Genomic DNA, 57,671 nt, shown 5'->3' with positions numbered 1-57,671 from the left:
CGGTGTGTACACGGTTCCGGCCCCTGCGCTGCCGTTCGGCAAGGGTTATCGGTTTCCCCTGCGCCTGGCCCCATGGCGCAATGTCCTGCAGGATCTGCAGCCGGATCTGATCGAGGTCGGCGATCCGTACCTCACCGCGTGGGCCGCACTGGACGCCCGCCGGCAGCTCGATGTACCGGTGATCGGCTTCTATCACTCGGACCTGCCGCTGCTGGTGGGCAACCGCATGGGCCATTGGGTCACCCCGAACGTCGAGGCGTATGTGCGCAAACTCTACGGCAACTTCGACCGGGTCCTGGCGCCGAGCCGGGTCATGGCCGACAAACTCAGCGGCCTGGGCGTGCGCGATGTGTTCGTCCAGCCCCTGGGGGTGGACTTGCAGACCTTCCATCCCCACGCCGGCGATCCGGGGCTGCGCGCCGAACTGGGGATCGCCGAAGACACCCACCTGCTGATCTTCGCCGGGCGTGGCTCGAAGGAAAAGAACCTGCCGGTGCTGCTCAAATGCATGCAATGCCTCGGCCCGCGCTATCACTTGCTGCTGGTCGGTTCGTCGATGCCGGCGTCGGTGCCGGACAACGTCAGCGTGATCGATGATTTCTGTCCGGCGACGCAGGTCGCGCGGCTGCTGTCCAGTGCCGATGCGTTGCTGCACGCCGGCGATCAGGAAACCTTCGGCCTGGTGCTGCTCGAAGCCATGGCCTGCGGCATTCCGGTGGTGGCGGTGGCGGCCGGAGCCTTCGAGGAAATCGTCACGCCGGCCTGCGGCCTGCTCTGTGCACCGAACAATCCGCAAGCGATGGCCAATGCCGTGCGCGAGCTGTTCAGCGGCGATCCGGCCGCCCTCGGCCGCCAGGCCCGGCAACACGTCGAGCGGCATTACGCCTGGGACACCGTGGTCAACAGCTTGCTGGGCCACTATCACGCCGTGCTCGGCGACTCGCTGCCAAGGGTGGCCAATGGTTGAGCCGCGCAATCCTCCGGCCCTGCTGCTGGTGCTACATGACGTGGCGCCATGTACCTGGGCCGATTACCAACCGTTCGTCGACGCCATCGACGCCATCGGTGGCGTGCCGCTGACCTGGCTGGTGGTGCCGGACTTTCATCGACGCCATCCGCTCGCGGCCGATTCGCGCTTTTGCCAAATGCTCAGCCAACGGGTGGCCCGCGGTGACGAACTGGTGCTGCACGGTTATTTCCACGATGACCAGGAGCCCCGGCCCCTGACACCCAAAGCGTGGTTCATGCGCCGCCTCTATACCCACGAGGGCGAGTTTTATCAGTTGTCCCGGGACACCGCCCTTACCCGCCTGCGCGCGGGGATCGAGGTGTTCCAGCGCCACGACTGGCCGCTGCACGGTTTCGTCGCCCCGGCGTGGCTGATGAGCGACGGCACGCGCCAGGCCCTGCGCGAACTGCCGTTGCGCTATACCAGCGATCCGCAACACCTGTATCGGCTACCGGACTTCAGCGCCATCGACGCTCCGGGTCTGGTCTGGAGCGCGCGCAGTGCCTGGCGTCGCGGTGTGTCGAAAATCGTCAGTGATCGCCGTGAGCACCGTTGGCGCCAGGCTCCGGTGATCCGCCTGGGCCTGCATCCGGTGGACATGCGCCACCCATTCTCCCGCGACTACTGGCTGCAAACCGTGCAGCGCCTGCTCGATGCAGGCCGGGTGCCGCTGACCAAGGTCGACTGGCTGGCGCAGCAGCGTGTCGGCTCGGAGCGTGCCGCATGAGCCGCGGCCTTCTGCTGCTGATCGGCCTGATCGCCGCCGTGCTGATCCCGCTGTTGCTCGGCGGCGGCGACACCTGGGCGCGACTGCAGAGCTTTCCGCTGCACTGGCTGCTGATCATGTTCGGCATGATCCTGCTGTGTTGGGGCATCAACACCTTGCGTCTGCGGCTGTTGCTCGGCGATCAGCGTGAGCGGGTCACGCCGCTGCACAGCCTCGGCGTGGTGATGGCCGCCGAGTTCGCCTACTGCGCCACGCCCGGCGGCAGCGGCGGCCCCCTGACGATCATGGCGCTGCTGGCGCGCAACGGCGTGCGCCCGGCCCGCGGCAGCGCGGTGTTCGCGATGGATCAGCTGAGCGACCTGCTGTTTTTTCTCTGCGCGTTGAGCGCGATTCTGATTTACGCGCTGTTCCAGCACCTCAGCGATCGCCTGGAATGGCTGCTCACGGTCAGCGCCGTGTCCTTGTTCGGCGGCCTGCTCAGCTGCGTGGTGCTGGCGCGTTATCACCGCGCGCTGATTCGCCTGAGCGGCCGGCTGCTGGCCAGGCTCAATGTCAAACCCGCCACCCGGCGGCGCTGGGCGCGCAAGCTGCTACATTTTCTCGCGGCGTTCACCGACACCCTGAAGTTGCCGTGGCAGACCTTGATTCAAGTGTTCGCCCTGACCTGCGTGCATTGGCTGCTGCGCTACAGCGTGTTGTACCTGGCATTGCGCGGCCTCGGCGCAGACCTGCAGTGGGCATGGAGCTTCCTGATCCAGATGGTCTCGCTGGGCGCCGGGCAATTCAGCCTGCTGCCGGGCGGTGCGGGGGCGGCGGAATTGACCTCGGCCGCGCTGCTGGCGCCGATGGTCGGCAAATCCACGGCAGCGGCGGCGATTCTGATCTGGCGGGTGGTGACGTATTACTTCTATCTGCTGGTGGGCGGGCCGGTGTTTGTGCTGATGCTCGGGCGGCCGTTGCTGCAGAAACTGCTGAAAACGCGGCAGGCGTAAACACGCGCCGCCTGCGTGTCGAAGGCGGCGCTCGCTTCAGGACGATTCGGATTCATCGTCTGCCGCCGGCTTCACTTGCTCCCACAGCTGCGCGGCACCGGGAAACTCGGTGCCATCTTCTTCATCCATCTCTTGCGGGTCATAACGGCTCAGGCAGCCTTCGCCGAGGGTGGCGGGCGCTTTGGAAGTGGCTTTGTCCAGTGGATCGCTCATGGCATGTCCTCAAGGGCTGAAACGACGAAGGGCCTGGAGCGATTGAACGCCCAGGCCCTTCGTTTTTCAACCGGTAATGGGTTCGATCAGAACACCACGGTCTTGTTGCCGTGCACCAGCACGCGATCTTCCAAGTGATAGCGCAGGCCACGCGCCAGCACCATCTTCTCGACGTCACGGCCGAAACGCACCATGTCTTCAATGCTGTCGCTGTGGCTGACACGCACCACGTCCTGCTCGATGATCGGCCCCGCGTCCAGCTCTTCGGTGACGTAGTGGCAGGTCGCACCGATCAGCTTCACGCCCCGCAGCGACGCCTGGTGATACGGCTTGGCGCCCACGAACGACGGCAGGAAGCTGTGGTGAATGTTGATGACCTGATGCGCGTATTCACGGCACAGCGCGGGCGGCAGGATTTGCATGTAGCGCGCCAGCACCACCACTTCGGCGTCGTGCTGCTTGACCAGCCGCGACACTTCGGCGAACGCCGGTTCCTTGTCCTGCGGATTGACCGGCACGTGGTAATAAGGAATGCCGTGCCACTCGACCATGCTGCGCAGGTCGTCGTGGTTGGAGATCACGCAGGAGATCTCGCAGTCCAGCTCATCGCTGTGCCAACGGTGCAACAGGTCAGCCAGGCAGTGCGACTCACGGCTGGCCATCAGCACCACGCGCTTCTTCTGCTCGGTGTCAGTGATGCGCCAGTCCATGGAGAACTCTTCGGCGATGGGCGCGAACTTCTCGCGCAGCACTTCAATACCGAAAGGCAGAGAATCGGCACGAATTTCGTGACGCATGAAAAACCAGCCGACCTGATTGTCCGAGTGGTGGCTCGCTTCGGTGATCCAGCCGTTATGGGATGCCAGAAAATTACTGACTTTGGCAACGATGCCAACGCGGTCCGGGCAAGAAATCACCAGCCGAAAAGTGCGCATGAGGGGGAAACTCCAGAACTTCGCAAAGGCCGCCATTCTAGCGACTGCGCAGGAAAACTGCAGTATTGATGACCGCCGAGCCTCGCCACGCCGGGTTGAGGGATTTTTGACAGGCAATAACGCCAGAATGCTGGCGCTGCAATGGCATCGTTTCAACAGATCAATGTGAATATCTGTGAAGACTGCATCACATTATTTAATTGAATATTCAATTCGCGGCTTTGTGCGGTAACTAATTCAAATAAAAACCCCGCTTAAATGTTTACTTGATGAAACAGCCTGACTATTATTGCGGCACTGTCCCCTGCCATTCAGCACTCCCACATAAGGTAGTTATCATGTCCTTGATCAACGAATATCGCGCCACCGAAGAAGCTATCAAAGAGCTGCAAGCCCGTTTGAAGAACCTGTCGCAAGACGACAAACTGCAAGCCGAGCTGGAATTCGAAGGCAAACTGCGCACCCTGATGGGCGAATACTCCAAGTCCCTGCGTGACATCATTGCCTTGCTGGATCCGGAATCCAAAACCAAGGCTCCACGCGGTGGCGCAGTAAAAACTACCGGCACCAAACGTGCCCGCAAAGTTAAACAATACAAAAACCCGCACAACGGTGAAGTCATCGAAACCAAAGGTGGCAACCACAAGACTCTGAAAGAGTGGAAAGCCAAGTGGGGCGGTGACGTGGTTGAAGGCTGGGCGACCCTCCTGGGCTAAGCCGCAACCCCCTGCCGCAGCCCGCTCTGCGACAGCCATAAAAAACGCCAGCGAATGCTGGCGTTTTTTTATGCCCGCCATTCAAGCGCCGGCATGTTCGATTTCAAAGATACAAACGTTTGCGTAATGCCTGGACATAATTGCGCCATTCATCCAGTACCGCTTTCTGCATCGGCGTAGCACTAAGCGCCCACTCGTCAGCGGCCTGCACAAAAGATTCAAGGGTATTAGGAGCCCCCATTTGCGCTGTGGACAAGCGCTGCTGGCAAAAGATTGTCCAGCGCTCTTGCTCTGCCGCATTCAAGGTTTCGGGAAAGTTGCGTGCTCGATATCGAAACAGTAGTTCAGGCAAACGTTCGTCATCGAAAGGCCATTGCTCTTGTGATAATTGCGCCGGATCCGCCGCTCTCACTTGCTCACATAGACGGCGATCACGATCACCGATAAATCCGTCGTACAACTGCTGTTCCGGATCTTCACTCGGAGTGAAATCTTCGCGGGCGTAAATCGCCGCGACTTTATCTTTCCAAACATGTTGTGCGTCACTTAGTCGCAACGCCCGGGCTTGATAAAGCGCCATATCCAGGCCGAGGCGCTGCTGATCCTCGGCGCGCAGTACCGACAGCGGCGCCACCACCGGGCAGCGATTGATGTGAATCAGTTTCAGCGGCACCGGCAGTTCGCCGTCCGCCAACGCCTCGCGGCGGGTATACAGGCGCTGACGCAGGGTTTCGGCATCGAGATCGAGCAGGCCCTGCGGATCGAAGTGCAGATCACAGACAATCAGCGCGTTGCGATTGCGCGGATGCCAGGCCAGGGGCAATACCACGCCAACGTAGTGCCGCGCGGCGGAGAACCGCCCGGAGATGTGCACCAGCGGCTGCAACAGGCGGATCTGATCCATGACCTTCTGTTTGCTGCGCAACTGAAACAGCCACTCATACAGTTTCGGCTGCCGCTCACGGATCAACCGCGCCAATGCGATCGTGGCACGCACGTCGGACAATGCTTCGTGAGCGTTACCGTGATCGATGCCATTGGCGGCGGTCAGGCGTTCGAGCTTGAGTGTCACCCGGCCCTCGTCATCGGTCGGCCAGACCAGGCCATCGGGGCGCAGCGCGCAGGCGGCGCGCACGACATCGATCAGGTCCCAGCGACTGTTGCCGCCCTGCCACTCACGGGCATACGGGTCGAAGAAATTCCGGTACAGGCTGTAGCGGGTCATCTCGTCGTCGAAGCGCAGGGTGTTGTAACCGGCGCCGCAGGTCCCCGGCGCCGCCAGCTGCGCATGAACCCGGGTCATGAAATCGGCTTCGCTCAACCCCTGCGCGGCCAGTCGACTCGGGGTGATGCCGGTGATCACGCAGGCCGCCGGGTGCGGCAGGATGTCAGCGCTGGGCTGGCAATACAGGTTGACCGGCGCATCGATTTCGTTGAGTTCATGGTCGGTGCGAATCCCGGCCACCTGCAACGGGCGGTCGCAGCGGGGATTGATCCCGGTGGTTTCGTAGTCGTACCAGAAGATGGAAGTCACGGGCGGTTCCTGAACTGAAGATCGGCGAAGTCTAGGCGCTGGAGCGGCGCCTGGGCCAGCGTTGTGTCATTGCCGTCGATGTCGGCACACGCGATGCAATACATAGTTATGTCGTTTTCCCCCAAGAGGCTGATAGCATCGCTGGCACTGGATCCCGATCAGGCGAACATCAGGTAGCCCATGCTCGAGCACACAGCACCGCCAAGGAAAGCAACGCTGATTCCGCCGCTGGACACGCGGCACCAGGTCGAAACGCCGGAAGGCATCGACCTGCCCTTGCGTCCGGCCGGGCTGCCGGTGCGCGCCGTCGCCTTCACCATCGACCTCGGCCTGCGCGGACTGATCTGCGGCGTGCTGTTCATCGTGCTGGCGTTTCTCGGCAAGCTCGGCATGGGCCTCGGTTCGCTGCTGCTGTTCGTGGTGAGCTGGTGGTACATGGTGCTGTTCGAAGTGCTGCGCCAGGGGCGTTCGCCGGGCAAGCAGTGGATGGGCCTGCGGGTGGTGCACGACGACGGCACGCCGGTCGGCTGGTCGGCCTCGCTGCTGCGCAACCTGCTGCGTTTTGTCGACCTGATGCCCTTCGGCTATTTGCTCGGCGCCATCAGTTGCCTGCAACACCCGACCTTCAAACGCCTCGGCGATATCGCCGCCGGCACACTGGTGATCCACAGCGAACGCCCACTGGTGCGCCCGACGCTGCCCGAGGCCGCGCCACGGCGCTCGCCGATCGCGCTGACCCTGAGCGAACAGCGCGCCCTGCTCGGCTTCGCCGAACGCCAGGGCGAACTGTCGCCGGCGCGGGTCAACGAACTGGCCGCCCTGCTCGCCCAGCCGCTGCACCTCAGTGCGCCACACGCCGTGGCCGAACTCAATGGCATCGCCCGCGGCCTGTTGGGCCCGACATGAAGCAGAGTCTTTTCGAAAATCGCCACAAGGCCGAATGGGAGCGTTTTGCCCTGGCCCTCGAACGCCTCGAGCGTGGCAAGGACACTTCCCGGGTCGCCGATTTTCCCAAGGCCTACCGCCGGCTCTGCCAGCACCTGGCCCTGGCGCAGGAGCGCGGCTACAGCAGCTTTCTCATCGATTCGCTGCAACAGCAGGTGCTGCGCGGCCATCAGCAGATGTACCGGCATCGCAGCCGCCTCGGCGCCAACCTGCTGGGCTTCGTCCTCGCCGGTTTTCCCCGGGTGGTCCGCCAGGAATGGCGTTTCGTGCTGGCCGCCGGGCTGTTGTTCTTCGGCAGCCTGATCGGCTTCGGCGTGCTGGTGTTTCTGTTCCCGGAGCTGGTCTACAACCTGATCCCCGCCGACCAGGTGCGCGAGATGCAGGGCATGTACGACCCGGTCGCCGGCCACCTCGGACGCTCGGCGGATCGCGCCGCCAGCGAAGACTGGGTGATGTTCGGCTACTACATCATGCACAACATCGGCATCGCCTTTCAGACCTTCGCCAGCGGCCTGCTGCTGGGCGTCGGCAGCGGGTTCTTCCTGTTCTACAACGGCCTGATCATCGGCGCGGTGGCCGGCCATCTCAGCGAAATCGGCTTCGGCCAGACGTTCTGGTCGTTCGTCATCGGCCACGGTGCCTTCGAACTCACGGCCATCGCCCTGGCCGGCGCGGCGGGGCTGAAACTGGGCTGGGCGCTGATCGCACCGGGACGCCTGACACGCGGCGAAGCCCTGCGCCTGGCGGCCCGCCAGAGCGTGCTGCTGGTGTGCGGGGTGATGCTGTTTCTGCTGATCGCCGCGTTCATCGAGGCCTATTGGTCGTCACGCACCTCCATTACGCCGCTGACCAAGTATCTGGTTGGCGCCGGCCTGTGGCTGGTGGTGGCGCTTTATCTGCTGTTCGCCGGAAGGACAGGTCATGCGCCTGAGTGACGCCACTGTGGTGATCCGCCCGCGCACGACCTGGGAAGCCATGGACCTCGGCGTGCGCATGAGCCAGCAACATCGCCGCTTGCTGATGACCAGCTGGGCCATCGTCACCCTGCCGCTGTTCGCGCTGCTGAGCCTCGTGCTGTGGGATTCGCCGACCCTGGCGCTGTTCATTTTCTGGTGGCTGAAACCGGCGTTTGACCGGCTGCCGCTGTACATCCTGTCCAAGGCGCTGTTCGGCGAAACGCCGACCGTCAAACAGGCCCTGCGCCACTGGCCGCGCCTGCTCAAGCCGCAACTGCTGGCCAGCCTGACCTGGCGCCGGCTGAGCCTGAGCCGCAGTTTCCTGATGCCGGTGGTGCAACTCGAAGGCCTGGATGGCAGCGCGCGCCAGCAGCGCCTGCAGGTCTTGCTGCAACGCCACCCCGGCGCACCACGCTGGCTAACCATCATCGGTGCGCACCTGGAAAGCGCGCTGTGGATCGGCCTGCTGGTGCTGTTCTACATGCTCCTGCCGCAACAGATCGAAACCGATTGGGACTGGCAAAGCCTGATCCTCGCCGCCGACCACGACTGGCTGTGGCTGGAGCACCTGACCAACGCCTTCTACGCGCTGGTGCTGGTGCTGTGGGAACCGGTTTATGTCGCCTGCGGGTTCAGCCTGTACCTGAACCGCCGCACCGAACTGGAAGCCTGGGACATCGAACTGGTGTTCCGCCGCTTGCGTCAGCGCCTCAATGGCAACCTGCTCGGTCTGCTGCTCGCGGCCGCCCTGCTGCTGCCGAACCTGCCATCGGCGTGGGCCGCGACGCCGGTGGTGGCCGCGGACGCCCCGACCGCGCCGCGCCTGCTGCACCAGCCGCTGACCAGCGAGGCCTCGCGCGACAGCATCAAGGCCCTGCTCGAGCAGCCGCCCTTCAAGAACAAGGAAACCGTCACCCGCTACCGCTTCGGCAAGGATCCCGCCAGCGCCGGCAAAGCCGAGGACAGCGCCGCACCGCAGTGGCTCAAAACCCTGCTCGGCTGGCTCGACGGTCAGCACCTCGACGGTCTGGCCAAGGTGCTCGAAGTTCTCTTGTGGGCGACATTGCTCGCCCTGATCGGCTGGCTGGTCTGGCGCTATCGCGAGTTCCTGCACGCCTTCGTCAGCCGCCGCCCGCACCTGCCGGGCCGCCTCAAACGGGCGCCGCCGCAACAGGCGTTCGGCCTGGACCTGGGTCGGGAAACCTTGCCCGCCGACGTCGCCAGCAGCGCCGAGCAACTCTGGGCCACGCAACCGCGTGCGGCGCTGGGCCTGCTCTATCGGGCGCTGCTCAGTCACTTGCTGGAAGACTTCGCGCTGACCCTGAAACCCGCCGACACCGAAAACCAGGTGCTGGCGCGGGTCGAACAATTGCAGCGTCCGGACCTACTGGCCTTCAGCCGCGACCTGACCCGGCACTGGCAGAACATGGCCTACGGGCATCGGGTGCCGGCCGCGCATCTGCAACAGCAACTGTGTGACGGCTGGCGCGCCCTGTTCGGCCCCGGAGCCGCGCGTTGAACCGCCGCGCGTGGTGGTCGGTGGGCGCTCTGGTCGTCCTGCTGCTGGGCGGGCTGAGCGCGTTCCTGTACATCAAGGCCCGGCCTTATCAGGTCGTGGTCGATCATGGCCCCTCGCCGGTGGCGCAGGCCAATCCTTACCTGGCGGCGGAAATGTTCCTGCGCGAACGGGGCCTCGCTGTCAGCCATGCGGAAAACCTGTCGGTGCTGCCCGGCATCGATCCACGCCGGCATACCCTGTTGCTGTTCGGCGAACGTGCGCAGATGACCCCGCGCCAGGTCGACCAGGTGCTGAACTGGGCGCGGGCCGGCGGGCGGCTGGTGTTTGTCGCCGAGTCGTTGTGGGACGACAGCACCGGGCAGAGCAACGACCTGCTGCTTGACCGCGTGCAGTTGCATCAGTCGCTGAGCCAGGATCTCAAGGATCCGCCAGCGGACGCGAAGGATGATCCCTACCCGAACCTGACCAAGCTGTACCTGGAAGACGAAGACGCGCCGGCCTACGCCGGTTTCGATACCGCGTTCCATCTCGAAGACCCGAAGAACCTTGCCCAGGCCTGGGCCAACAGCGCCAAGGCCACGCACATGATGCAACTGGCCTACGGCGTCGGCACGATCACCGTGGTCACCGATGCCGACCTGTGGAAAAACAAGGCCATCGCCCGCCACGACAACGCCTGGCTGCTCTGGTACCTGAGCGCCGACACCGACGTGACCCTGCTGTTCAACACCGAACACGACAGCCTGGCGACCATGCTCTGGCGCTACTTCCCGCAGGCGATCATCGCGCTGCTGGCACTGCTCGGCCTGTGGCTGTGGCACGCCGGTGTGCGCCACGGCCCGCTGCAGGCCCCCGCTGCCGCCGGCCGCCGGCAGTTGCAGGAACACCTGCGTGCCAGTGCCGATTTCATCCTGCGCCACAACGGCCAGCAGACCTTGCTGCAAGCCCTGCAACAGGATGTGCTGCGCCGCGCGCGTCGCCGCCACCCTGGTTTCGATCAACTGAATGTCGCCGAACAATGGCTGGCGCTGTCGCGCCTGACCCGGCAACCGACCCGCGCCATCAGCCAGGCCCTGAGCCCGGTGCCGAAGCAGCGTCTGTCCAGCGCTGAATTCAGTCGCCAGGTCGCGCACCTGCAAACCTTGAGGAACGCCTTATGAGTGAGATCGAGCCCGGCGGCGCCAGCCACGCCGCCCAGCAACGCCAGCGCGCCAGCCAGTTGGCCCAGGCCGTGCGCAACGAACTGCAAAAGGCCCTGATCGGCCAGGATCCGGTGATCGACGACGTGCTGACCGCGCTGATCGCCGGCGGCCATGTGTTGCTCGAAGGTGTGCCAGGGTTGGGCAAGACCCTGCTGGTGCGCGCCCTCGCGCGCTGCTTCGGCGGCGAGTTCGCGCGCATCCAGTTCACCCCCGACCTGATGCCCAGCGACGTCACCGGCCACGCGGTCTACGACCTGCAGACCGAGCAGTTCAAGCTGCGCAAGGGGCCGCTGTTCACCCACCTGCTGCTGGCCGACGAGATCAACCGCGCCCCGGCGAAAACCCAGGCCGCGTTGCTCGAAGCGATGCAGGAACGCCAGGTCACCCTCGAAGGCCGCGCCCTGCCGATCGCCCAGCCGTTCATGGTGCTCGCCACGCAGAACCCGATCGAGCAGGAAGGCACCTACCCCCTGCCGGAAGCCGAACTCGACCGCTTCATGCTCAAGGTGCGCATGGATTATCCGGACGCCGAGCAGGAGCTGGACATGGTGCGTCAGGTCAGCCGTTCGACCCGCGCCGACATGCTCGACGTACAACCGCTGCGCACGGTGCTGCAAGCCAAGGACGTTCAGGCCCTGCAGCGCATCGCCAGTGATCTGCCGCTGGACGATCAGGTGCTCGACTACGCCGTGCGGCTGGCGCGCAGCACGCGCAGTTGGCCGGGGCTGACCCTCGGCGCCGGTCCACGCGCCTCGATTGCCCTGGTGCGTTGCGCCCGCGCCCGGGCGTTGCTGCGCGGTGGCGAATTCGTGATCCCCGACGACATCAAGGGCTGTGCCCTCGCGGTGCTGCGCCACCGCGTGCGCATTGCGCCGGAGCTGGACATCGAAGGCCTGCAGGTCGACCAGGTGCTGCAGCAGTTGCTCGATCAAGTGCCGGCGCCGCGGCTGTGAAACCCTCGCGCCTGCTGCTGATCTGGCTTGCCGTGCTGCTGGCCATCGGCATCGTGCTGGGCACGCTGCGCGCGCTGGACTTCGCGCTGCCTGCCACGTTGCAGGCGATCAACTGGGGCTTGCTGCTGGCGCTGCTGGCCCTGGCGATTCTGGATGCCGTGCGCCTGCGGCGCCTGCCGTCGCCAACGGTGCGCCGAAAAATGCCCGGCAGCCTCGCGCTCGGGCGCTGGAGCGAAGTGCGCCTGGAGGTCGAGCACGCTTTCCAACAGCCGTTACAGTTGCAGATGTTCGACCATGTGCCGCCGGGCCTGAGCTTCGACAACCTGCCGCTGGCGGTGACGCTGCAGCCCGGGCAAACAAGCCTGCTCGGCTATCGCCTGCGTCCGTTGCAACGCGGGCATTTCAGCTTCGAACACTGCGAGATCAACCTGCCGAGTCCGCTGGGTCTGTGGTCGGGCAAACGCCTGCTCGGCGCGCCCGACCAGACCCGCGTCTACCCCGACTTCGCGCGCCTGTACGGCGGTGAACTGCTGGCCGTCGACAACTGGCTGAGCCAGCTCGGCGTACGCCAGCGGCAACGCCGCGGCCAGGGCCTGGAATTTCATCAGTTGCGCGAATTTCGCGAGGGCGACAGCCTGCGGCAGATGGACTGGAAAGCCACCGCCCGACACCGCGTGCCGATTGCCCGCGAGTACCAGGATGAACGCGATCAGCAGATCATCTTCATGCTCGATTGCGGCCGGCGGATGCGCAGCCAGGATGGTGAACTCGCGCATTTCGACCACGCACTCAACGCGTGCCTGCTGCTCAGTTACGTGGCCTTGCGCCAGGGCGATGCGGTAGGGCTGAGCACCTTCGCCAGCGAGCAGTCGCGTTACCTTTCGCCGGTCAAGGGCAGTGCTCAGCTCAACGTGCTGCTCAACAGCGTCTACGACCTCGACAGCAGCCAGCGTCCCGCCGACTACCCGGCCGCCGTGAATCAACTGCTGGCTCGGCAAAAGCGCCGGGCCCTAGTGGTGCTGGTGACCAACCTGCGCGACGAGGACGATGACGAACTGCTGTCTGCCGTCAAACGCCTGAGTCAGCAGCATCGAGTGCTGGTGGCGAGCCTGCGCGAAGACAGCCTCGACGCCGTTCGCCAGCACGCCGTGCAGACGCTGGACGAAGCCCTGGCGTACTGCGGCGCGGTGGATTACCTGAACGCGCGGGCGCAATTGCATGAGCGCTTGAGCGCCCATGGGGTGCCGGTGGTCGATGCCCGGCCCGCGGAGCTGGGGGCCGGGTTGGTGACGCGCTATCTGGCGTTGAAAAAGGCTGGCGGGTTATGAACCGCAAGTGCGCACATCAAACAACACTTCCATCGTATCGATTGGTCAGGGTCAACGTGATACCCCAATTGTCCATTGACGCGCGACTGTATTCTCCCAGGTAATTGGTGATGCCAGAGCTCGTCCCTCCGCCGCTGACGGAGACAGTGACCGGTACGCCAGGAGCAGGTTTGTTGAGGAAAACCGACGTCGCGCGGATATTGTGCGAGTACCAGTCCCCGTGTCCGGATTGCGCCTGGGTCCAGCGGTAGGCTGTCACCAGGTTATGCCCCAGGGACATCGCCAACGGCAATGAGGTCACTCCCGATTCCACGACCGCCAGTTGCAAGGCAAAGCCCTTGTCTTCAGTGGTAGCGCGGCAGTCCAGTTGCCAGGTGATGCCTTCGGCGGTCAGCCTCTGCACCGTCGGCGGCGCGGGGCTGACGATCACGCCTGCCAGGGCTGCATCCGTCACCAGATGGATGTCCTTGTCCAGCAATCGGCTGTCGGGTCGGGGCTTGACGGTCACCGTGTGGGCCGCACCGTGGCATGGATAACCGTGATAGTCGGGCGCGAAGCCAACAGCCAATGCATCGAACGTGACATCCAGTTCCCGCGTGAAGTCCAGAACGGCGCCAGGGATGAGCGGCGAATTCGGCATGCCTGGGTAAAGCGGCATTTCGAAATGCAGCTCGAAAGGGCCACTCGCAGTCTGGGTCGCGGTAATGATCCACGTCAGCGAGATCAACCCCTGCGCCATTTCGACCAGTTGCCCGAAGGGTGGATCGCACACCAGTCCCACCTCTTCGGCCGCTGGCACACTGCACAAGCGCAGAGGCGATTCGGGGTCACCGATCAAATAGCTGTACTCGAATTCAAGCAATAGCTCGACCGACTCTCCCGCCGCGATATTCAGCAGCAGGTCGGGCCACTTCACGCGCACTCCATTCACGTAAGGTCTGAAATTCTGCAACCACGTCTGAGAAGAAACGGGTACGTCGGACATTGGCTATCTCCCTCGATTCGATAGGTGCACCCACCCGGTGGCACACTCACACCTTGCTGCCGTCGTAGCGGTTGATGATCGACATCAGCAAATGGGCATTGACGTGATTATTGATGCGGATTTCCCCGTTCGAATCGGTCGTCGGGTAACTCGGCGTACCATTGAACACGACATTGACCGGCACTCCGCGAGCCGGAGTTTGCAAGAACGCGGAAGTTGCCTGGGCATGATAGGAATACCAAGTGATGTCCGGATACGTGCAATGCTCCTCCTGCCAATACCGGGCAGTCACCAGGTTGTGCGCCAGTACCATATCCAACGCCAACGAGACTATTCCCGAGTCCGCCTCTTCCAGCTGCAAAAAAAACACCGTGTCCTGAGTCGTACCGCGGCAGTCCAGTTGCCACGTCACACCGTTCGGCGTCAGCATCTGCCAGACCTCGGGGGCAGGCGTGACCACCACGCCCGCGCTCTGCGCGGTGCTCAGCAGGCGAACGTCCTTGTTCAGCAAATGACTGGAAGGTTTGGGGCGTACATGAACGGTATGCGTCGCACCATGGCAGGGGTGCCCTTGATGACCGAGCCCGAAATTGACCGCGAAGGCATCGAAGGTGACGTCCACTTCCTGCTCGAAATTAATGATTTCTCCCGCCATAGGCGGTGAATGCGGCATTCCTTGGTAAAGCGGCATTTCGAAGTGCAAAGTAAACGGCCCGCTTGCTGCGTTGTCGGTTGAGATCACCCAGGTCAACGAAATGAGTCCCTCCGCCATTTCGACCAACTGCCCGAACGGTGGATCACTCAACAGCCCCGTTTCCGGCGCACCGCTCTCAGGACAGAGCATGAGATGCGACTCGGGGTCACCAATCAGATAACTGTACTCAAACTCCAACAGCACTTCGGCAGATTGCCCGGCCGTCAGATTCAACTGCAGATCAGGCCACTTCACTCGTTCGCCGTTGACGTAAGGTCTGAAATTCTGCAACCAGGTTTGCGAAGTTACCGGCACTCTAGACATTGGGCACCATCCTGAACTCGATATGTTGATACACCCATCCCGCCAGTCCGCCGGTCACGGTCGCTTCCAGCAGTGCCCGGTTCACCGCAGGCATTCTGAACTCCACCACGGACTCGCCGACCTCGTCGGTATACGTCGGGGCAATGTTCAGATCGGGAAACTTCCAGCGGACCTCGATCCCATTCAAGGGCTGGCCGGTGCGCGCCGACACCAGCGTGATGGTGGCGCTGACCCTGGCACCCAATTCCCCACTGGGATTGGGGCTCGAGAGCGACTCGATCCGCCGCGGCTCGTTCAGGGCATAGGGCAGTGCCACTGTCTCCAGATTCAGCCCCTGGCCCACGCTTGCCTGTAGGTGCGCCGCGCCGGGTGTTGTCGGAACAAACTCCATACTCGCCACACCATAGAAATCCGTCACCGACGTCCGGCTGCCAATGTCCGGGCTGGTCCAGGTCACGGTCCAGCCCGGCATGGGGCGGCCGCTGATGGAGGAGATCACGCTGACTTGCCCACGCAATGACTGGCCCCAATCCAGCGTCTGGTTGACTGCGCTGTCGACCCGGATTTGCAGCACCTGGGCGCCGGGACCCACCGACAGCGCCACCGGCGGCGACAGTCGCGCCAGACGTTCGGCGCCCACGCGCAGTGTGCAGCTGCCATCCCGCAGGTCGCCGACATTGAGCTGGTAGTGCAGCGAGCCGGCGAAGGGCCGCCAGGCCCCCAGGGCGTTGTTCGGTACGAATTCCATGGCCAGGTCGGCCGGGCCGCTGCCGGTCATGCCCAGGGCCAGGCTGGTGCCGAGCAGCGGGCTGTCATTGGCGGCCGTCAGTTCGACCAGGTGCCGGCCATTGCGGCGCGGAAAACAGGTGCGCTCGCCCAGCGGCTGTGGCGGCACACCGTCAAAACTGATCCGCAACCCCGCCCATGGATCCGTCGCATGGGCCTTGACCTCGCTTGAGCGCGACTGGCGAAAGTTGTCGAACCGGCTCACCACCGTTGCCGTCACCGACTGTGTGCCCGCGAGCGTCGGCGCATAACCGAAAGCGCTCCAGCCCTGGGCATCGGTTGGCACGTCATCGGTGCGCTCTTGCGCCTCCCAGGTGACAGTCGCACCGGCGATCGGTTGGTCGGTGAAGTGCGAAACAACCTGCGCCCAGAGCCAGGCCTTGTCCAGCCCCACCACGGGGTCGATCGCCGCCTCACGCAACATATGCAGCCGGATTTTGTTGTGATCGAGGCTCATCGGCGTGGCGGCCGCGCCTATCTGCAACTGCGGCAACGCCAACGTCAGGGCAAACGCTGCGGGTTGCGGGCTGTCGCGAAAATCCATCAACCAGGTGGCCCCACCATCGCTGAGCGGCTGGGTCACGTCATGCGCAGGCTCGATTCGCGCTCCCAGTTCGTCGGGCATGGCGCCGGTCCATCTCAGCGCCACGGTCAAACCGACCAACGGGCTCAGCAGATTCGGCAACACGCTGTAGCGATGTTGCGCTCCCAGGCACGGATACAGCGGCGTGCCGTCAAGCGCTGCGGCAATCTGGTCGAGCAGCACGTTCAGCTCATGCTCCAGCGCCGGAGAAAACAGGCGGCCGAACAGCTGCCTCGTCTGGGCCACGCCATCCACTTGCAGCAGCAGGGCAAACAGACTGCTGGTACTGGCCACGGCATCGGAGCCCAACGTCCACTCCACGCCACTGGCCAGCAAAGGCTTCGCCGCGCCCAGGTCACTGGGCACCAGACCGATTGCCGGGTCCGCGCCACGCCAGTTCAAGGTGATGGTTTTGCCCAGCCAGGGACTGCCGGCGACGGGCACGACCTTCAGGGTCTGGGTAAAACCCCGTTTGCACAGCAGGCCGACCGTGGTCGTGTCGACCTCGACCCCGTCCAGGTACAGCCGCACCTCACGCTTCCAGGGACTGCTGGCAATCGCCTCCAGCGCAAACTCACGCTCGACCGGCACGGCATCGGCGTGCGCCCGAACCCGTGCGATGACGGTCAGGCTGCCCGGTGTTTTCGGCGTGTAATGCACGCTGGCCCAGCCGCCCCCGCCGGTCAGGGTCGCGACCGTGCCTTCGGCTGTCACCCAGTCGACCAGGGCCCGGCTGACCGGATCACCGTCACCGCGGTCGCTGCGATGCAGCACCTGCACCCGCAGCAAGGCACTCTCGTTGTCCTCGACCACCGGATCGATATTGGCTTCGCGCACCTCGCCGATCCTGACCTCGTTGCGCGCCAGCGACATGGTTTTTTTCGGCGAGGGCAGCAGCAGTTTCGAGCAGTGCAGCGACAGCTCGAAGTGGCCGTCGAGGACATCGGCACTCTGCAGCGTCCAGACGAAGGAGCGATCCGTCATCGGCACCGGTTCATTGATCGGCGGTGCAGTGACCACCCCCAGTTGCTCCGCGGAATCGCCGCTCCAGCCGAGCGCCAGGGTGGTGCCGACCAGTACTTCGGGAAGGCCGATCTGCAAGGCATACGCCGAGCCCCGGTTGGGGTAGCCGATGCTTTGCGCCCACGGCTTTGCCACGTTGCCGACAATGGCCGTGAGCGCCTGCCACGGGTCCGTCGCCAGCACCTGAACGGCGAAGTGTTGCGTGACCACCCCGGCCGCGTAATAGGGGCTGACGACCGAGGCCACGATGTCGACAGTGCCTGCGGTTTCTGGCTCGAACGTGTAGTAGGCCCAGCCATCGGCCCGGGTGACGGCAGCGGCCCTGATACCCTGCCCTTCCACCGTCCAGTTGACCGTCAGCCCTTCCAGGTGCTGGCCGCTGTAGTACGAGCCCAGGCGTACACCAAGCTGCACTGTTTGGCCGAGCTCCAGCACTGGGTAGTACGCCGCTTCTTCCACTTCAAGAAACGCCACCCGGTGATGCCCCAGCGACACGGCGAGCGGGTACGCTTCAGCGCTGAACTCGTTGCGCAGGATCAGATTCAGCCGCTGCGGTTCATCCCCCTCGAGCAGCGGACAGTCGAGTGTCCAGGGCTCCCCCAGCGGTTGGTCAACGCCCCAGCCTGGGGTCGCGACAATCGCGCCCTGCGGGTTGCCTTCGATGCTCAGCGAGCCCAGCGTGCCCTGCCACGGATCATCCGCTGCCGGTACGAACGCCAACCGATGCGCCAGCTCAGCACTCGCCCCCAGACACAGCGGCAGCACCTGGTCCAGCGGCAACGCCTGCGCGTCCAGTTGCAGGCCTTGCAGGCGCGTCGGCGGCAGGTGCAAGGCGAGATTGATGCGGGTGATGCGCACGGCCGAGACGTAGTCGCCGCTGGCATTCGCCGGGCTGAGCACACTGACCCGCAGGCTGTCGTTTTCCTGCAGCGCCAGCGTGACCCGTTCGGTGTAGGCGATGGGTACGAACGCGAGGACGCCGGCAGCGGCTGCCGCAGTCCTCGCCGGGCGCAGAGGGATGTCCTGCACCTCCCCCGGCTTGCCCACCACACTCAGTTGCAGCGTCCCGGGCAATGTATGCAGCACCTCGCAGAGGAAGGTCAGCTCGTAGTTGGCCGTAGCCCCGGCACGCTTGGGTACGACCAGGTCCTGACTGACCGACGAGCGATTACCGGCACTCAGGAAGCTGATGCCCACGCCTTCGTATTCGGCACTGCCCGTGGTCAGGTAATCGCGATTGTCGGGGCCCTTGACCCATCCGTCGAAGGCCAGCTCGAACTCGCCGTTGATGACCAGGTTGCGGTCAGCGCGAATGCCCGGTTCGGTCATGATTGGCGCTCCTTTTCGAGGTTGCGTTTGGCGGCGGCTTCTTCGTACGCAGTGACCAGGTCCTCCACGGCAAAGGCGAAGGTCGACTCACCGGCCTTGGCCGTGTAGCGGACATCGATGAGGATGTCGGTCAGGCTGGCGAGCATCGAAGCCTGCGGCTGTGTGTGCGCACGCGGAAAACGGATCAGCCAGTTGGAATCCACGCCCGTGTGCTCGAAGGCCCGCAGCAGACCCGGATCGCTGTCCTCCTGCACGCGGCCGTCATCGGCCATCCCTCGGGAAATGGCGATCCGTTGGCCGCTGCGCAGGTTGAACAGGATATCGGCGGGGGCGGCGGATTCGTCCGGCTCATGCAGGTACTGCATGGCGCGCGGCGAGGGTCGTGTGATGATCCGGCTGCCGAGCTGATCCAGTGTCGCCATCGGGTTCTCGTAAGCCCCGGCGACCATCGGCAGGTGCACTTCCACCGAGCGGATCAGGCGGCAGTATTCGCCGGGATGATGGCGGTTGAAGTGAAACTCGCCGAAGCTGAACGCCAGCTCGCCGGTGCCGAGCAACTGCTCCAGCGCGGCCTCCCAACTGTCCGCGGACGACTGGCGCTTGATCCGGTCATCGAACAGTTGCCGCAAGGAGAAGGTCTTGAGCCTCTCCAGCCGACGCTCGAAGCTCTGCAGGTATTTGCGCTCGATGCGCATCAGGTATTCGCGCAGGTGCTCGGCCGCCGTCAGGCCAAAGCGGTTGGCCAGCCACACCTGCGGCAGCGGTTCCTCGGCGTCGTAATCGCCGGTTTCCGCGCTCAGCGACGCCTGGGCACTGATGCACAGGCTGACCGTGGCGTCGTAGGCCTGATAGAGCAAGGCGTTGAGCTGGCCCAGCAGCCAGCCGTAGAGTTCGGCATTGGTCGAGCGTTTCTTCAGGAATTCGTAGACCTGCAGCGCCTGGCTGTTGGCGAGCTGGGTCTGCTGCAGGCTGTCGCGGGCGGCGCCGACGGCCAGCTCCTGGGCAATGATCTGTTCATCCAGGGCCAGTGCCTCGGCAGCGGCCAGGCTGCGTTGCGATGCCCATTCGCGGCGGCGCAGGCGATAGCCTTCGGTGACGGCTTTTTTCTCGGCATCGGTCTGCAACGCCATGGCGCCGATCTGCAAACCCTGGGCGACCGCGTTGAGCAAATCCTGCGGCGCGCCGCCGCCGTTGGCGGTGCCGAAAATCTTCGGGATGGCCGCGACGATCCCGCCGGCCGCCAGAATGCCGGCCGAGGCGAGGTTCATGTGCTTGGCGGTCTGCAGATCGTTCATCACTTCGCGCTCGATCAGGCTGACGTCCTCCGCGACCCACAACGACAGCGTATCGACCCGCTCCTGCACCACGGCTCGGCTGTGCTGCAGCGCGGCGAGCGTCGCCTGCATCTGGGCAATGGTCTTTTCCTGAATGGTCGCCGTCCAGTTGCCCACTTCCAGCAGATGGTTGTGCTGCAGCTCTTCCTGCTCGGCGCGATCGCGCAGCTCCATCACCCGCAGCACCTGACTGCTGTAATCCTGCAAGGCCTGCACCGAACGCAGGGCGAACTCGAAATTGACCCGCCAGCGGAAACCGTTGATCGACACCCGGCCGCCCATGGGCCGTGGCCCGGCGTTGGCGCCCGCAGCCAGATCACGCAGCAGCTGCTCCGGGGCAGTCGGCGAACCGAACAGCGGCGTGACGCGCAATTTGCCGTCGATGGTCAGGTTGTTGCGCAGGTTGTACAGGCGCTGGCGCGGCAGCTGGAACAGCGCAAGCAGGCGCGCGTTGCTCGGCAGCTTGAACGGCGGGTTCGCCAGCAGGCCCATGGCCGGCGCCACCGCAGCCGCCGCAGGCACATCCGCCAGGCTGTAATCCAGGCGTTGTTCAAATGCTTCAAGGTCTGGCCGGCTGGCGCTTTTGGCCAGCAGCGCACCGATGGTCTGCGCCTGCCAGTCGGTGATCGAGCGCGCCGCCGGCGGCGGGCCCATGAGGAATTGCGCACGCACGTACGCCAGTTTTGCCGCGACCAGACTGTCCGGGGTCAACTGGCGGAAATACCAGTCACCCTGGGCGATCAGGTTTTTCACGTAGTCGCTGAAGACCAGCAACTGGAAATGCGTGGGGTTGCCATAACCGATGGCGTCCGGGTCGTCCGGCATCTGTGCTTCACAACCCAGGTTGCCCTTGCTCACCAGAGGCCGGCAGCGCCAGTAACGCGGCTTGTCCGAAGGTTTGGGCGGATTCGAGGGCGGATCGGCCACGGCTTGCGGATCGAACAGCCTGTGCAGCCACGCCTGCGCCTCGGGATAGCGATCTTCATCGCGCAAACGGATCGCCAGCAGATGCGGCAGGTGAAAGAACAGCTCCCAGAAATACAAACCGTTGGCGCCGTTGAAGGCGCCGTTGGGTTCGCTCACCGGGCCCTGGTCCGAGGGCGGTTCGGCAATGAACTGCATGTCCCAGTCCAGCGCCGCATCCGGGAAACTGTTGGCCTGTTCGACCAGATCCGGGCCGAACAGCGAATTGATGCGCACCCGCGCCAATGTACCGGGCTTGTTGAACGCCAGGAACTGCGCGGCATCGCCACGGTTCTTTTCCAGCACCGCCGGATCGAAGCCGGTGATGTCGGTCATGCTCAGGGTGAACTTGCGGCTGCCGAAATTGCTGGCACCAAAGACAAAGTTGTAGCTACTGGTGAACCCTCCCGCGCTGCGCTCGTAGTACAGCCAACCGGTGTCCCAGCCGCCAGCACTCGAGCGGGTGCCGGAGAACTTCGGATCGCCCGTCGCCGCTTCCGTCATCTCCAAGGTGAACACGGCCTCGGCCGGCGTCACACTGTTGGCCTCGAGGATGCCGCGGATCGCCAGCACATCCTTGCCACTGGCACGCGGCAGAAAGAGCACCTGCAGGCGATAGTGCTCGGTCAACGAACCTGGGGTCGGCACCGATTCGACGACCGTCGGCTGACTCTGCGGGCTCAATGCGTGCTGCACGGTCAGGCCATCGACAAACCGCCTGGCCAGGGCCTCGGCCCAGCCGCCATCGTCCTCACGCACCTGGCGGAACAACACATCGCGCACTGCCGCCGGCACCAGGGGCTGGTCATCGGCACCGAGCAACACCACCCCCAGCCGCCCGTGGCGCTCACCGGGGAAAAATTTCACCGTGGCGATCAAGCGGCTGCCCGCCTCGACCGCGCTGTCGCGGCTGCTGCTCTGCAGATCCAGCGGCGCCGACCATTGCCCGTTCTGCGTCTTGAACGCGACCTTGATCTGCAGCTGATACGGCACATAGCCGGGGTCGGCAGGTTCTCCCTGCCTGCCGTGCATTTCCGCCCACACCATGCACAGGCGCCCGCCCCACTGGACCGGACGCATGTCCAGCACCTCGCCGGCCACGCCAATCTCGGCCAGCGTCACCTCACTCCACGCGGCGGGATTGACGTCGACACAGGTCGGCGTCAGTTCGATCGCCGCCTCGCGCCAGAAATACCGGTAGGGTGGCACGCGCTCGCGGCTGACAAAGTAATAGCGGCCAGCCACGGCTGAGTCGCCGTCGAGAAACGCGCTCTGCACATCCAGGTTGCAGATCCCTTCGAAGGCCTGCAGGTAATTGCGCAAGGCGATCTGCACCGAATCGCTGTTGAGCTGCGTCTGGTTCAGATCGTTTTCGAGATTGCTGAACAGGCGGGTCTTGCGCCGGCGCACATAGGGGGTGATGAAGTTTTCCGGAAAACTCTTGATCTGCTGCACCGCTGACCAGTCAGGAAAGTTGCTGTACAGCTGCCACAGCTGCAGATCGTCCGGCGGGAAGTCAGTGCTGGTATAGCCGGGTTCCTGCTTCTGATACACCGCATGGATAAAGCTCTGCGCACAGCGGATCGCCTCGGCGACTTCCGACGTCGGCACCTGATAACTGTCCAGCGGATCCAGGCGCAGCAACTCGAACAGATCCTCCGGAGTCCTGACGAAAGCGAACTTGCCGCTGGTCTTGCCGACCTGACCGATGCTGTAGCCGACCAGCGCCATGCGGCGTTTTTCCAGCAGTTCGCCAATGATGCTCTGGCTCATGATCCTGTTCTCCTGTCCCACGGCCTGCGTGAGCGATGGGCCTTACTCGGCCGCCGGTGGCGGGGCAAAGGTGATGGGTTCGAAATGGGCGGTCTCGTCACTGCCTTCGCTGCGCACACTGCAGACAAAGCGGCCACCGGTCGGGCTCGAGACAAATGCGCGGGTGAGCCCCTGCTGGTCGGTCAGGCTTTGTTCGGGCCAGATCACGGCCTGCCCGGGTCCGTCGTTGTGCGCCTTGACCGACCAGCGCACCAGTTGCCCCTTGCCCAGGTTGCTGTAGATATCCAGCTGGATCGCGGTCAGCTCGATCATCTGCCCCCATGGCACAACGCCCGATGGAATCCGCGAGCGCAAGGGCCCGGGGAAGCTCCGGGTCAGGGCATCATCGACGACATCGAGCTGTGGACCCTCCTCGGGCTCCAGCAGCGACACGCGAAACAGCGGCCGCTCCGAGCCCATGACCCGACCCGGGGTGTACGTCGCCACGGTGACGCCCTCCACGCTGGTCGGCGCAATGTCCAGGGTGCCGAGGCTGGCCTCGCCGTGAATGGCGATGCCACTGAGCGCTGTGTCATTGGCGTCCTTGAGGGTGATGGCCAGGGTGATCGTCTGGTCACTGCCGGCGACCACCGTGGTGTTGTCCGGCGCGATGGTCATTTTGATCAACGGCCGCAGCAGCTCGTCGGACGGCGCCAGCCGTGCCGTGTCCGTTTCGGCCACGCTGAGCAAGGCATGCTCGGCGGCTTCCTTGTAGGCGATGCGGCTGGGCTCGCTATCGGTGGATTCGGCGAGATCGCCGATCTGGAAGATCGTCGACGCATCCATGTCCGTATGCCGGGCCAGTTCCCGTACGCGCATCAGCAGATCCAGTTGCCGCAGGTTGCGCACCAGTTTCACCGGGTCTTCGAGGCGGCCGACGCACTCGCGCACTTCCTGCAGGCTCCAGCGCAGAAATGTCGCCAGGCGCACTTCCGCCGACTGTTGCGCCAGGCGCAGGGCGTCACCGGTCAACTTTTCCGGCTCGGGCAGTTCGTTGACCAGGCGCAGGTAATCGAGCAGCGCCTCGGCCGGTTGCTCGCTCAGCTCGAAGGCGTGGGTCAGCACGGTCAGGTAATACAGCGTCGACACTGAAAATTCATGGTGGTTGGCCTGCCCCATCCAGGCCTGATAGCCGTAGCGCAGATAGTCGTTGAGCAGCGTCACGCTCAGTTGCAGGCGCTGGGTCACGGCGCTGCGCCGACGCACATCGGCGAGCAGGATGAACACCGGGTCGATCTCGTCGATGCGCGTCGGCTGCGGCAGCTCCGCGGGCGGCGTGTCGTAGGCGAGGATCTGTTCCAGCAACGGGTAGACCGACGAATTGGCCCAGCGCAGGATCAGCAGCGCACGCTCGGCGTCCAGGCCGAGGTACACCGCCAGGCACTGGCTGACCACGGACACCTGCGCATCCCGTGCCTGCACCACCACCGGCAGCATCTGTTCGACGATGCGCTGACGCACGTCCGGATCCTGTTCATCCAGCGCATCGCGCACGCCCTTGTCGAGTTCGAAACGCACCAAGGCCAGGTACTCGGCCTCACTGCCGGCAAAGGATTTCACCAGCCCGCGCGGGTCGGTGAGTGGCGCGAGGAAATTGCGCCAGTCGCCACCGACGATGCCCGGCGCACCCGCCATGAGAAACCCGGCGTGGGTCAACAGCGCCGCATTCAACAGGTTGCGCACCTGCTCGAACAGTTGCAGCTCGCGCTCGGAGGCCACCGCCGACGCCCTCGGGTCAGCAGCTTGCTGCAGCATCCACAGCGGCTGCAGGTTGCGACTCTGGCACCAGTAGCGGCAGGCAACCAGGGTCCACATCAGACTCAGCGCATCCGGCGTGGTATCGCCGTCCACCGGCGCCCCCTTGACCTGCGGCACGCCCGCCAGGCCGTCGACCCACTTGTCGCCGCCGAGCACCTGCAACATCAGCACGCCTTCGACCGGGGTCATCTTCAGCAGGCGCGGCAATTTCACCAGACGGTAAAACGCCGAGAGAATGTCCGCCGAGCGCAGCAACGTGTGGTCAGTGCACTGGTGCGCACGCGCGATGGCTTGCGCCAGGTAGTAGTAAGTCTGCGGATCAATCGACAGCGCGCTGCAAATCCGATTGACCGTCAGCTCGGTAGTGCCCGGCGCGGGCAGCAGGGCAAACTCGCCGTCGTCGAGCAGCAAGGGCTCGGGATAGGCACTGCGTACATTGTTGAAGATCTCATCGAACTGCGCCGGTGCCTCTCCCCGGCCGTAGATTCCCAGCTTGTCGATAAACACGACAAAGTCCGCGACGCTGCAGCCGTAACCCTCGTGGAGGATCTGGAACATGCCGAGGACATGCACGACGTTGGCGGAGATCAGCAAGGGCCGGGTGGACAACGCCCCGCCGGCGGTCTCGGCGTTGAACGCCGCCACCAGCAGTGCATCGACCTCATGGCTTTTCTGGCCCAGCCAGCGATCCAGGCGCACTTTGCGATTCATCCGGTCGTAGCGGTCCTGCCGGGCCGGGGCGGCACTGAGCTTCTGCCGGCCGCTGGCGTCGTCGTAGTGGATACGGATGGCCGTGGCCTCGCCGCCATTGATGTACACCGAGCCGGCGCGCGTGCTGTCCTGCTGCGCCGCCGGCGGATAGACGGTGACATTCGGCGAGCGGGTCGGGGCAAAGTCATGCAGCGACAGCAACTCCTCGAGCGCCCGGGCACTGAGCCCGGTGCGCTCGCCGAACAGCGGCACCTGGTCAAGCTGTTGCCAGGCCTTGTCCTCTTCCTTGTCACCCGCCCGCACCAGCGTGCCGTAATTGGCGGCATAGAACGCATCGCGCTCGGCATCCTCAACCGGCGGTTCGGTGAGCAACTTGCGCTGATACGGCCCCAGTCGCGAGGCATGCGCCAGCGCCCGCCCGGCATCGTCGCCCCATGGCATGGGCTGCAGAAACTCCGGATAGGATTCCTGCACCCAATGGGCAAAATGGCCGACCGACAAGCCGCGATGGCGGACGATTTCGTTGATCGTGACCCAAGGCTGGTAGTACGGCAGTTCGTTGGGGTAGCGCGCCTCGATCAGCGCCGTTTCCAGATTCAGATCCGCTTCACCGTGCTCGCCAATGAACGCCTCCAGCACCTTGACGATCACGTCCACCGACGAAATCGCCTGATGCACGGTGCGGGCATCCACCACCACGTCCTTGATATCGACGCGGCGCGACTGAAGGGGGATTTTCTCGCTGTCGCCGGCGGTTTCGATGCGCTCGTTGATCCAGCGATACAACTCCACCAGGTACGCCACCTCACGTGTGCAATCTTCCAGCGACTCGGGTGGAGCGAGCTGGTCGAACCGCGGGCTGAACAGGCTTTCGTAATTCGGCCCATCGACGAAAGACATCAGCCCGCTGCGCGCGCGCGGCGGTGGTTCAGCGGGGGCTCCCCGCAACGTGTGCTCGATGTACTGCCGCCGCAGGTAAATCGCCAGGGCATTGGCCCGGCGCAGAAACCGCTGGGCATCGTCGAGACTGATCGAAAAGTCTTTCGCCAGGCGTTCCGCGCCACGCTCCACCAGCGGGAAGATCGACTGGCCTTCCTGCAGATAGTTTTTCAGGCCAGCCAATTGCCGGCGCTGTGGCTGCCCGCTGAAGACCTGTTCGAACAACTGCACGGCTGGGCGTTTCTCGGATTTTTTGGCCATGGCGACATTCCTTGGGCTGATGAGCGCCACGAGCCGTGCAGGCCTCGGGGTTCATACTGTTCAGCTAATTCAGCGCTTTGCGATGGTCGACGTCTACTGTCAGATATGACAGGTATGGCCACCGTTCGTCGGTGGTGGCGCCGGTCGCCACTGGCGAGCGAACGGCGGCCGCGATCTCTGCCAGACAGCCCCAGGCTCATTCGCGATCCTGCGGCAACACCTCGAACCGCGGGCTCTGCGCCCAGTCGGAAAGCACCGCCGCGCCCCCGCTGACCGTCTGCTGAAAACGCGCCCACTGGCCACCTTCCGGCAAGTCTGAGAGCGCCGCCGTGGCCCAGCCCTGCGCCGTGACCGGCAGCGCTCGGGCGTAGATTTCATCGGGGCTGTACCAGGCGACCAGGGTGCCCGTACCCGGCGCGCCCTGGCCGGCGAATTCGACGCCTGGCGTCAGCCACTGGCCCTCGGCGGGCGAGGTGATGCTTGGCAGGAACAGACCGATCATGATCACCCGCTCGGCGGCCGCGGAAGCGAAGCCCTCGCTCGACGCCACCGCGCTCAAGGTGGACGGGCCGTCCGCCGGCACCATCACGGCGCTGAGCGACCAGGTGCGGTCGGCCAGCACCGGGGTGCGTCCCAATTGTTTGGCGCCGCGGGCCACGGTGATGGTGTCGCCGGGGTACCCGAACCCCGATACCACCAACTGCGCACCGACGTGCTCGGCGTCAGTCGGGCTTTCGATCACCGGCGCAGACGGCACCACATTGAATTCCAGCTGTTGTGGTTTCGAGGTCTGGCCGCCGAAGGTCTGCGTGGCGCGCAAGGTCTTTTTCCCGACCGGCAACGTCACCGTTGCCGACCAGCGGCCCTGAGCGTCGATCAGCACGTTGTCCAGCAACGGCGTGTCGTCCCCGTCCAGCCATGCGCTCACCCGGCCGTTGACCCGGCCGCTGCCGGCAAACGTCGCCGTACGCGGGACATCGCCACCGGGGGTTGGCAGCTCGAACTGCGGCGGCAGCACCACCACCGTGAAGTCGCGATAATCGCTGCGCGGCGACGGCCGTTCATGGCGAATCTGCTGGGCATCGATGGTGTAGGGACGCATCTCCAGGCCCTTGAGTTCGATCGCCCAGGCGCCATCGGCGGCGAGGATTTCCGGCTCCCCCAGGGGCCGCTGGAATTGCGCATCGCGCACCTGCATCACGGCACCGGCCATGCCGTTGCCGCCGTGCACGGTGATGTCGCTGTCGACTTCGTCGCCGTCCTGCGGTTGGCTGATGGTCGGTTTGAGCATCGGCAGCCACACGGTGAACGTCCGGGTCGCCGGCAACGACGCTTGCCCGCCGACGGTCTGGATCGCCGTGATGCCGTGGCTCACGCCCTCGGCGAACGGCGTCGGCCGCGTGAAGCTCCAGGTGGTCTGGGTGACGGTCGCATCATGCTCGGTCTGCGCGGCATCGCTGAACGTCAGCCTGACCGTTGCCGCGCTCAGGCAGGTGCCGCTGAACAGCGGCGACAGGCCGTCCTCGGCGACCGGGTCGATAGTCGGTGCCGGCGGTGCGATTTTCACTTCAATGGGGTCGGTCCACAGCGACGTCTTGCCCTCGAAGGTCAACTGCGCCACCACGTTGTAGCGCCCCGGCAGCCAGGCTTCGGTCGCCGCACTCGACCAGGTGCCGCCCGCCCCGACCGACACCGGCGGCACGATGGGTGTGCTGGTGTTGTTCAGGCGCACTTCGACTCGCGAGGCTGGTTGATTCGGCCAGAGTTTGCCGGTGCCGAAGAAGCGTGGCTTGCCGTCGGCGCCGACTTCAACGCTCAGCGTGGGTGGGGGGACGGGGACGTCCAGCGACAGCCGTGTGCCCCAATCCGAATAGATCCAGCCACCGACGTTATCGGCAACGCGCTGACGAAAATCGATGAGCACAGCGCTGGCAGGCAGCCAGTCGGCCACCACGGTCGACCAGGTGGCCCCGGTGACTTTTACCGACGCCACCGGCGTGCTGTTGCCGGTGACATGGATGTCGACCTCCGCACCGAGATGGCCCACGCCGGAAAACGTGACATGGCTCTGGCCGTCGACTCTGGCGGTTGCCTCCCTTATAGCCGGGGGTTTGATCCGGTAGGTATGGGGCAAGCCGCCCCCGGACTTGACGCCGCCCATGGACTGTTCGGCCACCACGGTATGCTGCCCGGGCGGAATGTTGGCGATGACGCTCCAGTTGTTGCTGGTGACCGCTGCCGAGCCGTAGACGGTCCCGGCGTTGGCGTCCTGGCGAATGAAAAGCGTAGCGCCGGGCCGTCCGCCTCGGCCGGTAAACGTCAGGGGGGTGTTGTGTTCGAGGTTGGTGTCCGGGGTGCCGATGAGCGGGAAGCTTTCGACCTTGAACTTGCGAATATCAGAATATCCGTGCACGCCCAGCGACCACTGTGCCTTGACCTCGAGGATATCGGAGGGCCACATAAACGTTGGCAATAGAGCACGCGACCAGTTGCCAGAGGGCACTGCACCGCCTTCGCTCAGGGGTGTGTAGTGATCCCCAGCGAGAACCACCCCGATATTGGCGTTCCTGGTGCACGTTCCGGAAAAGGCTAATTGTTCGATACGCACTGTCGCGTTTTCTACGGGCGCTGTGATCGTCGAGAACAGCAAAGTAACGGCTTCGGTATTCGAAGGATTCGACTGGTTATGATTGACTTGCTGCCTGGCGTAAATGGACATCTCGGTGAGCGGCTCGGGCATTTCGACCTCCACCGCCCACAACCCCGTATCCTTTACATGTGCACCGCCGACTTCTGAACCGTTAGCGTTGTAAACATTTAAAACAGCACCCGCCACGCCAAGTCCCGAAACTTCAAAAATTCGATTTGTGACTGCACCAATCGGATTGACTACGGGTGGAGAAAGTTGAAAGGCTACATCTTTTGTAATCTCTTCCTTGGGATCATTGCCGCTGAAGTCCCAGGTGTACCTGAAACTGAGGTACCCGGTTGTCGCGTCACCCGGAACAGACCCACCTCCCGATATGGCGTGCCATTGTCCATCCTGAATGGCGTTGTCATTGGTCAGTTCGTTCCAACCCCAGCCACTGACTGAATGAAATCCTAGCTCGACGTTGCCTTTGTTGCCCCCGGCGTTGATGACCCTATACCGCTTGGCCTCACAATAAAATCGATCACCGCTGCCACTCCACCAATAATCAACTTCAAGATCCGCCCACATGAGCCCCGAGTGCTTGACAGTCAACGTTTTCAACGTATGAACTTCATTTTCCGGCGCAGCGGACATTGCAGGCGAAAGCTTGGCAGAGCGGGTTTGTTCATCGCCGTCGTTCATGTCCATGGCAGACTCCGCAGGTGGTCTCTTGCGCCATTGAAAGCCAACCTACCCTCGCCCACACCTGACAGTTCTGACAGTCCCGACCAGCGGTAAGCTTTCCCACGGCAAGGATCAGATGCGTCCGTCAGCCATCCCGAGACAGCCACGCCGCCTTGCACCATTGCCTACACATCCCTCAGAATCCGCCGGCTTGTGCGCTTTGCTGGCGCCCCGTAACGTGATCCCTGTCGCTGCCAATCAGCGGCCGGGTTTAGTCGCCCGGGTCTACAGTACGTTGCGCATAAGCGTCATCCAGTCGGGTATTCCCTATCCCCGCACTCGATGGTGGCTGTTCGCAGGGCGCCCCAGGGCGCGCCGGTTACGTACTCCCGGTCGACTAACCTGCTTACAGCCGCCACCCTTTCGTTTAGTCGCGAGCCGGGTGAAGGCCCCAACGACGAGTACGAAAACATGATCAAACCGACACCGAATCCACCCGAAACCGATCCAGCCGAAACGCCGGAGCCGCTTTCACCGTTGGATAAAGACAGACTCAAACAAGCGGCAAAAAAAGCCCTCGAAGAACACCTCAGACCGCTGGTCAATGAATCGCGCAATTCCGTGGATCGCGGCATGCAGATGTTCATGGTCGACCCCGACATCAACCCCGAAGCCATCGCCATCCAGACCTACGAAACCTTTTCCTCGGTCAGCATTCTGCTGCTCGACCTGGCCGACAGCCTGGACGACAAGCCACGACACCTGGCGATGGCGATCTATCAGTTGAGCGAAATGGGCCTGTTGCTGGCGGAGAAAGTGCTGGATAACGAGCGGGCGATTGCAATCACGTAACAAACAAAGATCGCCGCCTGCAGGCGCTGCCGCAGGCGGCGATCTTTTTGCGTGTGCGGTTCAGGCCGACGCGGGCAACGGCTGGAAGCTGAAATATTGCTTCAACGCTTCGACCAGTTGCGCATATTCCGGCGGCGCCTGGTGCAGGCTGAAGCCGGCGTCGTAATGCAGGGGGGTCGCGTCCTCGTGGCACCACAGACAACTAGCGCTGAGGTCAATCACCTGCTGGCAGCCATCGCTGTCGGGAATCTTCAGGCGCAGGCTGAATTGCGCGCCGATCATGACCGGCAACTGACTGATCAGCATCAGCCCGTCGGCGGACACATTGCCCAGAAAACCGATGGGTTTGTCGGTGACGCTGTTGAACACTCGCAGAAAATACGGCAATTGGTGCCGTTCGATCCGACGGTTGGTAAACATGCGCAGTATCGCCTTGCCGGGCTCCTGGCGGAGCCACACTGTGCTTCGGAACGCGCCTGTCCGGCAGGCACGCTCTCCCCGCTTCCGGTGTGCCGGTCACAACCACGCCGTCACGTCTACCACTGCCAGTCGCAGGTGTTGCGCCAGTCTAGACTCAGGGTCTGAACCGGTGTCTTTCGACTATAGCTCAACCTGTACAGTCAGCCAGATTTTGTATGACAACTGTCATCAGAACCGGGTGGGGCGCACCACGGCGGCGGCACTGCGCGCTGGGTAATGGCCCAGGCTCTGCAGGGTTTCCAGGCGGGCGCGGGCGCGGTAGGCGTATTCGCTGTTGGGGTACGAGGCGATGATGAACTGGTAGGTCTGCGCCGCGTCGACAAACATTTTCTGCCGTTCCAGGCACTGGCCGCGCATCATCGACACTTCCGGCCACACATAAGGACGCGCGCGGCTGGCGCGCTCGACCTTGGACAGCTCGAGCATCACCTGCTCGCAATTGCCACGGTCATAGGCGCTGTAGGCGTTATTCAAATGATGGTTCATCGACCAACGGGTGCAGCCCGTGACGCTGACAACAGCGAGGGCAAGGGCGGCAATGGGCACGAATCGCATGGGGGTTCTCCTGTCTTGTGCTCTGTATCGACCCGTGATGAAAAATCTTCAGAAGCGTTTGCGCCGATTGTCACGTTCAATAAAGAAAACGATAAGTAGTGCAAACGAACAATGACTACACCCCAAGAGCATAGTAGCCTTCGCTGGCGCTTGAACCTGAGGAGTCTTTGCATGTCCGTCCGTCGTACCAAAATCGTCGCTACCCTTGGCCCGGCCAGTAACTCGCCGGAAGTTCTCGAACAGCTGATTCTGGCTGGTCTGGACGTCGCCCGTCTGAACTTCTCCCACGGCACCCCCGACGAGCACAAGGCTCGCGCGAAACTGGTGCGTGACCTCGCGGCCAAGCACGGCCGCTTCGTCGCCCTGCTCGGTGACCTGCAAGGCCCGAAAATCCGTATCGCCAAATTCGCCAACAAGCGCATCGAGCTGAAGATCGGTGACACGTTCACCTTCTCCACCAGCCATCCGCTGACCGAAGGCAACCAGCAAGTGGTCGGCATCGACTACCCGGATCTGGTCAAGGACTGCGGCGTGGGCGACGAGCTGCTGCTCGACGACGGCCGCGTGGTCATGCGCGTCGAAACCGCCACCGCCACTGAACTGCATTGCGTGGTGACCATCGGCGGCCCGCTGTCCGACCACAAAGGCATCAACCGTCGCGGTGGCGGCCTGACCGCTCCGGCCCTGACTGAAAAAGACAAGGCCGACATCAAGCTCGCCGCGGAAATGGAAGTCGACTACCTCGCGGTGTCCTTCCCGCGTGACGCCGCCGACATGGAATACGCCCGGCAACTGCGCGACGAAGCCGGCGGTACGGCCTGGCTGGTAGCGAAGATCGAACGCGCCGAAGCCGTCGCCGATGACGAAACCCTCGACGGCCTGATCAAGGCGTCCGACGCCGTGATGGTGGCCCGTGGTGACCTCGGCGTGGAAATCGGCGACGCCGAGCTGGTGGGCATCCAGAAGAAAATCATTCTGCACGCACGCCGCCACAACAAGGCAGTGATCGTCGCGACCCAGATGATGGAGTCGATGATCCAGAACCCGATGCCGACCCGCGCCGAAGTCTCCGACGTAGCCAACGCCGTGCTCGACTACACCGACGCCGTGATGCTCTCGGCCGAATCCGCCGCCGGCCTGTATCCACTGGAAGCCGTGCAGGCCATGGCGCGCATCTGCGTCGGCGCCGAAAAGCACCCGACCAGCAAGACCTCCAGCCACCGCATCGGCAAGGAATTCGAGCGCTGCGACGAAAGCATCGCGCTGGCGACCATGTACACCGCCAACCACTTCCCGGGCGTCAAGGCGATCATCGCGCTGACCGAAAGCGGCTACACCCCGCTGATCATGTCGCGTATCCGTTCGTCGGTGCCGATCTACTGCTTCACCCCGCACCGTGAAGCGCAGGCCCGCGCGGCGATGTTCCGTGGCGTGTACACCGTTCCGTTCGACCCGGCCTCGCTGGCACCGAACGAAGTCAGCCAGAAAGCCATCGACGAGCTGGTCAAGCGCGGCGTGGTGGAAAAAGGCGACTGGGTCATCCTGACCAAGGGCGACAGCTACCACACCACCGGTGGCACCAACGGCATGAAGATCCTGCACGTGGGCGACCCACAGGTCTGAGTAATCGCTGTATGAAAAAACCCTGCCGCTCATAACGGCAGGGTTTTTTTATGCCCACACGATCTAAACAACTGTCAGTTCTGACAGTAGCCCACCCCTGGCAACGCACCTCTAATGAGCTCTCCCGTCAATCGCGCTCGACGCGATGTTCAGCTTTCCAGGAGAACACCATGAGTGCAGCCAAAGGCCGCGTTTCTCTCGATACGTCATTTGCCGAAGGGGGGATCAAACACATCAGCTTTCCCGGCGGCAGCGTTGCCGCGACCCGAGCGCTCGCCGTCGCCGCCAGCGGCCTGACTTATGCCGTGGGCAACTACGAGGAAATAGACCCGCCGGGGTACTGGATCACCCGCTTCAACGCCCAAGGGGTCACGGACACGACGTTTGGCAACAACGGATTTGTCGTCGACAAGTTCGGCCCAGCGGAATTTTCCTTCGCCCTGGGCATTACCGTGCTGCAATCCGGCGACATTCTGGTGACCGGCACGACCGGCTCCGGATACTCCGCGCTGGCCCTCTACAATCCCTCGGGCAGTCCGAAACTGCTGTTCGGCGACAGCGGCAAAGTCATTCTGAAAGAGATGCCCGACCTGCCGTCGGGCGCCGCCAGCCTCGCCCCGACACAGGCTGCGCAGGGCGCCAGCAACAGCAACAGCAGCAGCATCGAATTGCCCGGCGGCGGCCTGCTGGTAATGGCCAATCACAATTCGTCTGGCGGCACGACCGCCATGATCTACCGCCTCAAGGCGGATGGCAGCCTGGATACCACACTCAATGGCAAGGGCCATATTGCCCTGCGCCATCCTGAGCATGAAGTCGGTTCGACACTGATCGAACAACTGCGGGTGCAAGCCGACGGCAAATGGCTCGGCTCCGGCAGGCTGCGGGGCCCCTCGGCCCATGCCAGCCTGTTGGTGCGTTGCAACGATGACGGCAGCCTCGACGCCTCCTTCGGTCGTGGCGGTTTTCAGCTGATCAACGTGACCACGGCCACGCAAACGCAACTGCTGCAGCGCGCCGATGGCCGTATCGTCGCCGTCGGCCTGAACTACCTCCCGCCCCTCACCGGTCTGCTGTTCGGCCACACCGCCAACGGCGCTCCGGACCTCGAGTTCAACGCCGGCCAGCCGCTGCGCGTGCTGCTGAACAATCAGCCGACGCTGCTCCACACCGCCCAGTTCGATGCCAGCGGCAAGCTGCTGGTCGCCGGCGCCTGCCTTGATCCGCTCGACGAATCGGCGAGCCTGAGCCTGGCGCGGTTCGAGCAGACCGGCGAACTGGATAAATCCTTCAACAGCCAGGGTTGGGCACAGTTTGCAATCGGCGAAGGCGACAGCATGGCCGAGGCGCTGCTGATCCAGCCGGACGGAAAACTGCTGGTGGCCGGCAGTACCGGCACGGGCGGCTTTGTCCTGCGCCTGAGCGAAGCCTGAACGACCCGGCCATTGCCTGGCCGCCCCTTCTCGCTGCCGGATGGCGGCACTTTCGAAAAAAGGACGTTGTCATGAAACAGTCATTGCAAGCGGTTGCCCTCGATCCGGCGTTTGCCGAGCGCGGGGTGCGCCTGTTCAGCTATCCCGACGCCACCCAGATCGGCGCCATCGGCATGGCCCTGGCGCCGGACGGAAACATCTACGTGGCCGGCAATCTGACGGTAGCGGCCCCTGCCACCCAGGGTCGATTCTGGCTGACCCGGATCACCCCGCACGGCCAGGTCGATTCCACGTTTGGCAACAACGGTGTGGTGATTGATGATTTTGCCGCGGGGGGCAACTCGATCGCTTCTGAGGTGAGCGTGCTCAAGGATGGCAACATTCTGCTCAGTGGCAATCATGGCGCCCGCGCCAGTGCGCTGGCGCGTTACCTGCCTTCCGGCAGCCTGAACCTGGTGTTCGGCAACAGCGGCAAGGTCGTGTTGGATGCCGAGCAAGGGCAGGCGCACGCCACGGGCCAGGCGGCGACCCAGGCCGGGGCTGGTTCGGCCGGGGCCCATAGCCTGGAACTGCCGGACGGCAAGTTCATCACCCTGGCCAATTACAGTGAATCAGCGCACGACTGGATCAAGGGCCGGGTCTATCGCCTGACCGCCACGGGCGACATCGACAGCACGTTCGCCGGCAAGGGTTACGTCGACATCGAATACGCCGGAACTGCGGCCGGCAATACCCTCATCAAGCAGGTGCGGCTTCAGGCCGATGGCAAATTTCTGCTGTCCGGTACGGCCGGTGGTGGCACACAACCGCGCCAGGCCCTGTTCACCCGCCTCCACCCGGATGGCAGCCGTGACCTGACCTTCGGCGATAACGGCTTCCAGGTGGTGGCGCTGGACGCGAGCATTGCGTTCGCGACGCAGTTCATGCAGTACGACAATGGCGAGTTCGTGGCGCTGTACAACCAGGTGGTGCCGCGTGGCGCTGTGCTGCTCGGGCAGCAAGCCAATGGCGCGGCGGATCCCGCCTTCAATCAGGGCCAGCCGCTGCCCGTGCACCTGGAGGACAGGACCTCGGTGCTCAACACCGCCGCCCTCGATGAGCGCGACAACATCCTCGTGGCCGGCGGCTCGCTTGATCCGCAGAGCGGGCTGACGAACGTGGTCCTGGCTCGCTACCTGCGCAGCGGGCAGCTGGACCCGACGTTCAACGACAAGGGATCGGTTGTGCTGCCGATTGGCACTGGCGAAAACTACGCCAGTGCGGTGACGGTGCAAGCGGACGGCAACCTGCTGATTGCCGGCAAGACCGACGCTGGCGGATTCGTCGCGCGACTGCTGATCTGAGGCGCAAAAACAGCGCAGTCTGCGGCAGTCCCGGCGAGGGCAACGGCTGCAGGCTGCGATGGGGTCAATGGCGCTTGATGAAACCGCTCAACGCGGCCAACGCTTCCGGCGAGCGCAGGCGCTGGGTGAACAGCGCGCCCTCTTCTTCGATCACCTGGCGAATCAACGCCCGATCCGGCGCGCGCATCAGTTGTTTGCTGATGCGCACCGCCTCACTGGGCATTTCGTCGAAACGCAGGGCCATTTCCCGGGCCTTGGCCAGCGCCGCTTCGCCGCTGCCCAGGGCTGCGCTGGCAAGCCCCCACGCTGCCGCCTGCTCGCCACTGAAGCCTTCGCCGAGCAACAACAATTCGCTGGCCCTGGCCTGGCCGAGCAGACGCGGCAGGATCAGGCTCGAAGCAAATTCCGGGCACAGGCCAAGATTGGCGAACGGCATGCGCAGTCGCGCATCGCGGGCGACGTAGACCAGGTCGCAATGCAGCAGCAATGTGGTGCCGATGCCCACCGCCGCGCCAGCGACGGCGGCCACCACCGGTTTGCGGCATTCGAGCAGGTTGCGCATGAAGTGGAACACCGGGCTGTCGAGGTCGCTCGGCGGTTGCTGGATGAAGTCGGCGATGTCATTGCCGGCAGTGAAGCACTCGGCACTGCCGGTGATCAGCACGGCATTGATCGCGGGGTCGCTGTCAGCCTCTTGCAAAGCCTCGGCGAGACGGCTGTACATGGCTCGGGTCAGGGCGTTTTTCTTGTCCGGGCGGTTGAGGCGCAGGGTCAGCAAACCGCGTTCGCGTTCCAGCAGGATGGCTTCGGTCATGGCGTGTCTCGCTACGGGAGTCAGCGCTCAACCACGGCTGAGAAATACGTCGGCCAGCAGTTGATTGCGCGGCAGTCCGGCCAGGTACAGACGCCGGGCGAAGGCGTCGACACTGGCGGTCGAGCCGCAGACTAAGGCCAGGGTTTGCCGGGAAACAAGGCGCAGTTGCGCCAAAGCGGCCGGCAACTCGGCCGGGGTCCACAGCTCGACGCTGAGGTTTGGCCGCTGCGCGGCCAGTGCCTGCAGGGGTTTGGCCAGATAATGTTCGCCCGCATCATGGGCAAGGTGAATGACGCGGATGGCGCCCTGGTGATCCTGGCGCAAGGCCTCACGCAACACCCCGAACAAGGGGCCCAGACCGGTGCCGGCGGCCAGCAGCCAGAGCGGCCGGCTGTGCCAGTCCGGGTCGTAGTGCAGCGCGCCGCCCCGCAGTTCGCCGAGGCGGATCGCATCGCCGATCTGCAACTGCCGCGCGGCATCGCTGAATTCGCCGGGCGCGCGGCAATCGAGATGGAACTCGAGAAAGCGGTCTTCCTCCGGCAGGCTGGCCAGCGAATACGGCCGCGCCACCTGTCCGGCCCACAACACCAGGTGCTGGCCGGCGCTGTAGCGCAACGGTTTTTGCGGGCTCAGACGCAGACGCAGGACACTGGCGCTGAGCCAGTCCAGCGCCTCGACCACCGCCGGACGGCCGTCCTCGAGCGGATCGAAGGTGTGCACCTGCAAGTCCTCGACCACCTGGCACTGACAGGCCAGGCGCCAGCCCTGCTGGCGCTGCTCGGCGCTCAAGGCGTCCGGACGACTGTCGGCGGGCAGGCCTTGCACGCATTGCACCAGACACGCATGGCAACTGCCGGCGCGGCAGCTGTAGGGCACCGTCACGCCTTGCTGGTTGAGCGCGTCGAGCAGATTGCTGCCCGCCGCCACCGACCATTGCCGCTCGCCCACGCGCAACTCAGGCATCGGCATTCTCCCACGCCGCCGCGCAGCGATTGCGCCCGTCACGCTTGGCCCGGTACAGCGCCTGATCGGCGCGCTGCAAGGCGTCGTCGAGGTCATCGCCCAGTTCGAGCAGGGTCATGCCGGCCGACAGGCTGAGGTTCTTCACATTCAGGCCGACCAGCTCGACGTCGGTGAAGGCCACGCGCAGGCGTTCACAGCAGGCGGTCAAGCGTTCGGCGTTGCAGTCGGGCAGCAGCACGACGAATTCTTCGCCACCATAACGCGCCAGCACATCGCCGTCGCGCAGACAGGCCCCGGCGACGCCGGCAAAGGCTTGCAGCACCTGATCGCCGGCGGCGTGGCCGTGCAGGTCGTTGATCCGTTTGAAGTGGTCGAGGTCGATCAGCGCCAGGCCATGCATCACGTCCGCCTCCATCGCATTCAGCTCGCGCGAGGCCAGGCGCAGGAAGTGCCGGCGGTTGAACAGGCCGGTCAATTCATCGGTGGCGACCAGGTCTTCGAGCTGACGCATCATCCCGCGCAGGGTTTCCTGGTGGGCCTGCAGGGCGAACCGGCGTTGACGCATGCGCTGGCGCGAAACCTGGACGAAACGCGCATAAAGCACCAGCCAGGCCAGCACCATCAGCAGGATGCACACCTGCAACGCCGCCAGCGCCGGATCCTGCAGGCGCATGTGGTAACCGTCCCACAGGGTAATGGCGCAGAAGCTGAAGAACACCAGCAACGCGCAGCGCACGAACGCTCGCCGGGATAAATGGAACAGGCCGAACAGCAGAATCAGCACATAGAACACCAGGAACGCCCCGCGCGCCTGGTCGAGATGGGCGATCAGCCACGTCTGCCAGCCGAGGCCGAGCAGCACCTGCACTTCGGTCAGGCTCGGGTCGGCGAAGCGCAGGTTGTAGCCGGAAAAAAACAGCGCGAACAGGCTCGCCTGACAGATCACCACCAGGGCGCTGCCGACGGCCACGCTGGCCAGGGAATCCTGATAATGCCCGGTAAAAAATGCCAGCCACAGCAGCAGCAAGGCCAATCCATAGGTGGCGGCAGCGAGGGCGAAGCGTTTCAGCAAAAGGCGTTGAATGGCGTTATGGGTCAATCGTTGACTCACCGTGCGATAGGAGGCTGACCGAGTGTCCTACTCTACAGACCGGATGCCACTTTAGTGGCGCGGCCGATAAATGACCATTGATTTTCGGGCCGGATAATTGGCGTCAAAAGGGTGGCCTGCACCAACCGTCAGCAGCGCCCGTTGTCGCGGTCTTCGGGTGTGCACAGACGCTGCTGACGGCAGTGCTCATTCGCGTTGCAGCAATCTCATGCAACGCGCTGAACTTGATGACTTCCCTCACCTCAGCCCTCTCGCGAAGGGAGAGAGCTGACGGGGTTGTTCATTCGAGCTGCGTCTGTCTCGTGTATCGCGCCGAACCTGAGCACTTTCCCACCTCGAACACAGATTTGCCCCACACGCGGCTCGGCTTCCTTTCCCCCCTCTCCCCCACTTGCGGGAGAAGGCTCGGGTGAGGGGTGGTTGCCGAGGTGCGAACCGGCTGGCCGATATTCGCCCACTCATGCGACCAACGAATGACTGCCGGCGCGTGTCACCACCAGGGAGGCGCGGTATACTGCCGCGCCTTTTTAGCGTCGCGCCAGCAGCCCCGGCGTGCCCGGCCCAAAGGGCCAGCTTCAAGTTGCAAGCTTCAAGCCGCAAGTTCAGGCAGTCCGTGCACTGCATTGACGTGCCGCTCGACGCCCGTGGCTGGTAGCTGTCCCATAGAATGTTCCCGTCTTTTAGAGGAGCGCGACTCATGACCGTGATCAAGCAAGACGACCTGATTCAGAGCGTTGCCGACGCCCTGCAGTTCATTTCCTATTACCACCCGGTGGATTTCATCCAGGCGATGCACGAAGCCTACCTGCGCGAAGAATCGCCAGCGGCCCGTGATTCGATGGCGCAGATCCTGATCAACTCGCGCATGTGCGCCACCGGCCACCGGCCGATCTGCCAGGACACCGGTATCGTCACCGTGTTCGTACGCGTGGGCATGGACGTGCGCTGGGATGGCGCCACCATGAGCCTGGACGACATGATCAACGAAGGCGTGCGTCGCGCCTACAACCTGCCGGAAAACGTCCTGCGCGCCTCGATCCTCGCCGACCCGGCAGGCGCGCGTAAAAACACCAAGGACAACACCCCGGCCGTCATCCACTACTCCATCGTTCCGGGCAACACCGTGGAAGTGGACGTCGCGGCCAAGGGCGGCGGTTCCGAGAACAAGTCGAAAATGGCCATGCTCAACCCGTCCGACTCGATCGTCGACTGGGTGCTGAAGACCGTTCCGACCATGGGCGCCGGCTGGTGCCCGCCGGGCATGCTCGGCATCGGCATCGGCGGCACCGCCGAGAAAGCTGCGGTCATGGCCAAGGAAGTGTTGATGGAATCCATCGACATCCACGAACTCAAGGCCCGTGGCCCGCAGAACCGCATTGAAGAAATGCGTCTGGAGCTGTTCGAGAAGGTCAACCAGCTGGGTATCGGCGCCCAGGGCCTCGGTGGCCTGACCACCGTGCTCGACGTGAAGATCATGGACTACCCGACCCACGCCGCCTCCTTGCCGGTGTGCATGATCCCGAACTGCGCCGCCACCCGTCACGCGCACTTCGTGCTCGACGGTTCCGGCCCGGCTGCGCTGGAAGCGCCACCGCTGGACGCCTACCCGGAAATCGTCTGGGAAGCCGGCCCGTCGGCCCGTCGCGTCAACCTCGACACCCTGACCCCGGAAGAAGTGCAGAGCTGGAAGCCGGGCGAAACCGTCCTGCTCAACGGCAAGATGCTCACCGGTCGCGACGCCGCGCACAAGCGCATGGTCGAGATGCTGAACAAGGGCGAAACCCTGCCGGTCGACCTCAAGGGTCGCTTCATCTACTACGTCGGCCCGGTTGATCCGGTCGGTGACGAAGTCGTGGGCCCGGCGGGTCCGACCACCGCGACGCGGATGGACAAGTTCACCCGGCAGATCCTCGAGCAGACCGGCCTGTTGGGCATGATCGGCAAGTCCGAGCGCGGCCCGACCGCGATCGACGCGATCAAGGACAACAAAGCCGTGTACCTGATGGCTGTCGGCGGCGCCGCTTACCTGGTCGCCCAGGCGATCAAGAAGTCCAAGGTGCTGGCGTTCGCCGAGCTGGGCATGGAAGCGATCTACGAGTTCGAGGTCAAGGACATGCCGGTCACCGTTGCGGTAGACAGTAAAGGTGAATCGGTGCACATCACCGGTCCGGCGATCTGGCAACAGAAGATCAGCGAAAGCCTGGCGGTAGAAGTGCAGTAAGCCTTTGCCGCGGTAAGAAAGCCGGGCGGTCAGCGATGACCGCCCGGCTTTTTTTTGCCTGCACCTGTCAGATCTGACAGGTGTCGACCCGCGAACGCTCTGTTAGCTTGAAACCCTGCCGGCGCTTCCCTTTCCTGCCCCGGCCACAGGGTTCGTTGCCATGGCAAACGCAGAAGAGCTCGTCACGCCGCCGTCCATCGCAAAAACCGCGTCGATTGCCACCCATGGCCGCAGCTGGGGAGAAATCGGTGCGACCGGACAGCGTTCCTACACGTTGCCCGTGCCGTTCCTGCCCGGCCGTTCGCTGAACCCGGACCTGCAACTGAGCTACGACAGCAGTGCTGGCAACGGCAAGTGCGGCCTCGGCTGGGACCTGAACCTGCCCGCCATCTCACGCAAGACCAGCAAAGGCGTGCCGCGCTACACGGCGGCAGACGTGATGCTGGCCGACGGCACCGAGCTGCGGCCCGCGCTGGACGAGAACGGTCAGATCGAGACGCAAATCCGCCAGCACCGCGCCGCCCGCTACTCGGTGGTGCGCTACATCCCGCGCCTGGAAAGCACGTTTGACCGCTACGAACTGTGGACCCCTGACGACGCTGCAGCGGGCTTCTGGCGGGTCTACCGCGCCGACGGTTCGCAACACTGCTATGGCAACAACAGCGCCTCGCGCATTCATGACCCGGACAACGAGGCGCACGTCGCCGCCTGGTTGCTGGTGGAAATCATGAATGCCGTGGGCGAGCACATCGTCTTCGAGTACAAGCAGGACGACAGCGCACCGGATCCGCGCTTCGACTACCGCGCCCAGCGCTACCTGCGCCAGGTCTGCTACTGCAACAAGAGCGCCAGCGCCGAGCTGCTGTGCCTGGAGCACGAACGCCCGCAGGATCTGGAGTGGCTGTTGCGCCTGGTCGTCGACTACGGCGAACGCAGCGTCGAACCGGACGCCGTGCCGCCCTTCGCGGCCACCGACGAGCAGGCCTGGCCGCTGCGCAGCGACCCGTTGCGCCAGCATCGCTTCGGTTTCGAAATCGGCACCCGACGCCTTTGCCGGCAATTGCTGATGTACAACGACATCGGCGCGCAAAAAGTCCTGGTCAATCGCCTGCTGCTGGAATATGCCACCACGACGCTGCGCTACAACCAGCTCAAAGCCGCGCGCTACATGAGCTACGACGCCAGGGGCAAGGTCCGCCACACGCCGCCGCTGGAATACTTCTACGCCGAATTCAACCTCAATACCGAGCCGCAGGCGTTCCTCGCGCTCGAGCACATGCCCGGCCTCAACGATCGCCAGCCCTACCATTGCGTCGACCTCTACGGCGAAGGCGTGCCCGGTTTCCTCTGCCAGTACGACAACGCCTGGTACTACCGCGAACCGTTGCGCGGCGAGCCCGGTAGCCGGCAGATCGTCTATGGCCCCTGGACCCTGCTGCCGCGGCTCCCCATCGCCGACAGCGAGCAGAATGCGGTGCAGATTCTCACCGACCTTACCGGCGACGGCTGCCTCGACTGGATCGTCGCCCGTCCGGGCAACAGCGGTTACCTGCGCCTCAACCCGGACCGCAGCTGGTCGCCGTTCAAAGCGTTCAAGCAGTTTCCGTTGGAGTTTTTCCAGCAGCTGACACAACTCGGTGACTTGAGCGGCGACGGCCTCGACTCGGTGGCGCAGATCGGCCCGAAAAGTGTGCGGGTCTACGCCAACCTGCGCCAGCAGGGTTTCGCCCCGGCCAGCCACGTGCCGCATGTACCGGACGATGCCTTGCCGCTGTTCAGCGCGGCGCGCAACGAACTGGTGCTGTTCGGCAACCTGCACGCCAGCGACCTCACCGGCCTGTGCCGGGTACGCCATGACCGCATCGAGACCTGGGCCAATCTGGGCCACGGTCGATTCGGCAAAGGCACCACCCTCAGCGCCCTGCCGCTGACTTACGCGCAGTTCGACGCCGACCGCGTGCGCATCGCCGACCTCGACGGCTCCGGTGCGCCCGCGCTGATCTACCTGTGCCCTGACTACTTCGAGATCTACGCCAACTACGGTGGCAACGCCCTGGCGCAGGAACCGCTGCGGGTGCCATGGCCCGAGGACGTGCATTACGACAACCTGTGCCAGGTGACCTTCGCCGACCTGCAGGGCCTGGGTTGCGCCAGCCTGTTATTGACCGTGCCGCACATGACGCCGCGTCACTGGGTCTATCACTTCGTCAGCGAACGGCCGTACCTGCTCAACGGCTGCAACAACAACATGGGCTACAGCGCCACCCTCGGCCATGTCAGCAGCGCGCAAGCGTGGCTGGATGAAAAACGCCAACTGCTCGAAGCGGACCAGACACCGGTCTGTCACCTGCCCTTCCCCCAGCAGTTGCTCGGCTGGTTGCGTCAGGACGATGAAATCACCGGCAACTGCCTGATGCAGTTCTTCGAGTATTTCGAAGGTCGCTACGACGCCCGCGAGCGCGAACTGCGCGGCTTCGGCCGTGTCCAGCAGACCGACAGCGAACTGACCGCGGGCAAGGCCGAAAGCGGCCACACCGCACCGATGCTGAGCAAGCACTGGTTCCACACCGGCCACTGCATCGATCCGGTGTTGAACGGCACCTGCCGGCTCGACGATGACTACACGCCGCTCGGCGCAACGCTGTATTCGCGGTTCAACGCGGTCACCGCCAGCGAGGTGGCGGGCAAGCCGCTGGCGGTCGACGAGGCGGAAATCGCCTACGCCCTGAGCGGGCGCCTGCTGCGCAGCGAAGTGTCCCAGGCCGACGATCCCGAACCGGCGCCGCTGTTCGCGCAAAGCGAAATCCGCTACCGCGTGCGCCAGACCCACGACCGGCCGTCGAGCCTGCTGGTGCTGGAACAGGAAAGCCGTCGCTATCAATACGAACGCTTCATGGCCGACCCGCGCTGCCAGCATCAGGTCAGCCTCGCCTGGGATGCATTCGGCCGGCTCGTCCACGGCTTTACCATCGACTGCGCGCGCCGCCGTACCGACGCCGACGATCCGCCGTTCGAGGAAGAAGACCAGCGCCGCGCCTGGACCGACAGCTTCGACGAGCAACAACAGGTGTCGTACCTGAACGAAAGCCGCGCCGATTTCCTCGACCTGAGCGACGCGTCCCACTGGCTGCTGGGCCTGCCCGCACGCCAGCGCAGTAATGTGCTGATCCTGCCCAAAGGCGCCTTGCCCGGTGGCCTGAATCCGCCGCAGATCAGCTACGAAAACCTGCTCGAGCACCAGGCCAGCAGCGAATGGACGGCCCTGCGCCAACTGACCGCGCTGTCGCAGCAGCACTACCTGCGGGACGACGCGGGTGCCGTGCGCTACCCGCCACTGCAAGGTCCGACGCAACAGGCGGTGTTCGACAAACAGGCGCTGGACGCCTACGCCGAGGTGCCGGCGCCCTTCGCCATTCGTGACGAACTGCAACAGCTTGGCTACGCGCCGATGGCGCTGTTTTTTCCCGAGGATCCGGCAGAAGATCGCCAGCGCAATCTGTGGTCGGCCGACAGCGGCTTTTATACCTACGCCGGCGCTGAAGACTTCTACCGGATCAGCGCTGTGCAACAGACCGCCAGCCACGGCATCACCCGGATCAGCGCCGACGCTCACAAGCTGCTGACCAGCGCCATCACCCTGCCGGACGGTTGCCTCACGCAGATTGCCTACGACTACCACCACTTGCTGGCGCAGCGCATCACCGACGCCAACGAGAACATTCAGGAAGTGCTCTACGCCGCCGGCGGCCAGCCGTTGGCGCACAGTTTCTACGGCACCGAGGACGACCTGCCGGTGGGCTTCGACCCCGTGGCCAGCTATCCGCTGCCGGCGGATACCCGCCCGACCTGGCTGATCGAAAACCCCAGCGAAGCGCTGGCCGCTGCCGCCAGCGTGGTGAGCAGCGATCTGTTCAGCTGGATGCCGCAGCTGCCGCCCGAGATCCAGCCTGCCGAGCGCCAGCGCTGGCTCGAGCAAGGCCTGATCCTCGCCGATGGCCGGGTCCGCGCGTCGGCCCTGCGGCGCCTGGCGCAGGCCGATGGCGCCGAACCGATTCTGCGCGAACAGCTGCGTCGCGCCACCCGGCAACCGGTACACAGCGTGGCGCTGACCGCCGACCGTTATCCAGACGATCCGCTGCGGCAGATCCAGATCGTGCTCAGCCATGTCGACGGATTCGGCCGCGAGTTGCAAAGCAAGCAACTGGTCGACCCGGGCCTGGCGTTCGTCGCCACCGCCGACGGTGATCTGCAACTGGACAACGGAAAGCCGTGCGAGGCCCTGGCCGAACGGCGCTGGCGGGTCAGCGCGCGGGTCGAGTACAACCACAAGGGCGAAACCATCCGCGTCTACCGCCCGTATTTCCTCAACGACTATCGCTACATCAACGACAGCTCGTTGCGCCAGCACGGCTATCACGACCAGTTGTTCTACGACGCACTCGGACGGCAGATCCGAACGATCAATGCCAAGGGCGATCTGGCGTTCGACCTGCTGCACCCGTGGTTCACCTGCAGCTACGACTACAACGACACTTACCAGGGCGCACCGGAACAACCCGCCAAGAGGCGCCGGGGATGAATGCCAGCGTGCACTGGCGCACGCCATCGGTGGCCGTCAGCGATCCGCGCGGCTTGCCGGTGCGCCAGGTCGATTACTTGCGCACGGTGCCTGGCGGGGATGTCACCCGCCTGATCGCCCGGCAGTGCTTTGACGCCGCCGCGCGCCTCGTCGAGCAGCGCGATCCCCGGCTGTTCGCCAGTGCCGGCAAGGCCAACCTCAGCACCGTGCACACCCTCGATGGCCAGCCGCTGCGTATCGACAGCGTGGATGCCGGGCGACAACTGACGCTACCCGACTCAGGCGGACAACCCGTGCAGCGCTGGGACGCTCACGGCAGGCATTGGCGCAGCCGCTACGACCCGCGGCTGCGCTTGCTCAGCCGCGCCGAAAACGCCGAGCCGGACAGCGAAACCTTCACCTACGCCGATGCCAGCGCCGCCGCCGGGCGCAACCTGCGCGGGCAACTGATCGGCGTGCGCGAGTCGTCCGGCACGCTGGCGTTCGACAGCTTCAGCCTGTTCGGTCAGGCCACGGGCGAAACCCGCACGTTCGACGACGGCCAAGCCTGGCGCAGCCGCCAGACCTTCAGCCCGCTGGGTGTGCGTCTCGAACACTGGGACGCCGCCGGTCACTGCCAGCAATCGAGCTACGACGTCGCCGGCCAGTTGCAACAACTGCGCCTGCGCCTGGCCGGCCACACCGACTGGCAAGCGGTGCTGGTGGATGCGCAGTACAGCGCCAGTGGGCAGATCAGCCGGCAAACGCACGGCAACGCCGTTGTCTGCCACTGGCACTACGACCCGGCCGACGGCCGCCTGCTGCAACAGCGCGGGCAAAAACCCGGCGAGCCGCCGTTGCAGGATTTCGAGTACGTCTACGACCGGGTCGGCAACGTCGGCACGATCCTCGATCACGCCTTCACCCCGAGGTATTTCGCCAACCAGCGCATCGATGGCCAGCGCACCTTCACCTACGATTCGTTGTACCGCCTCAGCAGCGCCAGCGGTCACGCCGACGCGCCGCCCTCGGACCATCCCGCGCGGCCACAGCCGAGCGATCCCAACGACCGCCGCAATTACCTGGAACGCTACGCCTACGACGCCGGCAACAACCTGATCAAGACCACCCACGTGCGCGATGGCGCCAGTCACACCCGTGAGATGTTCATCGACCCGGCGAGCAACCGCGGCGTGCGCTGGCAACCCGGCGATCCGCCGCCGGACTTCGCCAGCCTGTTCGACCGCGCCGGCAACCTGCTCGCCGTGCAGCCGGGTCGGCCGCTGCGCTGGGACAGCCGTGGTCAGTTGCAGACGGTGACCCTGATCGATCGTGGCGGCAGCGGTGACGATCAGGAAAGCTACCGCTACAGCCAGGGCGCGCGGGTGTGCAAACGCCACGAAACCCACACCGGCAAGACCCGCCATTTCCATCAGGTGCGTTACCTCGACAACCTGCAGATCCGCACGCGCGACAACGGTGAGGAACTGCACGTCATCACCCTCGCCGCCGGGGTCGGCACTGTCAGCTGCCTGCATTGGGTCAGCGGCCGGCCGGCGGAAATCGACGCCGATCAATTGCGCTATGTCCTCACCGACCACCTCGGCTCGGCCCTCACCGAACTGGATGGCCAGGCGCAACTGATCAGCCAGGAACGTTACCTGCCATTCGGTGGCACCGCGGTGCTGACGGCGCGCTCGCAGCTCGAAGTCAGCTACAAGACCGTGCGCTATTCGGGCAAGGAGATGGATGTCAGCCGCTTCTATTACTACGGTGCGCGCTACTACGCCGACTGGTTGCAGCGATGGATCAGCGCCGACCCGGCCGGCGCCGGGGACGGCCTGAACCTGTATGCGTTCGTCGGCAACCAGCCACTGGCCTACGTCGATGCCGGTGGCAACGCCCGGGCGCACAGCGTGATCATGCTCTACGCGCAGTTCATTGCCGCCGTCGACGACCATGCCGGACAGACCCTCGAACAACTGCACAACATCATTGCGCAGAAGAACATCGTCAGCAGTCTGCTGAGCAACCTCGCCGGGGAAGTCCTGCGCGGTATCGCCGGGTATGAGGGCGGGGTGATCGGCGGCGGCCAGTTCGACCTGGCGTTCCCCGGCTCGCCCTTCACCACGCCGTACACCACCGGTGGCGGTCTGATCGGCGGCAATATCGGCGGTGACGTCGCGGGCGCCCTGGCGGATCCCCCGGCGAACAGCATGGGGCTGAGCGTCGGCCCGCTGATTCCGCAGACCTCGCAGATCTCGGTGAGCGCCATCGACAGCAGCCTGGGCATCAGCGACGCGGTGAAGGAAATCAACACCTGGCGCGACGTCAAGGACGAACTGATCCACCCCGTGCTGGACTCCGTGCTCAACCCGGAATTCCTGATGAACCGGGTGATGGCGTCGTGGATCTCGATTATCCCCGCCTCGATCAACCTGTTCGCCCGCGCGGTGGAAGCCGAAGACATCAAGAATCGCCTCGACCCGGTGAAAATCGACAAGATCGACACCCTGCTCGCCGACTGGAAAAGTGCCATCGAGCAGCGCTGGGCCTGGGCCGAAGCAGCGTTCGATGCGCTGGGCCGCGACACCATCTACCCGGCGCAACTGCTGCCCAACGTCAATCACATGACCGCCCAGGAAACCCTGGCGCCGATCACCCGTTCAGCCCTGCAACAGCAGACGCGCGGCACCCTGGCCAATATCGCCCAGGCCCAGCGCGGGCTGGCGGCCTACAAGGAAATGGGCACCACCGACAATCAGTTCCTGCGCCGCCAGGCCCACCCCGTCGCCAGCCGCCGCTCGACCTGGTTCAGCGGATGAACAGCCCGCCCAGCGTGCCCTGGCGCACGCCATCGCTGAGTGTTCATGACTGCCGGGGCATGGCGGTGCGTCAGGTGGCGTACCTGCGCAGCGCCGTCGATGGCCCGGTGCAAACCCTGATCAGCCGCCAGCGCCACGACGCCGGCGGGCACCTGATCGAGCAGTACGACGCGCGTCTGCCTGCCCCGGTGATCCGCAGCGTCTATGGCCTCGACGGCCAGCCCCTGCGGGTCGACAGCGTCGACGCCGGACACCTGCTCAACCTGCCGGGCGTGGCCGGCGAGGAAGTGCAGCGCTGGGATGCCTTGGGCAATCACTGGCACACCCGCCATGACGAGCAACTGCGCCCCGTGGCCGTTGCCGAGAATGGCGCGGCGGACGTCGACACGTTCATCTACGCCGACGCCTCGGCGGCCGCCGGGCACAATCGCCGCGGTCAGTTGATCGAACTGAACGACCCGGCGGGCCAGTTGCGCCTGGTCAGTTTCGCCCTGACGCCGCCCGGTCAGGCCGTGCGCGACAGTCGTACCCTCGACGCTGGCCCGGCCTTCGTCAGCCAGCGCCGTTTCAGTCCGCTCGGCGCCCTCCTCGAGCAGACCGACGCCGCCGGCCATCGCCAGCAATCGACTTACGATGTCGCCGGGCAGTTGATGCAGGTGCAGTTGCAACTCAGCGGGCAAACCACCTGGCAAACGGTGCAGCAACAGGCGCACTACAACGCCGCCGGGCAAATCGTCAAGCAGCACAGCGGCAACGCGGTGATCAGCCGCTGGGGTTATGACGCCGCCGACGGGCGCCTGCTGCAGCAATGCGCGCAAAAGCATGGCGAGGCGCCGTTGCAGGATCTGCAGTACGTCTACGACCGCGTCGGCAACGTCACCGCGATTGTCGATCACACCGTCATCCCGCGTTTTTTTGCCAACCAGCGCATCGACGGCCAGCGCACTTTCACGTACGACTCGCTGGATCGCCTGCTCAGTGCCAGCGGCTACGCCGATGCGCCGCCGGCGGACAACCCCGGGCGGCCACAACCGAGCGACCCCAACGACCGGCGCAATTACCTGGAACGCTACGAGTACGACGCCGGCCACAACCTGATCAAGACCACCCACGTACGCGACGGCGCCAGCCACACCCGCGAAATGTTCATCGATCCGGCGAGCAACCGCGGTGTGCGCTGGCGCTCTGGCGATCCCGCGCCGGACTTCGAACGGCTGTTCGACAGCGCCGGCAACCTGCTCGCCGTGCAACCGGGCCAGCCGCTGCACTGGGACAGCCGCGGCCAGTTGCAAGCAGTGACATTGATCGATCGTGGCGGCCGCGGTGACGATCAGGAAAGCTACCGCTACAGCCAGGGTGCGCGGGTCTGCAAACGCCACGAAAGCCACACCACCCGCACCACTCACGTGCACCAGGTACGCTATCTGCCGGGGCTGGAAATCCACAGCAAGGACAACGGCGAAGAGCTGCATGTCATCAGCCTGGGCATCAGCCGCGGCGGCGCGCGTTGCCTGCACTGGGCGCAGGATCCGGCAGCCATCGGCACCGATCATCTGCGCTACACCCTCGACGATCACCTCGGCTCGGCGGTGCAGGAACTCGATGCACACGCGCAGCTGATCAGCCACGAGGGTTACCTGCCCTTCGGCGCCACGGCCTTTCTGACCGCGCGTTCGGCGGTGGAGGTCAGTTACCGCACCGTGCGTTATTCCGGCAAGGACCTGGATATCAGCGGCTTCTACTACTATGGCGCGCGTTACTACGCGCCGTGGCTGCAGCGCTGGATCAGCGCCGATCCGAGCGGGGATGTCGACGGGCTGAACCTGTACGGATTCGTCGCCAACAATCCGCTGCGCTTCATTGACCGCGATGGACGTGGCCTGGGCGAGTTTATCGATGGCTTTGTCGAAACCCCGGGGCAGCGCGACACCCGCAAAGCCGAAAGCGCGCAGACCCAGGCGCAGTTCCAGGCCAACATGGCGTTGTCGCGCGCCGTCGACCGCCATGCGCGGATCCTCGACTTGACCACACGTCGGGCGCAGGAAGCGCAGACCCAGCTGCTCAATCACCAGTCGGCGCCGGCCCATGCGAAGTCCGCGGCGCTGCGGACCGCCGCCCATGTCGGCGGCCAGGTGGTGAGCTACGGAGCGGGCATCGGCATCGGCGCCGCGGGCGCGGCATTGGGTAGCGTTGCCGGGCCGGTGGGGACGGCGCTGGGGGTGTTCCTCGGCATCGCCGGCAAGAAAGCCGTGAGCCTGGGCGTCGACTTCGCCATGGAACGCCTCAGCCTCAGCGCCTCGGTCAAGTTCAAGTCGGGCAAGCTGGACCCGAACCGGATCATCGCCAAAGGCGAGTACAAGACCATGAACTACGGCTCCTACGCGTTGAACAAATTTCGCGGCATCGTCCATGGCCTGGTCGCCATGAACCAGAAAGGCCTGCTCAAGGCCGGCAAGGAAGGCGTCACGGTGGGCGCCAGTGTCGGCATGAAGGCGGCCAATACGCCGTTTTCCAGCGAGATCGGCGCCGTCCTCAGCACGGTGACCGGCACCTTCGAGATCCTGCACGAGGTGGCCGGCGCCGGGCAGACGCTCAGCGAGGAGAAAGTGCGCAGGGCCGACTCGTACATCGATGCGCTGGTCGACGTCCTCAACGCCTCCCTGGGCGAGATTCAAGGCAAGTTCGAGCAGGCCGGACGCGATTCGATCCACACCTACCAGCCGCTGAAGAAAATCTTCGGCGCCGATGCCAGCGGTTCGCTGGCCAGCCTGACGCAAGCCACGGCCAACACCATCCGGCAACTGCGCAGAACGCAGAACCTGCTCCGCGGTGCCTGAAACAGGTCGCGCTGCCGAGGCACCGCAAGCGCTGCAGCGGCATGCTATCGTGCTCGCCCCGTCCTGCGCCTGATACCCCTATGCTTGCGACTTCACGCCCGTTGCGTCTGCTGCTGTACACCTTGCTCATCGCCGCCGGCGCCGTGCTGGCCGCCAGCCTTGCCGTGCGTCACGCCGAGCGCCAGGCGCTAGAAGAGGACGCGGCGCGGGCCAACCAGCAGCTGGCGCTGTACGCCAATGCGCTGCACACCCTGATCGACCGCTACCGCGCCCTGCCCGCCGTGCTGGCGCTGGACCCGCAATTGCGTGCGGCCCTCGCCGGCCCGGTCAGCCCCGAGCAGCAGGCGGCGCTCAACCTCAAGCTGGAAAAAATCAACGGCGCCGCGCAGTCGTCGACCCTCGAACTGCTCGACCACAGCGGTTTGGCGGTGGCCGCCAGCAACTGGCGCCTGCCCAGCAGTTACGTCGGTCACAACTACGGTTTTCGCCCCTACTTCAGCCAGACCCGCACCCAGGGCAGCGGGCGTTTCTACGCGGTCGGCGTGACCAGTGGGATTCCCGGCTATTTCCTGTCCAGCGCGGTGCTCGGCGACAACGGCGAGTTTCTCGGGGCGATGGTGGTCAAGCTGGAATTCCCCGAGCTGGAGCGCGAGTGGAGCCAGGGCAGCGACACCCTTTTGGTCAGCGATGCGCGCGGCATCATCTTCATCGCCAATCAACCCGGCTGGCGCTATCGCCTGCTGCGTCCGCTCGATGCCAGCGACCTGGCCGAGATCAGGCGCACGCGCCAGTACGACAAACAGACACTGCTGCCGCTGACCCATCTGCCGCTGCGGCATTTCGACGAGAACAGTGACCTGACCCGCGTCGAAGGCCCGCAAGGCACGGCGGATTATCTGTGGGAATCGCTGCCCCTGGCAGCGGAAGGCTGGACCCTGCACCTGCTGCGCCCGCCGCAGGTGGCCTTCGAGGACCTGCGCAACGCCGGGCTGGCTGCCGCCGGGGTGTGGCTGGCGCTGGTGTTCCTGCTGCTGTTCCTCAGCCAGCGCTGGCGCCTGGCGAAGATGCGCCGGCGCAGTCGTGCCGAACTCGAACAACTGGTCGAGGAGCGCACGCGCGATCTGCGCACCGCCCAGGACGGTCTGGTGCAGTCGGCGAAACTGGCGGCGCTGGGGCAGATGTCGGCGGCGCTGGCGCACGAAATCAATCAGCCGCTGACCGCCCAGCGCATGCAACTGGCGACGTTGCGCCTGCTGCTCGAACATGGCCGCGTCGACGATGCGTACAAGGCGCTGAAACCGGTGGATGACATGCTCACGCGCATGGCTGCACTCACCGGCCACCTGAAGACCTTCGCGCGCAAGAGCCCCAGCGGCCTGCGCGAACGCCTGGACCTGGCCACGGTGGTCGATCAGGCACTGCAGTTGCTCGATGCGCGCCTGCGTGACGAACAGGTCAGCCTGGTCCTGCACCTGACTCGCCCGGCCTGGGTGCGCGGCGACGCGATTCGCCTTGAACAGGTGCTGATCAATCTGCTGCGCAATGCCCTCGATGCGCTGCAAGGAATTGCCTGCAAACGTCTGGAAATTCGCCTGGAAGCCGACGAACAATTGTGGCGCCTGAGCGTCTGCGACAACGGCCCGGGCATCGCCGAGGAACACCTGGGCCAGGTCTTCGATCCGTTCTTCACCACCAAACCGGTGGGCGATGGCCTCGGCCTCGGGCTCGCCGTGTCGTTCGCCATCGTGCACGAATCCGGCGGCCGCCTGAGTGCGGAAAACGGTAGCACCGGCGCGGTGTTCACCCTGACTCTGCCAATCGATCTGGAGGCGCGTATCTGATGCTCAATGCGGTGATGGTGGTCGATGACGAAGGCAGCATCCGCAGTGCGGTGGAGCAGTGGCTGAGCCTGTCCGGGTTCCAGGTGCAACTGTTCAGCCGCGCCGAAGATTGCCTGGCGGCGCTGCCGAAACACTACGCCGGAGTGATCCTCAGCGATGTGCGCATGCCCGGCCTCAGCGGTCTCGAGTTGCTAGCCGAAGTGCAGCGCCGCGATGCCGATCTGCCGGTGATCCTGCTCACCGGCCACGGCGATGTGCCGATGGCGGTCGAGGCGATGCGCGACGGTGCCTACGATTTCCTCGAGAAACCGTTCAGCCCGCAAACACTGCTCGGCAGTCTGCGCCGGGCGCTGGAAAAGCGTCGCCTGGTCCTGGAGAACCGAGCCCTGCACGAGCAGGCCGACAACCGCGCACGCCTCGACGCGACGCTGCTCGGCGTGTCGCGTGGCTTGCAGACCCTGCGGCGGCAAGTGCTGGAGCTGGCGGCCTTGCCGGTCAACGTGCTGATCCGTGGCGAGACCGGCAGCGGCAAGGAACTGGTCGCACGCTGCCTGCATGATTTCGGCCCGCGGGCCGACAAGCCGTTCGTGGCGTTGAACTGCGCAGCGATTCCCGAGCAGTTGTTCGAGGCCGAGCTGTTCGGGCATGAGAGCGGCGCGTTCACCGGGGCCTCGGGCAAGCGCATCGGCAAGCTCGAATTCGCCGATGGCGGCACGCTGTTTCTCGATGAAATCGAAAGCATGCCGCTGGCCCAGCAGGTGAAACTGCTGCGCGTGCTGCAGGAGCAGAAGCTCGAGCGCCTGGGCTCGAACCAGAGCATTCGCGTCGACCTGCGCATCGTCGCCGCGACCAAACCCGACCTGCTCGACGAGGCCCGCGCCGGACGGTTTCGCGAAGACCTGGCGTATCGCCTGAACGTCGCCGAACTGCGCCTGCCGCCACTGCGTGAGCGGCGCGAGGACATTCCGTTGCTGTTCGACGCCTTCGCCCGCCAGGCCGCCGAACGCCTGAACCGCAGCCTGGCGCCGTTGAGCGGCGCGCAACTGAGCCATCTGCTCAGCCACGACTGGCCGGGCAATGTGCGCGAGCTGGCGAACGTCGCCGAGCGTCAGGTGCTGGGGCTGGACGAACCGGTGCAGGGCATCGATCCGGGGCAGTCGCTGGCGGCGCAGCAAGAGGCGTTCGAGGCGCAGTGTCTGCGCGCGGCGCTGACCCGGCACAAGGGCGATGTGAAAGCCGTGCTGGAAGAACTGCAACTGCCGCGTCGCACCTTCAATGAAAAGATGCAGCGCCATGGTCTGACCCGGGAAATGTTTGTTCCGGGCAGTTGAATTTTGCAGTGTTTGATCGGGCCTCTTCGCGGGCGAGCCCGCTCCCACCGGGTTTTGTGCTGGACGCAAAACTTGTGAATACCACCGACCATTGTGGGAGCGGGCTTGCCCGCGAAGAGGCCGGCACGGGCAACAGATAGCCAGCCGCTTGAATGAGCAATTTTCCGCTCACCACAAAACAGCCATAAGCGGATTTCCGCTCATCAAGTTCTGTCACCCCCTCTAAACCGGCCCTCCCGCCGTTGGCACAGCTCCTGCTATAGCCCCGGCAGGCTGCGTTCCCGCGCGCTCCACAAAAACAATTAAACGAAGGATCCTTCAATGGATAACTCCAACGCCCTGCCCCTTGGGTCGGCTGCCGTGCCGGCCAAACCCAGAACAACCGCCAGCCGCATCAAGTCGATCTTCAGCGGTTCCGTCGGCAACATGGTCGAGTGGTATGACTGGTACGTCTATGCCGCCTTCTCCCTGTACTTCGCCAAGACCTTCTTCCCCGCCGGTTCCACCACCGCGCAACTGATGAACACCGCCGCGATCTTCGCCGTGGGCTTCCTGATGCGCCCGATCGGTGGCTGGCTGATGGGCCTGTACGCCGACAAGGTCGGCCGTAAAAAGGCGCTGATGGCCTCGGTCTATCTGATGTGCTTCGGCTCGCTGCTGATCGCCCTGAGCCCGAACTACGAAACCATCGGCATCGGCGCGCCGATCCTGCTGGTGTTCGCCCGTTTGCTGCAGGGCCTCTCGGTCGGCGGCGAGTACGGCACCTCGGCCACCTATCTCTCGGAGATGGCGACCAAGGAACGTCGTGGCTTCTTCTCCAGCTTCCAGTACGTGACCCTGATCTCCGGCCAGCTCATCGCCCTGGGCGTGCTGATCGTGTTGCAGAACCTGCTCACCACCGAACAGCTGTACGCGTGGGGCTGGCGTATTCCGTTCGCCATTGGCGCGCTGTGCGCCATCGTCGCGCTGTACCTGCGTCGCGGCATGGAAGAAACCGAGTCGTTCACCAAGAAAGAGAAGTCCAAGGAAAGCGCGATGCGCACCTTGCTGCGTCATCCCAAGGAACTGCTCACCGTGGTCGGCCTGACCATGGGCGGTACATTGGCGTTCTACACCTACACCACCTACATGCAGAAATACCTGGTGAACACCGTCGGCATGAGCATCTCCGACTCCACCACCATTTCCGCCGCCACGCTGTTCCTGTTCATGTGCCTGCAACCGATCATCGGCGGCCTGTCGGACAAGATCGGCCGACGTCCGATCCTGATCGCCTTCGGCGTGCTCGGGACGATTTTCACCGTGCCGATCCTGATGACCCTGCACACCATCCAGACCTGGTGGGGCGCGTTCTTCCTGATCATGGCGGCGTTGATCATCGTCAGCGGCTACACCTCGATCAACGCCGTGGTGAAGGCCGAACTGTTCCCGACCGAAATCCGCGCCCTGGGCGTCGGCCTGCCGTATGCCCTGACCGTGTCGATCTTCGGCGGCACCGCCGAATACATCGCGCTATGGTTCAAGAGCATCGGCATGGAAACCGGTTACTACTGGTACGTGACCGCGTGCATTGCGGTGTCGCTGCTGGTGTACATCACCATGAAGGACACACAGAAACACTCGCGCATCGTGACTGACTGATCGTGCTCATGCAGCCACTGCAACGGTGGCTGTGATGGCCCCTTCGCGAGCAGGCTCGCTCCCACACTGGATCTGTGATCGACACAAATTCCTTGTGGGAGCGAGCCTGCTCGCGAATGAGGCGACTGGGTATCAGCTCAACTCGGCAACCGACGGCTTGCCATAACGCTTCTGCGCATACGACGCACCGACGATCATCACCAGCAGAATCCCCGCCAGCACCGCCGACGAACCGATGGTGCCGAAGTCCAGGCCACCCTTTTCATGGGACTTGGTCATCAAGTCGCCCAGCGTCGCGCCGAACGGCCGGGTCAGCACAAACGCCACCCAGAACAACAGCACCGTGGAAATCCGGGTGAAGTACTTGAGCAGGACGACCACGGCAATGGTCGAGCCGACCAGCAGTGCGCCACCGGCAAAGCCCAGGCCGGAATCGTCGGCCAGGTAATCGCCCAGCGCGGTGCCGAGGGTGTTGGAAAACAGAATCGCCATCCAGTAGAACATCTCGCCGCGAAACGTCTGCACCTTGTTGACGTTGAGCGAGTCGCCGCTCAGCCGCCACGCCGCGAAGATCGCCAGCAGAATCGCGATCAGGATCATCGAGCCGGTGGCGTAGCCGAGCTCCAGCGTGCGGTCCATGAAGTCGGACATGGTGGTACCGGCGGTGCTGGTCGAGAGGATCACGATCCAGTACAGCAACGGTTTGTAGGTCTTGGCCAGCAACTGGGCGACCAGGGTCAGGACGAACACGCTGATGAGGATCAGCGAGCTGAGGGCGTAACCGACGTTGAGCGTCATCGACAGCAAATCCCCCGCGGTTTCCCCCAGGGTCGTCGCGCAGATTTTCATGACCCAGAAGGCCAGGGTGATTTGTGGAAGTTTATTCATTGCAGGGCAAGCTCCAGTTTGAGACGGCCGATTCTTGGTTTTCTGGCCGTGGGCAGACTGGCGTTGCGCAAGTGAAAAAGCGGTCGGGAATCCATGAAAAATCTGTCACAACGTGAAAAAGCCGCGATTAATCCCCCATTAATGCTGGCGCGGCACGCTGCACCCACCTGATCGATGACCTGCGCGACGGTCGCTGCGATGACCCGAGCGAATTCGATGCGTCGCCCTTAACATCAAGTTAATCGATAATTTTTAGCATTATTTTGCGCTTTTTAATCAATTTAGTTGGCGTAGCATTGATCTCAAGCAAGACACATCGCCAACCCATTCGGAGTCACTGACATGAAAACCAAACTGATCCTCGCCCTGACCCTTTCTGTACTGGCTGCCAACAGCTTCGCTGCCGATGGTTTCGACCGCACGGGTTCGGCGCTGGCTGCTGACGGTTACGATCGCACCGGTTCCGCCACCGTCGCCGAAGACGGCTACGACCGCACTGGCTCGGCCA

The 57,671-nt window shown here is 64.3% G+C and carries 36 protein-coding genes (1 of these 36 running past the window's edge); 21 read left to right on the top strand and 15 right to left on the bottom strand.

Annotated features, from left to right (window positions below; translation table 11 throughout):
* The 3 genes in view from gpgS to gpgF are tightly spaced (each overlapping or abutting the next) and all read left to right on the top strand, a layout consistent with a single transcriptional unit that may run on beyond the window.
* Window positions 1-967: the 3' portion of an N-acetylglucosaminyl phosphatidylglycerol synthase gene (gpgS, locus tag QRN70_RS26405; protein WP_285420799.1), read on the top strand. 146 nt of this gene lie to the left of the window's left edge; only the last 967 of its 1,113 coding nucleotides appear in the window; the start codon falls outside the window, past its left edge; the stop codon is at window positions 965-967.
* Window positions 960-1,736 carry an N-acetylglucosaminyl phosphatidylglycerol deacetylase gene (gpgD, locus tag QRN70_RS26400; protein WP_285420798.1) on the top strand — a complete coding sequence of 259 codons (777 nt, stop codon included), beginning with the start codon at window positions 960-962 and terminating at the stop codon, window positions 1,734-1,736. Before gpgS ends, gpgD begins: the two co-directional genes overlap by 8 nt.
* Window positions 1,733-2,728, top strand: a complete 996-nt coding sequence (gene gpgF / locus QRN70_RS26395; RefSeq protein ID WP_285420797.1) for a glucosaminyl phosphatidylglycerol flippase — start codon at window positions 1,733-1,735, stop codon at window positions 2,726-2,728. Before gpgD ends, gpgF begins: the two co-directional genes overlap by 4 nt.
* Window positions 2,729-2,764: 36 nt before the next feature.
* Here the strand turns inward: gpgF and QRN70_RS26390 are convergent, their stop codons facing one another.
* Entirely contained in the window at window positions 2,765-2,941 is a 177-nt protein-coding gene (locus tag QRN70_RS26390) for a hypothetical protein (RefSeq protein ID WP_285420796.1), read from the bottom strand.
* 86 nt (window positions 2,942-3,027) lie between these two features.
* Window positions 3,028-3,876 carry a formyltetrahydrofolate deformylase gene (gene purU / locus QRN70_RS26385; protein WP_042560661.1) on the bottom strand — a complete coding sequence of 283 codons (849 nt, stop codon included), beginning with the start codon at window positions 3,874-3,876 and terminating at the stop codon, window positions 3,028-3,030.
* A 338-nt stretch (window positions 3,877-4,214) separates the two neighbouring features.
* Here purU and mvaT point away from each other — a divergent pair, with 338 nt between their 5' ends.
* On the top strand, window positions 4,215-4,592 hold the full coding sequence (gene mvaT / locus QRN70_RS26380; RefSeq protein WP_046054737.1) for a histone-like nucleoid-structuring protein MvaT: 378 nt from the start codon (window positions 4,215-4,217) through the stop codon (window positions 4,590-4,592).
* Window positions 4,593-4,695: 103 nt separating this feature from the next.
* Here mvaT and sbcB read toward each other — a convergent pair whose 3' ends face one another.
* On the bottom strand, window positions 4,696-6,126 hold the full coding sequence (gene sbcB / locus QRN70_RS26375) for an exodeoxyribonuclease I (protein WP_285420795.1): 1,431 nt from the start codon (window positions 6,124-6,126) through the stop codon (window positions 4,696-4,698).
* Window positions 6,127-6,306: 180 nt separating this feature from the next.
* Between sbcB and QRN70_RS26370 the strand changes: the two genes are divergently transcribed.
* From QRN70_RS26370 to QRN70_RS26345, 6 genes are read left to right on the top strand one after another with little or no spacing between them, the layout of a single operon-like run.
* A complete protein-coding gene (locus tag QRN70_RS26370) occupies window positions 6,307-7,032 on the top strand; it encodes an RDD family protein (RefSeq protein ID WP_285420794.1) in 726 nt (241 codons plus the stop codon).
* Window positions 7,029-8,006, top strand: coding sequence for a stage II sporulation protein M (locus tag QRN70_RS26365; RefSeq protein ID WP_285420793.1), 978 nt, complete (start codon window positions 7,029-7,031; stop codon window positions 8,004-8,006). The genes QRN70_RS26370 and QRN70_RS26365 overlap by 4 nt, the downstream gene beginning before the upstream one ends.
* Entirely contained in the window at window positions 7,993-9,546 is a 1,554-nt protein-coding gene (locus QRN70_RS26360; protein ID WP_285420792.1) for a DUF4129 domain-containing protein, read from the top strand. Before QRN70_RS26365 ends, QRN70_RS26360 begins: the two co-directional genes overlap by 14 nt.
* Entirely contained in the window at window positions 9,543-10,706 is a 1,164-nt protein-coding gene (locus tag QRN70_RS26355; protein ID WP_285420791.1) for a DUF4350 domain-containing protein, read from the top strand. The genes QRN70_RS26360 and QRN70_RS26355 overlap by 4 nt, the downstream gene beginning before the upstream one ends.
* Window positions 10,703-11,701 (top strand): AAA family ATPase, encoded by a 999-nt coding sequence (locus QRN70_RS26350; RefSeq protein ID WP_285420790.1) that lies wholly within the window; start codon window positions 10,703-10,705, stop codon window positions 11,699-11,701. Before QRN70_RS26355 ends, QRN70_RS26350 begins: the two co-directional genes overlap by 4 nt.
* Complete coding sequence (locus QRN70_RS26345; RefSeq protein WP_285420789.1) at window positions 11,698-13,029, top strand: DUF58 domain-containing protein; 1,332 nt, start codon at window positions 11,698-11,700, stop codon at window positions 13,027-13,029. Before QRN70_RS26350 ends, QRN70_RS26345 begins: the two co-directional genes overlap by 4 nt.
* A gap of 16 nt (window positions 13,030-13,045) precedes the next feature.
* Here the strand turns inward: QRN70_RS26345 and QRN70_RS26340 are convergent, their stop codons facing one another.
* The 6 genes from QRN70_RS26340 to QRN70_RS26315 all read right to left on the bottom strand — a co-directional run bounded on the left by QRN70_RS26340 (window position 13,046) and on the right by QRN70_RS26315 (window position 28,992).
* On the bottom strand, window positions 13,046-14,014 hold the full coding sequence (locus QRN70_RS26340) for a hypothetical protein (RefSeq protein WP_285420788.1): 969 nt from the start codon (window positions 14,012-14,014) through the stop codon (window positions 13,046-13,048).
* Window positions 14,015-14,060: 46 nt separating this feature from the next.
* Window positions 14,061-15,032 carry a hypothetical protein gene (locus tag QRN70_RS26335; protein WP_285420787.1) on the bottom strand — a complete coding sequence of 324 codons (972 nt, stop codon included), beginning with the start codon at window positions 15,030-15,032 and terminating at the stop codon, window positions 14,061-14,063.
* Window positions 15,025-18,753: a hypothetical protein gene (locus QRN70_RS26330; protein ID WP_285420786.1), complete on the bottom strand. Its 3,729-nt coding sequence runs from the start codon at window positions 18,751-18,753 to the stop codon at window positions 15,025-15,027. The genes QRN70_RS26335 and QRN70_RS26330 overlap by 8 nt, the downstream gene beginning before the upstream one ends.
* Window positions 18,750-22,823, bottom strand: coding sequence for a Tc toxin subunit A-related protein (locus QRN70_RS26325; RefSeq protein ID WP_285420785.1), 4,074 nt, complete (start codon window positions 22,821-22,823; stop codon window positions 18,750-18,752). Before QRN70_RS26325 ends, QRN70_RS26330 begins: the two co-directional genes overlap by 4 nt.
* Window positions 22,824-22,865: 42 nt before the next feature.
* Complete coding sequence (locus QRN70_RS26320) at window positions 22,866-26,531, bottom strand: Tc toxin subunit A (RefSeq protein ID WP_285420784.1); 3,666 nt, start codon at window positions 26,529-26,531, stop codon at window positions 22,866-22,868.
* A gap of 196 nt (window positions 26,532-26,727) precedes the next feature.
* Complete coding sequence (locus tag QRN70_RS26315) at window positions 26,728-28,992, bottom strand: hypothetical protein (RefSeq protein WP_285420783.1); 2,265 nt, start codon at window positions 28,990-28,992, stop codon at window positions 26,728-26,730.
* 1,326 nt (window positions 28,993-30,318) lie between these two features.
* Here QRN70_RS26315 and QRN70_RS26310 point away from each other — a divergent pair.
* Window positions 30,319-30,699 (top strand): DUF6124 family protein, encoded by a 381-nt coding sequence (locus QRN70_RS26310; RefSeq protein ID WP_285420782.1) that lies wholly within the window; start codon window positions 30,319-30,321, stop codon window positions 30,697-30,699.
* A 60-nt stretch (window positions 30,700-30,759) separates the two neighbouring features.
* Here QRN70_RS26310 and QRN70_RS26305 read toward each other — a convergent pair whose 3' ends face one another.
* Together QRN70_RS26305 and QRN70_RS26300 are read right to left on the bottom strand one after the other, a co-directional pair.
* The gene (locus QRN70_RS26305) at window positions 30,760-31,119 is read right to left on the bottom strand and encodes a PilZ domain-containing protein (RefSeq protein WP_285420781.1); all 360 of its coding nucleotides are present in this window, start codon (window positions 31,117-31,119) and stop codon (window positions 30,760-30,762) included.
* A 228-nt stretch (window positions 31,120-31,347) separates the two neighbouring features.
* A complete protein-coding gene (locus tag QRN70_RS26300) occupies window positions 31,348-31,734 on the bottom strand; it encodes a tetratricopeptide repeat protein (RefSeq protein WP_285420780.1) in 387 nt (128 codons plus the stop codon).
* A gap of 171 nt (window positions 31,735-31,905) precedes the next feature.
* Here QRN70_RS26300 and pyk point away from each other — a divergent pair, with 171 nt between their 5' ends.
* From pyk to QRN70_RS26285, 3 genes are all read left to right on the top strand, one after another.
* Window positions 31,906-33,357 carry a pyruvate kinase gene (gene pyk / locus QRN70_RS26295; RefSeq protein ID WP_285420779.1) on the top strand — a complete coding sequence of 484 codons (1,452 nt, stop codon included), beginning with the start codon at window positions 31,906-31,908 and terminating at the stop codon, window positions 33,355-33,357.
* 170 nt (window positions 33,358-33,527) lie between these two features.
* On the top strand, window positions 33,528-34,790 hold the full coding sequence (locus tag QRN70_RS26290) for an NHL repeat-containing protein (RefSeq protein ID WP_285420778.1): 1,263 nt from the start codon (window positions 33,528-33,530) through the stop codon (window positions 34,788-34,790).
* A gap of 71 nt (window positions 34,791-34,861) precedes the next feature.
* Complete coding sequence (locus tag QRN70_RS26285) at window positions 34,862-36,133, top strand: NHL repeat-containing protein (protein ID WP_285420777.1); 1,272 nt, start codon at window positions 34,862-34,864, stop codon at window positions 36,131-36,133.
* Between the two features lie 64 nt (window positions 36,134-36,197).
* On the opposite strand, the gene QRN70_RS26280 is transcribed toward QRN70_RS26285, so the two are convergent.
* Genes QRN70_RS26280 through QRN70_RS26270 form a run of 3 tightly spaced genes read right to left on the bottom strand, consistent with a single transcriptional unit; the run spans window position 36,198 to window position 39,009 of the window.
* A complete protein-coding gene (locus tag QRN70_RS26280; RefSeq protein ID WP_285420776.1) occupies window positions 36,198-36,947 on the bottom strand; it encodes an enoyl-CoA hydratase-related protein in 750 nt (249 codons plus the stop codon).
* A gap of 27 nt (window positions 36,948-36,974) precedes the next feature.
* Entirely contained in the window at window positions 36,975-37,910 is a 936-nt protein-coding gene (locus QRN70_RS26275) for an iron-sulfur-binding ferredoxin reductase (protein ID WP_285420775.1), read from the bottom strand.
* Window positions 37,903-39,009, bottom strand: a complete 1,107-nt coding sequence (locus QRN70_RS26270) for a GGDEF domain-containing protein (protein ID WP_285420774.1) — start codon at window positions 39,007-39,009, stop codon at window positions 37,903-37,905. The genes QRN70_RS26275 and QRN70_RS26270 overlap by 8 nt, the downstream gene beginning before the upstream one ends.
* 709 nt (window positions 39,010-39,718) lie before the next feature.
* On the opposite strand from QRN70_RS26270, the gene QRN70_RS26265 reads away from it, so the two are divergent.
* The 7 genes from QRN70_RS26265 to QRN70_RS26235 all read left to right on the top strand — a co-directional run bounded on the left by QRN70_RS26265 (window position 39,719) and on the right by QRN70_RS26235 (window position 56,275).
* Window positions 39,719-41,242: a fumarate hydratase gene (locus QRN70_RS26265; protein WP_285420773.1), complete on the top strand. Its 1,524-nt coding sequence runs from the start codon at window positions 39,719-39,721 to the stop codon at window positions 41,240-41,242.
* Window positions 41,243-41,402: 160 nt separating this feature from the next.
* Window positions 41,403-45,821, top strand: coding sequence for a SpvB/TcaC N-terminal domain-containing protein (locus tag QRN70_RS26260; protein WP_285420772.1), 4,419 nt, complete (start codon window positions 41,403-41,405; stop codon window positions 45,819-45,821).
* The gene (locus QRN70_RS26255) at window positions 45,818-48,625 is read left to right on the top strand and encodes an RHS repeat domain-containing protein (RefSeq protein ID WP_285420771.1); all 2,808 of its coding nucleotides are present in this window, start codon (window positions 45,818-45,820) and stop codon (window positions 48,623-48,625) included. The genes QRN70_RS26260 and QRN70_RS26255 overlap by 4 nt, the downstream gene beginning before the upstream one ends.
* A complete protein-coding gene (locus QRN70_RS26250) occupies window positions 48,622-51,462 on the top strand; it encodes an RHS repeat domain-containing protein (protein ID WP_285420770.1) in 2,841 nt (946 codons plus the stop codon). Before QRN70_RS26255 ends, QRN70_RS26250 begins: the two co-directional genes overlap by 4 nt.
* Window positions 51,463-51,542: 80 nt before the next feature.
* Entirely contained in the window at window positions 51,543-53,303 is a 1,761-nt protein-coding gene (locus tag QRN70_RS26245) for a sensor histidine kinase (RefSeq protein WP_285420769.1), read from the top strand.
* Window positions 53,303-54,634 (top strand): two-component system response regulator MifR, encoded by a 1,332-nt coding sequence (gene mifR, locus QRN70_RS26240; protein ID WP_285420768.1) that lies wholly within the window; start codon window positions 53,303-53,305, stop codon window positions 54,632-54,634. The genes QRN70_RS26245 and mifR overlap by 1 nt, the downstream gene beginning before the upstream one ends.
* A gap of 321 nt (window positions 54,635-54,955) precedes the next feature.
* Window positions 54,956-56,275, top strand: coding sequence for an MFS transporter (locus QRN70_RS26235; protein WP_285420767.1), 1,320 nt, complete (start codon window positions 54,956-54,958; stop codon window positions 56,273-56,275).
* Window positions 56,276-56,407: 132 nt separating this feature from the next.
* On the opposite strand, the gene QRN70_RS26230 is transcribed toward QRN70_RS26235, so the two are convergent.
* The gene (locus QRN70_RS26230) at window positions 56,408-57,163 is read right to left on the bottom strand and encodes a COG4705 family protein (RefSeq protein WP_285420766.1); all 756 of its coding nucleotides are present in this window, start codon (window positions 57,161-57,163) and stop codon (window positions 56,408-56,410) included.
* Window positions 57,164-57,671 lie beyond the last annotated feature (508 nt).

Source organism: Pseudomonas sp. efr-133-TYG-5 (assembly GCF_030209175.1).
Classification (GTDB): Bacteria; Pseudomonadota; Gammaproteobacteria; order Pseudomonadales; family Pseudomonadaceae; genus Aquipseudomonas.
Note: the sequence above shows the minus strand (reverse complement) of the source record. Positions and strands in the feature narration are given on the sequence as shown.

Bases quoted from the DNA above. Each gene is read 5' to 3' on its own strand.
- QRN70_RS26350 (WP_285420790.1), top strand. From the start codon at position 10,703: ATGAGTGAGATCGAGCCCGGCGGCGCCAGCCACGCCGCCCAGCAACGC.
- QRN70_RS26360 (WP_285420792.1), top strand. From the start codon at position 7,993: ATGCGCCTGAGTGACGCCACTGTGGTGATCCGCCCGCGCACGACCTGG.
- QRN70_RS26235 (WP_285420767.1), top strand. From the start codon at position 54,956: ATGGATAACTCCAACGCCCTGCCCCTTGGGTCGGCTGCCGTGCCGGCC.
- QRN70_RS26365 (WP_285420793.1), top strand. From the start codon at position 7,029: ATGAAGCAGAGTCTTTTCGAAAATCGCCACAAGGCCGAATGGGAGCGT.
- QRN70_RS26305 (WP_285420781.1), bottom strand. From the start codon at position 31,119: ATGTTTACCAACCGTCGGATCGAACGGCACCAATTGCCGTATTTTCTG.
- QRN70_RS26370 (WP_285420794.1), top strand. From the start codon at position 6,307: ATGCTCGAGCACACAGCACCGCCAAGGAAAGCAACGCTGATTCCGCCG.
- QRN70_RS26315 (WP_285420783.1), bottom strand. From the start codon at position 28,992: ATGTGGCCCTCCGATATCCTCGAGGTCAAGGCACAGTGGTCGCTGGGC.
- QRN70_RS26310 (WP_285420782.1), top strand. From the start codon at position 30,319: ATGATCAAACCGACACCGAATCCACCCGAAACCGATCCAGCCGAAACG.
- QRN70_RS26390 (WP_285420796.1), bottom strand. From the start codon at position 2,941: ATGAGCGATCCACTGGACAAAGCCACTTCCAAAGCGCCCGCCACCCTC.
- QRN70_RS26275 (WP_285420775.1), bottom strand. From the start codon at position 37,910: ATGCCTGAGTTGCGCGTGGGCGAGCGGCAATGGTCGGTGGCGGCGGGC.
- QRN70_RS26285 (WP_285420777.1), top strand. From the start codon at position 34,862: ATGAAACAGTCATTGCAAGCGGTTGCCCTCGATCCGGCGTTTGCCGAG.
- QRN70_RS26330 (WP_285420786.1), bottom strand. From the start codon at position 18,753: ATGACCGAACCGGGCATTCGCGCTGACCGCAACCTGGTCATCAACGGC.
- QRN70_RS26335 (WP_285420787.1), bottom strand. From the start codon at position 15,032: ATGTCTAGAGTGCCGGTAACTTCGCAAACCTGGTTGCAGAATTTCAGA.
- QRN70_RS26245 (WP_285420769.1), top strand. From the start codon at position 51,543: ATGCTTGCGACTTCACGCCCGTTGCGTCTGCTGCTGTACACCTTGCTC.
- QRN70_RS26300 (WP_285420780.1), bottom strand. From the start codon at position 31,734: ATGCGATTCGTGCCCATTGCCGCCCTTGCCCTCGCTGTTGTCAGCGTC.
- QRN70_RS26255 (WP_285420771.1), top strand. From the start codon at position 45,818: ATGAATGCCAGCGTGCACTGGCGCACGCCATCGGTGGCCGTCAGCGAT.
- QRN70_RS26260 (WP_285420772.1), top strand. From the start codon at position 41,403: ATGGCAAACGCAGAAGAGCTCGTCACGCCGCCGTCCATCGCAAAAACC.
- QRN70_RS26265 (WP_285420773.1), top strand. From the start codon at position 39,719: ATGACCGTGATCAAGCAAGACGACCTGATTCAGAGCGTTGCCGACGCC.
- QRN70_RS26325 (WP_285420785.1), bottom strand. From the start codon at position 22,823: ATGAGCCAGAGCATCATTGGCGAACTGCTGGAAAAACGCCGCATGGCG.
- QRN70_RS26230 (WP_285420766.1), bottom strand. From the start codon at position 57,163: ATGAATAAACTTCCACAAATCACCCTGGCCTTCTGGGTCATGAAAATC.
- QRN70_RS26340 (WP_285420788.1), bottom strand. From the start codon at position 14,014: ATGTCCGACGTACCCGTTTCTTCTCAGACGTGGTTGCAGAATTTCAGA.
- pyk (WP_285420779.1), top strand. From the start codon at position 31,906: ATGTCCGTCCGTCGTACCAAAATCGTCGCTACCCTTGGCCCGGCCAGT.
- mvaT (WP_046054737.1), top strand. From the start codon at position 4,215: ATGTCCTTGATCAACGAATATCGCGCCACCGAAGAAGCTATCAAAGAG.
- QRN70_RS26250 (WP_285420770.1), top strand. From the start codon at position 48,622: ATGAACAGCCCGCCCAGCGTGCCCTGGCGCACGCCATCGCTGAGTGTT.
- gpgD (WP_285420798.1), top strand. From the start codon at position 960: ATGGTTGAGCCGCGCAATCCTCCGGCCCTGCTGCTGGTGCTACATGAC.
- QRN70_RS26280 (WP_285420776.1), bottom strand. From the start codon at position 36,947: ATGACCGAAGCCATCCTGCTGGAACGCGAACGCGGTTTGCTGACCCTG.
- purU (WP_042560661.1), bottom strand. From the start codon at position 3,876: ATGCGCACTTTTCGGCTGGTGATTTCTTGCCCGGACCGCGTTGGCATC.
- QRN70_RS26320 (WP_285420784.1), bottom strand. From the start codon at position 26,531: ATGGCCAAAAAATCCGAGAAACGCCCAGCCGTGCAGTTGTTCGAACAG.
- gpgF (WP_285420797.1), top strand. From the start codon at position 1,733: ATGAGCCGCGGCCTTCTGCTGCTGATCGGCCTGATCGCCGCCGTGCTG.
- QRN70_RS26290 (WP_285420778.1), top strand. From the start codon at position 33,528: ATGAGTGCAGCCAAAGGCCGCGTTTCTCTCGATACGTCATTTGCCGAA.
- mifR (WP_285420768.1), top strand. From the start codon at position 53,303: ATGCTCAATGCGGTGATGGTGGTCGATGACGAAGGCAGCATCCGCAGT.